The following is a 57,671-nucleotide window of genomic DNA, read 5'->3' on the forward strand; positions in this document are numbered from 1 at the left end:
CCGCGCTCGCTCTGAGCCGCGCCCGGCCGATCGAGCCGGGCGAGCGCTGGCTTGATCTCTGTGCCGGTCCGGGCGGCAAGGCGGTGTTGCTGGCCGCGGAGGCCGCTCTCGGTGGCGTCACGCTGGTCGCCAATGAGATCACCCCCGCGCGCGCGCAACTGGTGCGCAATGCCCTGAAGGTGCTGCCCGAACCGCCGCAGGTGCTCGTGCAAGACGGTCGAGAGCTGGGCGAGCAGCTTGCCGGACAGTTCGACCGCATCCTGCTCGACGCGCCATGCACGGGTCTCGGCGCGCTGCGCCGCCGCCCGGAGGCACGCTGGCGCAAGCAGCCGAAAGACGTGCCAGACCTCTCCGCGCTGCAGACCCAGCTGCTCGAGGCGGGACTCACCGCGCTGAAGCCGGGCGGCATCCTCGCCTACGTCACCTGCTCGCCCCACCTCGCTGAGACCCGGGCCGTCGTCGGCTCGGTGCTGAAGAACCGCACGGATGTCCGACGCCTCGACGCGGTCGAGGTCCTGTCCGGCGTGACCAAGACGCCGCTTCCGCTCGGGGACGGCGACGACGGTCACGTGCAGCTCTGGCCGCACCGCCACGGCACCGACGCGATGTTCATCGCCCTTCTGCAGCGCGACGAGTAGGCGCGACGAGCAGCCCGGTCGACCAGCCGTAAAATCGTGGGATGACCGCGCGCATCAATCCGAGCATCCTTACCGCCGATTTCGCCAATCTCGAACACGAACTCGACCGGATCGCCACCGCCGACCTGGTGCACGTCGACATCATGGACAACCACTTCGTGCCGAACCTCACCTTCGGGCAGCGCATGGTCGAGTCCCTCCAGCGCGTGTCGCCTCTGCCGCTCGACGTGCACCTGATGATCGACGACCCGGATCGCTGGGCACCCGGCTACGCGGAGGTCGGCGCGTTCTCGGTGACCTTCCACGCCGAGGCCGCCGCTGACCCGGTGGCGATCGCCCGCCGACTGCGCCAGATCGGCGCCCGCGCCGGCATCGCGGTGAAGCCGGGAACGGACATCCGTCCCTATCTTGAACTGCTGCCCGAGTTCGATCAGGTGCTGGTCATGACCGTGGAGCCGGGTTTCGGTGGCCAGAGCTTCATGGAGAGCACCATGCCCAAGCTGGGCTTGCTGCGCGAGGCCGTCTCCGCCTCGGGGCTGGACGTCTGGCTGCAGGTCGACGGCGGAATCACCGAGCAGACGATCACCATCGCCGCCGAGGCCGGGGCCGACACCTTCGTCGCGGGTTCGAGCGTCTACAACGTGGGGGAGCCGGCCAGCCAGATCGCCGCGCTGCGTGCCGCTGCCGCCGCCGCCCACACGCACTAACGGCCTTCTCTAACGGACCTTCCCCGCCCCGGCGCCCCTTCCGAAATGAAGGAAAAATTTCCGCCACGCCGTCACTTTGACGCAGCCGTTCGGCGTGTCGCGAGCATTGCCTTCATTTCGGAAGTGGGGGGGGCGACAGGGCGCGGCACGACGAGGCGTGACTCTGCTTGAATTGTCACCATGAGTGACTTCAACAAGACCAAGCCAGAGATCGAGCCATACGACGGCGATGCCCCCAGCGAGCTCGTCCTCATCGACCTCGAGGTCGGCGACGGCCCCGAGGCGACCCCCGGCGCCACCGTCGACGTGCACTACCTCGGCGTCGACTTCGAGTCGGGAGAGGAGTTCGACTCTTCCTGGAGCCGCGGGCAGTCCGTCGACTTCCCGCTCGCCGCGCTGATCGCCGGGTGGCAGCAGGGCATCCCCGGCATGAAGGTCGGCGGCCGCCGCGAGCTGATCGTTCCCCCGGCCCTCGCCTACGGCGAAGCCGGCGGCGGACACCAGCTCTCCGGCCGCACCCTGATCTTCGTGATCGACCTGCTCGGCGTCAGCTAGACCCGAACAGACTCAGTTCCACGGAAGGGCGATCGCGGTGACGCGGTCGCCCTTCTTCGCGCCATCGGACGGCACGACGAGCACGCCCGCGGCGTCGGCGAGGCCGCGCATCATCCCGGATGCCCGGTGCCGGTTGGGCACGGCGGCCCCGTTCTCGAGCCGGTACGGCATCAACACCGCGCCCCCAGCCACACCGTCGACGGCCACCGCGAGCGTCACCGTGTCCAGGTCGGGCAGCGCCACGCCGGTCATTCCGGCGATCAGCGGACCGCCGATCGTGAGCAGTGCGAGCATCGCCGCGAGCGGATTGCCGGGGAGGGCGAGCACGAGAGAGCCGCCGGGCAGCCGGGCGAGCAGCGTCGGCCCGCCCGGACGCATACGGATGCCGTCGATCAGCATCTCGGCGCCGAGTCGCTCCAGTGCGGTGCGAAGGTGATCGCGAGCGGAATTGCCGGTGCCCCCCGTGCTGATGACGAGGGCTACGCCGGGCTGCGAGAGCGCGGCGATGGTGTCGTCGATGGTGTCGGCGACCCGCCGCGAGCTGGTGACCGACGCCCCGAGCATCCGGAGCATGGCGGGCAGCTGCGGGCCGAAGCTGTCGCGCACCTGGCCGGCAGCGGGGAGGCCGGCGGTGATCACTTCGCCACCGGTCAACGCGAGCGAGACTGTCACCGCCCCGCGCACCGTCAGTGTGTCGTGCCCCGCGCCCGCGGCGAGGGCAACGTGGGCCGGATTGAGCACGGTGCCGGCCGCGATGACGGTCTCGCCGCGCGTGGCTTCTTCGCCCGCGGGACGAATGTGGTGACCGCGCGTCGGCGTCGAGGCGTGAAGTCTGCCGTCGAACCGTTCGGCGATCTCGCTGCGCACCACCGCATCGGCACCGATCGGGATGTCGCCGCCCGTGACGATCGCCGTCGCCTCGCCCGGTCGCAGCGCCGCCCGCTCGACGATGTCCCACGGCCCCGCTCCGGCAACCGCCCAGCCGTCCATCGCCGACGAGGCGTAGTGCGGAACGTCGAGCAATGCGGAGACGGGCTCGACCAGTATCCGGCCGACCGCGGCATCGAGCGGAACGGTCTCGACCGGGACGACGGATGCCGCGGCAAACGCCACCTCCCGAGCCTCGAGCCATCCGGCTCGCGTGCCCGTCGTGGCGCCGTGGTGCTGGGTGATGCTCATGCCCTGCCCGCGAGGGCCGCGGCGGTGGCGATCGCCTCGCGGACCGCCCGGTCTGGTTCGACCCCGGCGGCCGCGGCGAGCCCGGCGGCGTAGCCCACCACGAAGGTGGTGAGCGGGGCCGCCGGTCGCACGACGGCGCGAGCCGCGACCCCGGCGAGGGCGAGCACTTCGTCTACGTCGATCGTGAGCCCGGCGACGCCGAGCTCCCGGGTGAGCGTCGCCGACCAGTCAGCGAGCAGTTGATCGGTATCGTCTTTCTCGGTCACGCGTGTGCTCCAAACAGTTCGGCGTCGGTCCAGGTGTCGATGTCGCGGGTGCTGCCAGTGGGGACGGGGACCCGGGCAATCGGATCGATCGCCGCCAGCACTGTGCGCATGGCGATGCCGTCGACGGGTCCCGCGGTGGCGGCTCGCAGCTCAGCGGTCGGGAGAAGCGCCGCCAGGTACTGCTCGCGGCCGTCGTCGACGGCGATACCGCCGCCGGCCTCCCGCAGCGCGGTGATCACCGTGGCGATCAGCGGCATGTCGCAGGCAAGCACGAGGGTGTGCTCCGCCCCGGGGGCAAGTCGGGCCAGTCCGGCGGCGGTCGCCGCCACCGGCCCGCCGAAAGCGGGGTTCTCGCGGGTGAGCAGAACGCCGGGGCGCACGGTGACGTCGCCGACGACGACGGTGCGCCGCGCATCCGTCACCGCATCGAGGGTGAGGTCGAGCAGTGACCGTCCGGCGATCTCGAGCAGCGCCTTGGCCGTGCCGCCGAGCCGGGCCGACCGGCCGCCGGCGAGCACCACCGCATCGAACTCCATGTGCATCACCCTAGGCCGCGCCCCAGCGTCGCGACACGATCGTTTGGCCGTTGTCAGGGAGCGCAGTCGGTGTTACTCCTGACAGATGGGAAGAATCACGGTTCGACGTCGCGTTACCCGCATAACTGTCGGGCAGGAGCCGAAGCGTCGGGAGGACGTGCTCGCGGTCGAGGAGCCGCTCGAAATTCGGGTCGGCGGCAAACAACTCGCGATCACGATGCGCACTCCTGGGCACGATTTCGACCTGGCCGCCGGTTTCCTGGTCTCGGAGGGCGTCATCGCGCAGGCCAGCGACTTCGGGGCGGCGCGCTACTGCGCCGGGGCGACGGTCGACAGCCAGAATTCCCTGATGCCGGAGAACACCTACAACGTGCTCGATGTGACGCTGGGTTTCGGGGTCGCGCCACCCGACCCGAGCCTGGAGCGCAACTTCTACACCACCAGTTCGTGTGGGCTCTGCGGCAAGGCCAGCATCGACGCGGTCCGCACCCTGTCTCGGCACGCGGTGGCGGATGACCCGCTCACCATCGATGCGGAGCTTATGGCCTCCTTCCCCGACCGGCTCCGCGCCGGGCAAGACGTCTTCGAGAAGACCGGGGGACTTCACGCCGCGGCCCTGTTCGACGGACGAACCGGCGAGATGCTGGTGCTGCGCGAAGACGTCGGTCGCCACAACGCGGTCGACAAGGTGGTCGGCTGGGCCCTGAAAGAGAATCTGCTGCCGCTCACCGGCATGGTGCTGATGGTGTCGGGCCGGGCGAGCTTCGAGCTGACGCAGAAGGCGTCGATGGCGGGCATCCCGATTCTGGCGGCGGTGTCGGCGCCGTCGTCCCTCGCGGTCGAACTGGCCGGTGAGCTGGGATTGACCGTCGTCGGCTTCCTGCGCGGCAGCTCGATGGTCGTCTACTCGGCCGACCAGCGCATCCTGTCCGAACCCTCAAATGCCTCTGAACCCCCAAATGCCTCTGAACGCACAGATGCCTCCGAACGCACAGATGCATCCGAACCTGCAGACACCGCGAACCAGCCGATCCTCGAGAAAGCAGACGCGTCATGAGCACGGACGGCCCCGAGAAGACTCCCGTCAGCGCGGAGAACGACTACCCGGAACTCACGGTGGAGCGGCGCGAGGATTGGGCCGTCGGGATGCCGGCCATCTTCAACTCGATGGAGCCTGCCATCCGTCGCATGGGGCTCGCTCGTACCGCGAAGTTGATGACGACCATCAACCAGAAGGACGGCTTCGACTGCATGAGTTGCGCCTGGCCCGACCCCGACAGGCGCAAGACCCTCGAGTTCTGCGAGAACGGAGCGCGCGCCGTCACCTGGGAGGCGACCCCGGTGCTGGTGCCGCACGAGTTCTGGCAGAAGTATTCGGTGAGTGACCTGGCCGACAAGTCGGAGTACTGGCTCGGCATGCAGGGGCGGCTCACGGAGCCCGTCTACAAGCCCGCCGGTTCCGCCCACTATGCGCCGGTCAGTTGGGACGAGGCCTTCACCATCGTCGGTGATGCCCTGAAAGCCCTCGACAGTCCCGACGAGGCGGCCTTTTACACGAGCGGTCGCGCGGCCAACGAAACCGCCTTCGTCTACCAGCTGTTCGCGCGCGCCTTCGGGACCAACAACCTGCCCGACTGCTCGAACATGTGCCACGAGGCCACCGGTACCGCGCTCGGCGAGGTCATCGGCATCGGCAAATCGACCATCGCCTACGACGATTTCGAGCGCACCGACCTGATCATCGTCATGGGTCAGAACCCCGGCACCAATCATCCGCGGATGCTGACCGCGCTGGAGGACGCGAAGTGCAAGGGTGCCAGCATTGTGGCGGTCAATCCGCTGCCGGAGGCCGGGCTGATCCGCTACAAGAACCCGCAGCGGGTGCGCGGTGTGATCGGCAAGGGCACCGCCATCGCCGACCAGTTCCTGCAGATCCGTTTGGGCGGGGACATGGCGCTGATGCAGGCGGTGTCGAAACGGGTGCTGCTCGCCGAGGAGGCGAATCCCGGCACGGTGCTCGATCACGATTTCATCCAGAAGCACGTGTCTGGCTTTGAGGAGACCCGGGCCAATCTGCTCGCCGTCGAGGAGGCCGACGTCTTGCTCGCGACCGGGCTCACGTCTGCGCAGATCGACGAGCTGGCCGAGCGCTACATCGCGGCCGACCGGGTCATCATCACCTGGGCCATGGGGCTCACCCAGCACAAGAACTCCGTTTCCACGCTCAAAGAGCTGATGAACCTGCTGTTCCTACGCGGAAACATCGGCAAGGAGGGGGCCGGGGCATCCCCGATCCGCGGGCACAGCAACGTGCAGGGCGACCGCACCATGGGCATCTGGGAGCAGATGTCGCCTACCTTTCTCGATGCCCTCCAGGCCGAGTTCGGCTTCGACCCGCCGCGCGATCACGGCTTTGACTCTCTCAAGACCATCGCGGGCATGCAGAGTGGGCAGATCAAGGTCTTCATGGCGGTCGGCGGTAACTTCGTGGCCGCGATCTCGGACACGGATGCCGCGGAAGCAGCCATGCGCGGTACCGAGCTCAGCGTGCAGGTGTCGACCAAGCTCAACCGTTCGCACACGGTGACCGGAGCCGCCGCCCTCATCCTGCCGACTCTCGGTCGCACCGAGTTCGACCTGCAGAAGTCCGGGCCGCAGTTCCTGTCGGTCGAAGACACGGTCTGCGCGGTTCATGCCACCCACGGCAGCGTGCCGCCGGTGTCCACGAACCTCCGGTCGGAGTTGGCGATCATCGTCGGGGTGGCGCGAGCGACTCTCGGCGACGCCGGTCCGGTCGACTGGCAGGGCCTCCAGGACGATTACGACGTTATCCGTGACCACATCAGCCGCGTCATCCCGGGCTTCAACGATTTCAACCGGCAGGTGAGACGCAAGGGCGGCTTCGTCCTGCCGAACGGACCGCGCGACTCGCGCACCTTCACCACGGCCACGGGCAAGGCGATGATGACGGTCAACGCACTGGAGCATCTCGAACGCCCGGCCGGCCGCCTCATCCTGCAGACGGTGCGCTCGCACGATCAGTTCAACACCACGATCTACGCCCTGAACGACAGATACCGCGGTATCCACAAGGGACGCGATGTGATCTTCGTGAACCCCGACGACATCATCGAACTCGGTCTCGCCGACGGGCAGCGCGTCGACATCTTCGGCGAGTGGCACGACGGAACGGAGCGAGTGCTGCGCAACTACCGCGTGGTGTCGTACGCCACCGCACGCGGCTGCGCCGCCGCCTACTATCCGGAGGCGAACGTCCTCGTGCCGCTCGACAGCGCGGGAATCGGTAGCAACACCCCCACGTCGAAGGCCGTCATCGTGAGGCTGGAGCCGGCAGCTGCCCTCGTCCCCGCGGCCGACGGCGCGGTCACCCTCGGCTGAGACTCGACGAGTCCGTCAACAGGATGAGATGGCGGAACCGTCACTCAACAGGACCAGTTCGGTAGATCCGGAGGGGTCATCCTGTTGCCTGCGGGGCGGGTGTCGCCGGGCTTCGCGCTCGACGGTCGCTGATTGAGTAGGCCGCGACGAAGGAGCAGCCGTATCGAAATCCACCCGAGACTGGCCTCGATACGCGGACGCGCCAGAGCGCGTGCGCCACTCGACCGGCGATGGTCTCGCGCCTCGATACGCGAACCCCTCGACTGAAGGCTTAAACCCGCCCTTGCTCAAGCGGCAGTCAACAGGATGAGATCGCACAACCGCCCCTCAACAGGACCACATCGGTAATTCCGGAGGGTGCATCCTGTTGACCGCAGCGGCGGGTCGCGTCGAGCGGAGTGCCGACGTCTCGGCCCGCCATCAGGTCGCGGATCGGCGGCGCTCCCGAGCCTCCTCTCGCCGCTGACGGGATTCCTCGATCTGCTGCATCTCGACGGGGTTCTTGCGCGCTCCCGACAACCACCGCGATGATCAGCATTACGACGAGTATCAACCCAACGTCGACCAGCAGCATTTGCACCATCTGCCGAGTGATTCATGAGAAAACCCCAGAGGCAATCGTCGCGCCCCGACTGAGGGCATATTCGGCCACCAGCAGGCAGGCTCCCTCCCCGAAATGACGGAGATTCTGCAGAAACGGTCCCGGATGACCGTGTTTTCGCTGGAGGAGGCAGTATCTCCGTCGTTTCGGAAGCACTCGGAGTGGCCTCGATCCGCGGACGCGCCAGAGCGCGTGCGCTACTCGACCGGCGGCGGTCCCGCGCCTGGGTACGCGAGCGTGCGCTACTCGACCAGCGGAGGTCCCGCGCTAACCGGCCGGCACGGGCCACTAACCTAGAGGGGTGAAGACCTTCGACGACCTCTTTGTGGAGCTGAGCGAGAAGGCCGCGTCCCGGCCCGAGGGCTCGGGCACTGTCGCGGAGCTCGACGCCGGCGTGCATGCGATCGGCAAAAAGATCGTCGAGGAGGCCGCCGAGGTCTGGATGGCGGCCGAATACCAGTCGCTCGACGAGACCGCCGAGGAGATCTCCCAGCTCGTCTATCACCTGCAGGTTCTCATGGTCGCGAAGGGGCTCGCCCCGGCGGACATCTGGCGACATCTCTGATCGGTGAGCTCCGACCCGTCGCCCGCATCCTTCTGCCGACCGAAAGAGAACAATGCTCCGCATCGCAGTGCCCAACAAAGGCTCCCTGAGCGAGACCGCGTCTGAGATGCTCGCCGAGGCCGGATACTCCGGCCGTCGTGACCCGCGCGCGCTCAACGTTGTCGACCCGCGCAACGACGTCGAATTCTTCTACCTCCGCCCTCGCGACATCGCCACCTACGTCGGCTCCGGCGCCCTGGATGTCGGTATCACCGGCCGCGACCTGCTGCTCGACTCCGGATCGACCGCGGCGGAGATCGCCAGCCTCGACTTCGGCGGATCCACCTTCCGTTTCGCCGGTCGCCCGGGCCAGTTCAGCGAGCTGACCGACCTCGACGGCATCCGGGTGGCCACGAGCTATCCCGGTCTCGTCGGCGACTTCCTGGCGAAGGCCGGCGTCGCCGCGCACCTCGTGAAGCTCGACGGCGCGGTGGAGTCGGCGGTGAAGCTCGGGGTCGCGGATGCCGTGGCCGACGTCGTGTCGACCGGTTCCACCCTGCGGGCGCAGGGTCTCGAGATCTTCGGCCCGGTCATCCTGCAGTCGTCCGCGGTGCTGATCAGCGGCAGTGCCGGACAGAATCGCGCCGAGCACCCCGGCCTCGCCATCCTGCAGCGCCGCCTGCAGGGCGTGCTCGTCGCCCGCCAGTTCGTGCTGATGGACTACGACCTCCCCGTGCACCTCATCGACCAGGCCTCCGCCATCGCTCCCGGCCTCGAGTCCCCGACCGTCTCTCCGCTGCGCGACAGCCAGTGGGTGGCCGTGCGCGTGATGGTGCGCAGCGACGACACCAACCTGATCATGGACCGCCTCTACGACCTGGGTGCGCGGGCAATCTTGGTCAGCCCGATCCACGCCGCGAGGATCTGACCGTGGCCGTCATCACCCGCGTGATTCCGTGCCTGGATGTCGCGGCAGGCCGTGTCGTCAAAGGCGTCAACTTTGTGAACCTCCGCGACGCCGGCGACCCGGTGGAACTCGCCGCGAAGTACTACGAGCAGGGTGCGGACGAGATCACCTTTCTCGACGTGACGGCGACGGTGGATGACCGCGCCACCACCTATGACGTGGTGCGGGCGACCGCCGAGCAGGTCTTCATCCCGCTCACCGTCGGCGGCGGCGTGCGGTCGAGTGACGATGTCGCCCGCCTGCTCGCGGTCGGCGCGGACAAGGTCGGGGTCAATAGCGCCGCCATCCAGCGTCCGGAGCTGGTGGGCGAGATCGCCGACCGGTTCGGGGCGCAGGTGCTCGTGCTGTCTCTCGACATCAAGCGCAGTGCGGCAGCGCCATCGGGCTTCGTGGTCACCACTCACGGCGGCCGTCGCGAGACCGAACTGGATGCCCTGGCCTGGGCCGCGGAGGTGATCGAGCGTGGGGCGGGCGAGCTGCTCGTCAACTCGATCGACGCGGACGGAACCAAGCAGGGCTTCGACCTGGAACTGGTGCGGCTGATGCGAGAGCTCTCCCGCGTCCCGGTGATCGCCAGCGGCGGCGCCGGCTCGGTGCGGGATTTCGCGCCGGCGGTCGAGGCGGGGGCAGACGCGGTGCTTGCGGCGTCGGTGTTCCACAACGGAGAGTTGACCGTCGGTGATGTGAAGCGCGAGCTCATGGCATCCGGAATCGAAGTGAGATGACCATGACTGCAACCGACATCGACTCCGTGCTGACCCGGGCGAAATTCGACGAGAACGGCCTGTTGCCGGCGATCATCCAGGAGGAGTCGACGAAGCAGGTGCTCATGCTCGGCTATATGAACGCCGAGGCACTGCGCCGAACGCTCACCGAGGGGCGGGTGACCTTCTGGTCGCGCTCCCGGCAGGAGTTCTGGCGCAAGGGCGATACCTCAGGCCACCGACAATACGTCAAGAGTGCGGCCTTCGACTGCGACGCCGACACCCTGCTGGTGCAGGTCGAGCAGATCGGCGCAGCCTGCCACACCGGTGAGCACGCCTGTTTCGACGTCGATCCGCTGGCGCCGGTCATCGGAGATTCCCGTAGCGACTCGCATCCGGAGACGGGCTACATCGGCACCGAGACTCCGGACTTCGTCGACAACGAGATCGACCAGACCACGTTCGGCGAACTCGATGAGTGAGACCAGATGAGTGAGACAAGTACGCGAGAAGAGTTCGATTCGCTGCTCGCCGGGCATCGTGTGGTGCCGGTGATCCGTGAGCTGTTCGCCGACGGGGAGACCCCGGTGGGCATCTTCCGCAAGCTCGCCAAGGGCACGCCGGGCACCTTCTTGCTCGAATCGGCGGAGCAGGGCGGCATCTGGTCGCGCTACTCGTTCGTCGGGGCGTCGAGTTTCGGCGTCTTGACCCAGGTCGACGGCGAGGCGGTCTGGCTCGACTACGGCATCGACGAGGCCAGGGCGCTCGGCACGGACTTCAGCCGGGCACCGCTGGAGGCACTCGGCCATCTCTACGAGCGCTGGGGCACCGCCCACGTGCCCGGACATCCGCCCCTCACCGGCGGTCTGGTCGGGTTTATCGGGTGGGAGGCGATCCGGCAGATCGAGAGCCTGCCGAACATCCCTCCGGCCGACTTCGCCATTCCTGGCCAGGCGTTCAGCTTCGTCTCCGAGCTGGTCGTGCTCGATCATCGCACCGGCGCGGTGCTGCTGATCGCCACCGCCCTCAACGACGGGGTCGACGACGCCGCGCAGCTGTGGGCCGGCGCGCAGTCCCGTCTCGACGACATGCAGCGTCGCCTGGCCGAACCGTCGGAGGCGTGGCTGGCCGAGGTCGACCTCACCGTCGCGCCGAGCCCGACCCCGCGCATCCTACCCGCCGAGTACCAGGCGGCGGTGGAGCGCTCGAAGGACTTCATCCGCGACGGCGACGTCTTCCAGGTCGTGATCTCCCAGCGCTTCGACCACGAGGCGACGGCCGACCCGATCGACGTCTACCGGGTGCTGCGCACGCTCAACCCCAGCCCGTACATGTACCTGCTGTCGCTGGAAGATGCGGCGGGCGAGCCGTACTGGATTGTCGGCTCCTCGCCCGAGGCGCTGGTCAAGGTCGAGAACGACCACGTCTACATGCATCCGATCGCCGGTTCCCGCCCCCGCGGGCAGAACCCGGAGGAGGACCTCGCCCTGAGCGACGAACTTCTCGGTGACCCGAAAGAGCGCGCAGAGCACCTGATGCTCGTCGACCTGGCTCGCAACGACCTGTCCAAGGTCTGCGTCGCCGGTTCGGTCGAGGTCACCGAATTCATGCGGGTGGAGCGATTCAGCCACATCATGCACCTGGTCTCCTCGGTCGAGGGTGACCTCCGGCCCGATGCCAACTCGATCGACGTGTTTCGCGCGACCTTCCCTGCCGGCACCCTGTCGGGCGCGCCGAAGCCGCGGGCGCTGGAGATCATCGACGAGTTGGAGGTCGCCCAGCGCGGACTCTACGGGGGAGTGGTTGGCTACTTCGGCTTCGCTGGCGACCTCGACCTCGCCATCGCCATCCGCACGACGACGATTGCCCGCGGGGTCGCCCGAGTGCAGGCCGGGGCAGGGCTCGTCGCCGACTCCGACCCCCTCTCCGAGCACCAGGAGACCCAGAACAAGGCGGCGGCGCCCCTGCGCGCGGTGGCCGTGGCCAACGCGATGAAGCGGGTCGGGTCATGACCCCGCGCAGACTCAAGTCGTTCACCATGCTCGCCGGCGTGGTGCTGAGCGGTCTGACCATCCTCACCTGGACCGGCCAGTGGTTCGCTCTCACCATCGACGGCAATGCCGCCACCCAGAGTCACCTGAGTGCTGCGGGGGATGTCGCGGCTCCCGCCCTGGTCACCCTCGCGCTTGCCGGTCTCGCGCTGGTCGGCGCGCTCGCGATCGCCGGACCCCTCATCCGCTACGTGCTGGGGGCCGTGCAGACCCTGCTCGGCATCACCGTCGTGCTGTCGGCCGTGTCCGCCCTGCGCGATCCGATCGCGGCATCCGCGTCACTCATCACGGGGGCGACCGGGGTGAGCGGGGCCGCACCGGTGGCGGCTCTGGTGCGCAGCGTCACCGTGACGGCATGGCCCGCGGTCACCATCGTCGTCGGTGCGCTGGTCACTCTGCTCGGGGTCTTTCTGTTGATCACCGGCCGCCTCTGGCCGGCATCGTCGCGCAAGTACCAGACCGTGCGGCTCGAGGCGCAGAAGCCGGGGGAGAACCCCGCAGCCGACTGGGACAGCCTGAGCGACGGTACCGATCCGACCGGTGACGATGCGGCCTGGAACGACCCGACGCCGGATGGCCCAGCCGGGGCCGCCCCGACGAGCGACGATCCGTCGTCACGCTAGACTTTCTACCGACCAAGCACGAAGGAGAAAACCCAGTGAGCGACGAATTCCACGAGCCCGGCGAAGGCAACTCGCCCGCCGCCTGGACCGCTGTAATCATCATGCTCGTGGGCTTCGCCATCGGCACCCTGGCCTTTTTCCTGCAGCTGCCGATCCTTGTCTGGTCTGCTGCAGGACTCGTTGTCGTCGGATTCTTCGTCGGCGTTATCCTGAGCAAAATGGGCTACGGCGTATACGGCCCCAAGTACACCGCCAAGCACGACAAGTAGGTGCTCTCCGACCTCCTCGCCGGGTCCCTGGAGGACGCGGCCGCACGCCAGTCGCTCCGCCCGCTCGCCGAGGTCGAGGTCGAGGCCCTCGCCCGCACCCCGGCGCTCGACGCGCTAGCAGCGTTGGCGCCGACCGACCGGGTGAAGATCATCGCCGAGGTCAAGCGTGCGAGCCCCTCCCGCGGCCCACTCGCCGAGATCGCCGACCCGGCAGCCCTGGCGACGCAGTACGAACTGGGTGGTGCGAGCGCGATCAGCGTGCTCACTGAACAGCGCCGCTTCGGCGGGTCGCTCGCCGACCTCGAGGCGGTGCGGGCATCCGTCTCCATCCCGGTGTTACGCAAAGACTTCATCGGTGAGCCGTACCAGGTGTTCGAGGCCCGTGCCGCGGGCGCCGACCTGGTGCTGCTCATCGTGGCTGCCCTCGATCAGCCCCGACTCGCGTCGTTGCACGAACTCATCCGCGAACTCGGGATGACCGCGCTGGTCGAGACCCACAGTGCAGACGAGCTGGCCAGGGCCATCGATATCGACGCACGCCTGGTGGGCGTCAACGCCCGCAATCTGAGCACCTTCGAGCTCGACCCCGACCTGTTCGGGGCGTTGGCCGACCACATCCCGGCCGGCGTCATCCGTGTGGCGGAGTCTGCGGTGAAAAACGCCGACGATGTCGCTCACTACCGCGCTGCCGGTGCGGATGTCGTGCTGGTCGGCGAGGCGCTGGTCACGGGCGGCGATCCCCGGCGCACCCTCGCCGACTTCCTGGCCGTCTGACGTCGTTATGCCGGCGCGAGTACCCTTCGCGTACGGCCCGAGAGGAACAGCATGAGCAACCCGAATGACGTCACCCATCTGAGGAACAACGCCGGACCGTTCTTCGGCGAGTACGGCGGTCGCTTCATGCCGGAGTCGCTGATCAAGGCGATCGACGAGCTCGCCGCGGCGTACGAGCAGACGAAGACCGACCCGCTGTTTCAGGCGGAGCTGGCTGAGCTGCACCGCACCTACACCGGGCGACCCTCGATCATCACGGAGGTGCCGCGCTTTGCGAAGCACGCCGGCGGGGCCCGCATCATCCTCAAGCGTGAGGATCTCAACCACACCGGCTCGCACAAGATCAACAACGTGCTCGGCCAGGCGCTGCTCACGCGCAAGATCGGCAAGAAGCGCGTGATCGCCGAGACTGGCGCCGGTCAGCACGGTGTTGCCACCGCGACCGCGGCCGCCCTGTTCGGCCTGGAGTGCACCATCTTCATGGGCGAGGTCGACACCCAGCGCCAGGCCCTCAACGTGGCCAGGATGCGGCTGCTGGGCGCCGAGGTCGTCTCGGTGACGACCGGCTCCCGCACCCTCAAAGACGCCATCAACGAGGCGTACCGCGAGTGGGTGACGTCGGTGGAGACCACCAACTACATCTTCGGTACCGCGGCGGGCCCGCATCCGTTCCCCGCCATGGTGCGCGATTTCCAGAAGATCATCGGCGAAGAGGCGCGGCAGCAGGTGCTCGACCTCACCGGCCGGCTCCCGGATGCCGTGGCCGCCTGTGTGGGCGGCGGATCGAACGCGATCGGCATCTTCCACGCCTTCCTCGACGACCCCAGCGTCAAGCTCTACGGCTACGAGGCGGCGGGCGATGGGGTGGACACCGACCGCAACGCCGCGTCCATCGAGCGCGGTCGCCCGGGCATCCTGCACGGCGCCCGCAGCTACCTTCTGCAGGACGAGGACGGACAGACCATCGAGTCCCATTCGATCTCGGCCGGCCTCGACTACCCGGGTGTGGGGCCAGAGCACGCCTACCTCAACGACATCGGCCGTGCCACTTACCTGCCGGCGACGGACACCGAGGCGATGGATGCCCTGCGCCTGCTCAGCCAAACCGAGGGAATCATCCCGGCGATCGAGTCGGCGCACGCCCTCGCCGGTGCCCTGAAGCTCGGTCGGGAGATGGGGCCCGAGGCGATCATCCTGGTCAACCTCAGCGGCCGTGGCGACAAGGACGTGCAGACCGCTGGCGCCTGGTTCGATCTGTTCGACGAGGGAGCTCGCCAAGAATGACCAACACCGCTGTGAGCACCGTATCTTCGACCATCGCCGCGCGTCGCGACGCCGGTTCCGGTGCCCTGATCGGGTATCTGCCGGTCGGCTTTCCCGATCTGCCCACCAGCATCGATGCCGCGGTCGCGCTGGTCGAGAACGGGGTGGACATTCTCGAACTCGGTCTGCCGTACTCCGATCCGGTCATGGACGGCCTGGTCATCCAGCAGGCGACTCAGACGGCGTTGAAGGCCGGGTTTCGAACCCGCGACGTGTTCGCGGCGGTGGAGGGCATCCGTTCCCGCGTCGATGCACCGGTGCTGGTCATGACCTACTGGAATCCCGTGATGCAGTACGGCGTCGATCGCTTCGCCGACGCGCTGCGCAATGCCGGGGGCGCGGGCCTGATCACTCCAGACATCACACCGGACTCCGCCGGCGACTGGGTGGCGACGAGCGAGCGAACCGGTCTCGACCGGGTCTTCCTCGCGGCGCCGTCCTCGACGGATGCCCGCATCGCCGACACCGTCGCGGCCAGTCGGGGCTTCGTCTACGCCGTCTCCACCATGGGGATAACCGGCGCCCGTCAGGACGTCGACGCCGCCGCCCGCACGCTGGTCGCGCGGCTCAAAGCCGACGGCGCCGAGAATGCGTGTGTCGGCATCGGCATCTCCACCGGCGAACAGGTGGCCCAGGTCATCGAGTACGCGGACGGCGCGATCGTCGGCTCGGCGCTCGTGAAAGCCCTCGCCGAGGGGGGAGTGTCCGGCGTCGCCGCGGCAGCATCCGGCCTGAGTCGCGGGTTGTACGCTTAGCTAGTTCCTCGGTGGCTCTAGCCGCCGAGCTCCCCGCGTGACACGCACTCCGCACGAAAGGCAACCAGCCCCTTGGTCCTCCCCGCAAGCATCCCCAGCCCGAACGACGCCTGGCAGGTATTCAACCTCGGGCAGTGGTTCCGCGACCTCGGTTGGACCTCCTTCGGCCTCGACATCAACCTTCGTGCCTCGACGGGGTTCATCATCCTCGGCCTGATCATCGCGCTGGCCGTGACCTCCCGCCGCCTCACCACGCGCGGGGCCGAGCCGGGCATCGTCGTCGACGTCGCCATCTGGGCAATCCCGCTCGGCATCGTCTTCGGTCGTCTCGTGCACGTGGCGTTGCACCCCGATGTCTACTTCAGCGCGGGCAGCCGGGCGTGGAGCTGGGCATTCGTCTGGGAGGGCGGCGTCTCGATCTGGGGCGTGCTGCTCGGCGGACTGATCGGTGTGGCCATCGGGAGCAGGCTCGCGGGTCTGCGCACCTCGACCTTCCTCGACCTGGCGGTGCCCGGCATCCTGATCGGCACCATCGGTGAACGCATCGGCGACTGGTTCGAGCACGACTACTTCGGCACGCCCACTAGCGCGCCATGGGGCGTGCAGATCCCCTCGGACGATCCGAGCTTTCCGGTCGGCCTTCCCGATTCCACGATCTTCCAGCCGAACTTCCTGTACGAGATCGTCTGGGCGCTGGTCGGCCTGGCGCTGATCACGGCGATCGCCAAGAAGTTCGAGCTGCAGTGGGGCAAGGTGTTCGGCCTCTACCTGGTCTGGTACGGCCTCGGTCGCAGCTGGTTCGAGTCCCTGCGCATCGACCCGAGCCTCTATCTCGCCGGTCTCCGGGTAAACATCTGGATCGGCTGGGGCGTCGCGATCATCGGCCTCATCGTTCTCATGGTCGCCTCACGTCGCCACACCGGCACCGAGCCGAGCGTGTACGTGGCCGGTCGCGAGTACATTCCCACCGCTGAGGTACACTCTGAAGACACCTATTCGGACACCGACGAAGACGCTATGTCTTCGGCAGGCAATGACGCCACGGTCGACACCACAGACACCGAATCGGTCAAGGCCACACGGTCCGTCACAAGCGGGGCTGGCACGAAGTAACGGATAGCCGGGTTCCTCGGTCCGTCGCTTGAATCCCGGGCCGCTGCAGTCCCACACGCTCCCAAAGTCTCGTGAGGACGGTAACTACATGGCTCTCACGCCACCCTTTTCCCGGTTCAGTGTCGCCCCTGGGGCAACCGGGCTGTACGACCCTGCTCGCGAGAAAGATGCGTGCGGTCTGGCCATGGTCGCCACCCTTCGTGGCACCGCCGGTCACGACATCATCGACGCCGCTCTCGGTGCCCTGCGTAACCTCGAACATCGCGGCGCGATCGGGTCGGATGCCGGAACCGGTGACGGCGCCGGAATCGTCACCCAGATCCCGGATGACTTCCTCCGCGCGGTCGCGGGCGTCGAGCTCCCTGCGGTGGGCCAGTACGTCGTCGGAACCGCATTCCTCCCCGTCGACCGGGCCGAGCGCGAGGCCATCAAGGCCGGCATCGAAGCCCTTGCAGCGCAAGAGAAGCTCCACGTTCTCGGGTGGCGCGATGTTCCGGTGCGTCCCGAGGTTCTCGGCAATCTCGCCCGCGAGGCGATGCCCGCCTTCGAACAGCTCTTTCTCACGTCGACACTGTCGACCGACGACTCCCCGGTGGAGGGCATCGCGCTCGACCGTCAGGCGTACCGCCTGCGCAAGCGCGCCGAGCGCGAGCTCGAGGTCTATTTCCCGTCGCTGAGCAGCCGCACCCTCGTATACAAGGGAATGGTCACGACGCTCCAGCTAGAGCCGTTCTACCCGGACCTCTCCGACGAGCGTTTCGCCTCCAAGCTCGCGCTGGTGCACTCGCGCTACTCGACGAACACCTTCCCGTCCTGGCCGCTCGCCCAGCCGTTCCGCATGATCGCCCACAACGGCGAGATCAACACGGTGCAGGGCAACCGCAACTGGATGCGGGCCCGCCAGTCCCAGCTGGAGTCCGCCGTTCTCGGCGACCTCTCGCCGCTCTTCCCGATCGTCACGCCCGGTGCGAGCGACTCGGCCTCCTTCGACGAGGTCGTCGAGCTGCTCAACCTCGGCGGTCGGTCGCTCCCGCACGCCATGATGATGATGGTGCCGGAGGCCTACGAGAACCAGCCAGACCTCGAGCAGGCCCGCCGCGACTTCTACGAGTACCACGCGATGATGATGGAGCCATGGGACGGCCCGGCCGCCCTGGTCTTCACCGACGGCTCCCTGGTCGGAGCGACCCTGGACCGCAATGGTCTCCGCCCCGGCCGCTACCTGGTGACCGATGACGGGCTGGTCGTGCTCGCCAGTGAGATCGGCGTGCTGCAGATCGATCCCGCCCGCGTGGTGCGCAAGGGTCGCCTGCGCCCCGGCAAGATGTTCCTCGTCGACACCGAGGCCGGTCGCATCGTCGAAGACGAGGAGATCAAGCGCGAGCTCGCCGAGTCGGAGCCGTGGGGCGAGTGGCTCGACGGTGGTCGCATCAACCTCAAGGACCTGCCGGAGCGCGAGCACATCGTGCACACCCCGGCATCGGTCACGCGACGTCAGCGCACCTTCGGGTACACCGAAGAAGAGGTGCGCATTCTCATCAAGCCGATGGCGGAGAAGGGCGCGGAGCCACTCGGCGCCATGGGGTCCGACACCCCGATCGCCGTGCTCAGCGACCGTCCGCGCTTGCTGTTCGACTACTTCACCCAGCAGTTCGCCCAGGTGACGAACCCGCCGCTGGACAGCATCCGTGAAGAGGTCGTCACGTCGCTGAAGCTGGGCCTTGGACCGGAGCGCAACCTGCTCGACGCGACGCCGGAGCATGCGCGCCAGGTCATCCTCGACTTCCCGGTGATCGACAACGACGAGCTGGCCAAGATCCAGCACATCGCCCCCAAGGGCAGCCGGCTCGGCTTCCAGCCGACCCACACCATCAAGGGTCTCTACCGCGCCGACCAGGGCCCGAAGGCCATGGAGCAGCGCATCGCCGCCATGTGTGACGAGGCGGATCGCGCCATCGACGAGGGCGCGCTGTTCCTGGTGCTCTCCGACCGCGACTCCACCAAGGAGATGGCACCGGTGCCGTCCCTGTTGATGCTCGCGGCCGTGCATCACCACCTCATCCGCAAAGAAAACCGGATGAAGGTCGGCCTGATCGTCGAGGCCGGTGACGTTCGCGAGGTGCACCATGTCGCTTTGCTTGTCGGCTACGGTGCGTCTGCGATCAACCCGTACCTCGCGATGGAGTCCGCAGAAGAACTGGTCCGAAGCGGCCTGCTGCAGGGGGTCACGCCAGAGAAGGCGGTCAAGAACCTGATCAAGGCGCTCGGCAAGGGCGTGCTGAAGATCATGTCGAAGATGGGGATCTCCGTCGTCGGCTCCTACGCCGGAGCTCAGGCCTTCGAGGCCGTCGGCCTCGACCAGGAATTCGTCACCCAGTACTTCACCGGCACCTCCAGCCTGCTCGGCGGTGTCGGCATCGACGTCATCGCGGCGGAGAGCGCGGCGCGTCACAGCGCTGCATACCCGGAGGACGGCGCAGTCAGCGCTCACGAGCGCCTCGCCACCGGCGGGGAGTACCAGTGGCGTCGCGACGGGCCGCCGCACCTGTTCAGCCCAGACACCGTGTTCCGCCTGCAGCACGCGACCCGGTCTCGCCGCTATGACATCTTCCGCGAGTACACCAGGCTCGTCGACGACCAGTCGCAGTCGCTCATGACCATGCGCGGGCTGTTCGAGTTCAAGAAGGGGCTGCGCTCGGCCGTTCCGATCGACGAGGTCGAGTCCGTCGCATCCATCGTGACGCGCTTCTCGACGGGGGCGATGAGCTACGGCTCGATCAGCGCCGAAGCACACGAGACGCTCGCCATCGCCATGAACAGCATCGGCGGCAAGAGCAACACCGGCGAGGGCGGCGAAGACACCGCCAGACTGCTCGATCCCACCCGGCGCAGTGCGATCAAGCAGGTCGCGTCGGGACGGTTCGGCGTGACGAGCATGTACCTGACCCACGCCGACGATATCCAGATCAAGATGGCGCAGGGTGCCAAGCCCGGCGAGGGCGGCCAACTGCCCCCGGGCAAGGTCTACCCGTGGATCGCGCGCACCCGCCACGCCACCGCAGGCGTCGGCCTTATCTCGCCGCCGCCGCATCACGACATCTATTCGATCGAAGACCTGAAGCAGCTCATCTTCGATCTCAAGCGTGCCAACCCCGAGGCCCGCGTTCACGTCAAGCTGGTGAGCCAGTCGGGAATCGGCGCGGTCGCCACTGGTGTCACCAAGGCACTCGCGGATGTCGTGCTGGTCTCCGGTCACGACGGCGGAACCGGTGCGAGCCCGCTCAACTCGCTCAAGCACGCCGGCACGCCCTGGGAGCTCGGCCTCGCCGAGACCCAGCAGACCTTGATGCTCAACGGTATGCGCGGTCGCGTGGTGGTGCAGGTCGACGGTCAGATGAAGACCGGTCGTGACGTGGTCGTCGCGGCGCTGCTCGGGGCCGAGGAGTACGGCTTCGCCACGGCGCCGCTCGTGGTCTCCGGCTGCATTCTGATGCGCGTCTGCCACCTCGACACCTGCCCGGTAGGCGTCGCCACCCAGAATCCCGAACTCCGTTCACGCTTCACTGGCAAGCCCGAGTTCGTGGTCAACTTCTTCGAGTTCCTCGCCCAAGAGGTGCGCGAGTACCTCGCCGAGCTCGGTTTCCGCTCCATCGAGGAGGCGATCGGCCACTCCGAGGTGCTGGATGCCACCGGCGCGATCGATCATTGGAAGGCCGACGGTCTCGACCTGGCACCCATCCTCGACGGTCCTGTCTTCGGCGACGACGAGCCGAGACGCAACGTCAGCAGCCAGGACCACGAACTCGACAAGCACTTCGACGTCGAGCTCATCCGCCAGAGTGCCGCCGCACTGGCTGACCGCACGCCGGTCTCCATCGACCTGCCGATCCGCAACACCGAGCGTGCCGTCGGCACGATGCTCGGCCACGAGGTGACGGTCAGGCACGGCGAGAACGGTCTGCCGACCGGCACCATCCAGGTGAATCTCACCGGGACCGCCGGGCAGTCGTTCGGCGCGTTCCTTCCGAGCGGTATCTCGCTGCGCTTGGTCGGAGACAGCAACGACTACGTCGGAAAAGGCCTCTGTGGCGGGCAGATCGTCGTCACGCCGGACGCCGCCAGCGGCTTCCCCGCGGAGAACAACGTGATCGCCGGCAATGTCATCGGGTACGGCGCGACCCAGGGCAGCATGTTCCTGCGGGGCATCGTCGGCGAGCGGTTCCTGGTGCGCAATTCCGGCGCGACCGCGATCGTCGAGGGTGTTGGCGACCACGCGCTTGAATACATGACCGGCGGCCTGGCGCTCATCCTCGGTGAGACCGGACGCAACCTCGGCGCCGGCATGTCTGGCGGCACGGCGTACGTCTACGATTTGAAGCGCGAGCGAGTCAACCGCGACTCGCTCGACTCGGGCGAACTCGAGTTGTCGCCTCTTGGTGCCGGTGACATCGAAATCGTCACCGATCTGCTGCGTCAGCACGTGGCGCAAACCGACTCCGCCGTGGCGGAGCGGATGCTGCAGAACCTCGACGAGACCATGTCTCGCTTCGTGAAGGTGCTGCCCCGCGACTACGCGGCGGTGCTCGCCACCCGAGCAACCGCCGTCGAAGAAGGATTGGACCCGGATGGCGATGTCGTCTGGAGCCGGATCATGGAGGTAACCGGTGGCTGACCCGAAAGGCTTCCTGAAGACCCGCGAGCGGCAGACGCCCGCCCGTCGGCCCGTCGCTCTGCGACTGATGGACTGGAAAGAGGTCTATGAGCAGGGTGACGCGGCTACGACCCGTAAGCAGGCCGGCCGCTGCATGGATTGCGGGATCCCGTTCTGCCACCACGGCTGCCCGCTCGGCAACCTGATTCCGGAGTGGAACGATCTCACCTGGCGTGGCGAAGGTCGCCAGGCGATCGAGCGGTTGCACGCCACCAACAACTTCCCCGAGTTCACCGGGCGACTGTGCCCGGCACCGTGCGAGTCGTCGTGCGTGCTGGCGATCAACCAGCCCGCCGTGACGATCAAGCAGGTCGAGGTCTCGATCATCGATCAGGCCTGGGCCAACGACTGGGTCGATCCGCATCCTCCGGAGCGTCTCACGGGCAAGACGGTCGCCGTCGTCGGGTCGGGCCCGGCCGGTCTCGCCGCCGCTCAGCAGCTCACCCGTGCCGGTCATACCGTTGCGGTGTTCGAGCGCGATGACCGCATCGGCGGCCTGCTGCGATACGGCATCCCGGACTTCAAGATGGAGAAGAAGCACCTCGAGAACCGGCTGCGGCAGATGCAGGCCGAGGGCACGCGCTTCCGGGCAAACGTAACCATCGGCACGGACATCAGCTGGGATGACCTGCGCGCCCGTTACGACGCTGTTGTGGTCGCCACCGGCGCTCTGGTGCCCCGCGACCTCCCGATCCCCGGACGTGACCTGCCCGGCGTACACTTCGCCATGGAGTACCTCGTGCAACAGAACCGCGTGGGTGCGGGCGACACGGTCGTCGACCAGATCAGCGCGGAAGGCAAGCACGTCGTGGTCCTCGGCGGTGGCGACACCGGTGCTGACTGCATCGGCACCGCACACCGTCAGGGTGCGCTGTCGGTCACCAACCTCGCCATCGGTACCCAGCCGCCGAGCGAGCGTCCCGAATCCCAGCCGTGGCCGATGTCCCCGACGCTCTTCGAGGTGTCGAGTGCCCACGAGGAGGGCGGCGAGCGGGTCTACCTGGCCTCCACCGTCGAATTCCTGTCGAACGAGATCGGCGAACTGCGGGCCATCCGCGTCGCCGAGACCGAATACCTCGACGGCCGTCGGGTGCCGAAGTCCGGCACCGAGCGCGAGATCCCGGCTGACCTGGTGCTGCTTGCGCTGGGCTTCACCGGCACAGAGGGGGAGCAGCTCGAGGAGCAGCTCCGCGTCGTCTCCGAGCGCGGTAACGTGCAGCGTGACGGCGATTACCAGACCAGCGAGTCTGGCGTCTTCGTGGCTGGCGATGCCGGCCGCGGACAGTCGCTGATCGTCTGGGCGATCGCCGAGGGCCGCGCTGCCGCGGCCGCCGTCGATCGCTTCCTTGAGGGCGACACCCAGCTGCCCTCGCCCGTACGGCCCACCGACCGGGCCATCTCGATCTGATCCATCCGGTGCCCGGCGATCCCGGGCGCAGCGAGAACAGAACCCCAACAGAAAGAAACGAATGAGACGCGCAAAGATCGTCGCGACCCTGGGCCCGGCAACGTCGAGCTATGAAAACATCAGGGCCATCATCGAGGCCGGCGTGGATGTCGCCCGCATGAACCTGAGCCACGGCAGCTACGACGTCCACGAGGAGGTGTACCGCAACGTGCGCCAGGCCAGCCTGGACACCGGCAAGGCGGTCGCCGTCATGGTGGACCTGCAGGGCCCCAAGATCCGCCTCGGCAAGTTCGCCGATGGACCGCACGACCTTGCGGTTGGCGACATCTTCAAGATCACCACCGAGGACATCCTGGGTACCAAGGAGATCTCCAGCACCACGTTCAAGGGTCTTCCCGGGGACGTCCGCCCCGGGGACGACCTGCTGATCAACGACGGCAAGGTCAAGCTGCGTGCGCTGTCGGTCGACGGCGAGGTCGTGACGACCGAGGTCGTCGTCGGTGGCGAGGTATCGAACAACAAGGGAATCAACCTTCCCGGCGTCGCGGTCAACGTTCCCGCGCTGTCCGAGAAGGATGAGGCCGACCTGCGCTGGGGCCTGCGCCTCGGTGCCGACCTCATCGCGATGTCGTTCGTTCGTAATGCCGAGGACGCCCTGCGTGCCCACGAGATCATGGCGGAGGAAGGCATTCGTCTTCCGATCATCGCCAAGGTCGAGAAGCCGCAGGCCGTCGACAACCTCGAGGCCATCATCGATGCCTTCGAAGGCATCATGGTCGCCCGTGGTGACCTCGGCGTCGAAATGCCGCTCGAGGCGGTCCCGATTGTGCAGAAGCACGCCATCGAGCTGTCGCGTCGTATGGCAAAGCCGGTCATCGTGGCGACGCAGATGCTCGAGTCGATGATCTCCAGCCCGATCCCGACCCGTGCAGAGACCTCGGATGTCGCCAACGCCGTCCTCGACGGCGCCGACGCGGTCATGCTGTCCGGCGAGACCAGCGTGGGGGAGTACCCCGTGATCACGGTCGCCACCATGGCGCGGATCGTCAAGTCCACCGAGGAGCACGGGCTGGAGCGCATCCCACCCCTCGGCACCAAGCCGCGCACCCAGGGCGGCGCGATCACTCTTGCGGCGGCCGAGGTCGCTGACTTCGTCGAGGCGAAATTCCTCTGCGTGTTCACCGAAAGCGGCGACTCGGTGCGTCGCATGTCGCGACTGCGTCACCGCATTCCGATCATCGCCTTCACGCCGGAGGAGCGCATCCGCAACCGCCTGGCATGGGTGTGGGGTACGGAGACCTACCGGGTCGAGCGCAAGACCCACACCGACGAACTGTTCGGGCAGGTCGACGACATCCTGATCGGCAACGACCGAGCCACCCTGGGCGAGAAGGTCGTCGTGATCGCCGGGTCCCCTCCCGGAATCTCTGGGGGCACGAACGACATGCGCGTGCACCGTGTGGGCGATGCTCACAACGCGGTCGCTCCGGCGTACGCGGCGGATTAGTCCCGGTACACAGGGTCCCGGCTCACAGAGTCAGCCCAAGCCAACGGCCCGGCACCCGAGAGGGTGCCGGGCCGTCGGCCTATTCCGGCGACTACCGTGCGCGGATCAGGAGTTGATGAAGTCGCCGGACCCGAACTGGTCGAACATCGGTGAGACGATCTGCACGAACGCGACCCCGCCGAGGATCAGCCCCAGCGCGGCAAGTGCGATCGCGACGATCATCGGCGCTAGTCCCCGCCCGGAGCGCCGCTTCACGATCACGGTGCGACCGATCACGTAGACCAGTACCCCGACGCTGGAGATGAGAGTGAAGAATGCCCACGGCCAGGGGAACGGGCGTTCGAAGCCGGTTGCTTTCAGTCGACGGTTGTCGAAGTAGGCGAGCACGATGACGGCAGCGTCGACGAGCCAGCCCAGGAGTGAGATCGCGAGTGTCGCTCCACCGCCCACGCCGAACCCCATTGCGCTGCCGCTCTCGCCGAGCCGAGCGTCCTGCAGCGCGGAACGGCCGATGGCGGCGTAGTTCACGGTGAGTGAGAGCGCGAGTGTGATCACCGGGAGCAGTACGAGAATCCAGATGAAGACGTTGTTCGCCGGGGTCGTGGCCGGAACGGTGTTGCGCGCTGGGGTGGCGGGCGCAGGCGGCATGGCCGCGGGCGCGCTGGGCTCCGTCACGTGATCCGACCACGCGGTGCCATCCCACCACCGCATCCGCGGCTCGCCGGTGTAGTCCGGGTACCACCCGGCCGGTGTCTGCACGCGCGGTGTCTGCGCGGGCGGAGTGTTGTCGGGCGAGGTCATGCGGCGGTCCCATCGTGGTCGTGGAGGCGACGGATCGACCCGACGCCCGGTTCACACGGTATACCGCTCACCCGCTGTCTGGTTGTCTGCTGGGAACGCGAGTCACCCGGGCCGCAGCGGCGTAGTCTCACCGTCACGCGAACGTGTGCCGCACACCTCTGCTTCTCGAGACGCGCGGCCGTTCTCACCGCTGAAGGAGCATCATGACCGACACCACCGAACTCTTCGACACGAGCACCGGCCCTGACGGCCGCACAATCAGCGACTGGACCGATCTTGGCCGCGAGATGTGGTCGTACCTCACCGGCCGCGGCGCCGCGGTCAACTACGAGTTCATCGACATGACCGTCGAGGTTCCGCGTGACATCGGGCCGGACGCGCCTCGCGCTACCTGGAAGCTGAACGGCACGCTCCGCGTCACGACCAGTGACGACGAGGCAGCCGGCTCCGACACCCATCGTTCGCCCGACGTCGCCTCCTAATGGTGGCGACGCGCTTCGACATCGAGCTGGAGTTCTCGCTCGAAGAGGCGGCGGGTGCAGCGGATGACGGCGAGCCGTCGAAACTGCTGACGGGAAGCATCACCGCTCACGGCTCCGAGGTACAGATCTACGCCAGTGATCCGGAACTCCTGATCTCGGGCCGCGCGCCGAAACTCACCGCACTCCGCGAGCTCGCGACGCAGATGGCCGAATTGGGGGTCTCGGTGACCCTCACGGGTCCGGCGGGCTACATCGCCGGAATGGGCGACGTGAAGTCGAGCCTGGTGCAACGCGCCATGACCGGGTCTCCGCACATCCGCCTCGGGGCTGCGACCGCGATTGCCCCGCTGCTGCGTGCCCGCCCGACCGCGTCGAGCATCTCTCTGCCGCCGTCGACGCCATTCCCTCTTGTTCCGACGGTAAGTCGGCGTCTGCGACGACGGGTGACGACCACGCACTACACGCCGGGCTCCGGCCGGCCTCGACTGATCTTCGTCGTCGGGTCTGAATACTGGGACGGCACCCCTCCTCGAGAATTCGAGCTTCTGCCTGGTGTCACCACGATCGGGTCTGACGAGAAGTGCGATCTTCGGCTTGACGGCCTGTTGCCGATGCACGCCGAGATCCGGCACGACGGTAACGATGAATATGTGCTCTACGCGCACGGTCCGATCGCGAGCAGTGCTGTTCGGGCTGTCGAGGGGCAAGGGCAGATCCTGCGCACCGGAGCTCGGCTAGAACTCGGCGACTGGCGGATGGCCTACTTTCGTGCCGAGTTCGCCGACCATGGGCGCCCTTTCGGCGGCAGAGTCGGTGGGGAACTTGCCCGCCAGAAGCCTCAGCCCGAACGACGGGTGCCGAAGAACTGAAACGGATGCCGTGGCCTGCGCCGCGGCATCCGTCTCGTTCTGACGTTCGTGCTTCTGCTGTTGTGCTGGTGTCGCCTGTGCCGGATGCGAGACTCGAACTCGCACGCCCTTTCGAGCAAAGCATTTTGAGTGCTCCGCGTCTGCCATTCCGCCAATCCGGCGCACGTGGACTCTGGTCAGAATACCGTAGGGTTGAGTGCGTGACCGACCAAGAAAATGCACCGCAAACCCCCCGCCGCGTTGTTGTGGCCGAAGACGAGTCGCTGATCCGGCTCGACATCGTCGAGACCCTGCGGGACAACGGGTTCGAGGTCGTCGGCGAGGCCGGCGATGGCGAGACCGCTGTCGCCCTCGCCACCGAGCTGCGCCCCGACCTCGTGATCATGGACGTGAAGATGCCGCTCCTCGACGGCATCTCGGCCGCCGAGCGTCTCACCAAGAACCACATCGCCCCGGTCGTGCTGCTCACCGCCTTCAGCCAGAAAGAGCTGGTCGAGCGCGCGACGGAGGCCGGCGCGCTGGCCTACGTGGTCAAGCCCTTCACCCCGAACGACCTGCTGCCGGCGATCGAGATCGCTCTCGCGCGGTACGCCCAGATCATCACGCTCGAGGCCGAGGTCACCGATCTGGTCGAGCGTTTCGAAACCCGCAAACTCGTCGACCGGGCCAAGGGTCTGCTCAACGAGAAGATGGGGCTGAGCGAGCCCGAGGCCTTCCGGTGGATTCAGAAGGCGTCGATGGACCGCCGCCTCACCATGCACGACGTCGCCCAGGCGATCATCGAGCAGCTCAGCGCGAAGAAGTAGCGCTCGCTCTCAGCAGCCTTTAGCGCGACGGCCGCGCCGCCAGAGACGGTCTTGCTGTGCCAGACGATTGCACTGTACCGGACGGTCGAATGGCAACCGGACACGCCGGATGAAATCGTCCGTTGTCGGCACTCCTGTAACCGTTCTGCAGGAGTTACTGAATCACGGGAACCTCGGGCGAGGGCGGCTCTCGCCGCGATATCTGACGGGCGCGATGGCGGGTAAAACAGTGCAGCCTGCCACACAGAGACTGCGCCCGGGCAGACAGCGCCCGGCGAAATGAGCGGCCCGCGAGTTTAGCGGTCGCGCAGCATGTTCGTCATGCGCACGGTCGAGAGCCGCCGGCCCTGTTCGTCGCGCATGACGATCTCGTGGGTCGCCAGCGTGCGGCCGAGGACGAGCGCCGTGCAGGTGCCGGTGACGATGCCCTCGGTGACGGAGCGGCTGTGCGTCGCGTTGATCTCGATGCCGACGGCGTAACGTCCCGGGCCGGCATGAATCGCCGAGGAGACTGAACCGAGGGACTCACCCAGCACCACGTGTGCTCCACCGTGCAGCAGGCCGATCACCTGGGTGTTGCCGTCCACCGGCATCGTCGCAACCGAGTGCTCCGCCGACAGTTCGAGAAACTCGATTCCCATCTTGCGAGCGAGCGAGCCGCCACCGGTGGTGACCAGGCGCTCGACGAGTTCTGGGTCGAGGTCGGCGGGAAAAGTGGTCACGGGCATCCTTGGAAATCGGTGGCTGGTGGAGGGCTTCGGCCTGTCAGAGGCCACCGTTAGGCTGGCTTCCGTGCCGGACAACGAAAAGCCTACCCTCCTCATTATCGACGGGCACTCGCTCGCATTCCGGGCTTTCTACGCCCTCCCGGTGGACAGTTTCCAGAACCGCGAAGGCCAGCACACTAACGCCATCCACGGCTTTATCTCGATGCTGCTCAACCTGGTCGCCAACGAGAAGCCCACCCACCTCGCCGTCGCCTTCGACATCTCGCGGTACTCCTTCCGTACCCGTGAATACCCGGAGTACAAGGGCACCCGCGGCGAGACCCCCGCCGAGTTCGTCGGGCAGATCCCGCTGCTCGAGGAGGCGCTGCACGCCATGGGCATTACGACGGTGACCAAGGAGGACTACGAGGCCGACGACATCCTGGCCACCCTTGCGAAGCGTGGTGCGGCCGAGGGGTACACCGTCTACGTGGTCTCCGGCGATCGTGATGCCATCCAGATGGTGACGGATGACGTCACCCTCCTGTATCCGAACGCCAGGGGCGTCTCCGAACTCAAGCGCTACGATCGCGACGCCGTGTTCGAGCGTTACGGCATCGAGCCGGCGCAGTATCCCGATGTCGCGGCCCTCGTGGGGGAGACCAGCGACAACCTGATCGGCATCGACAAGGTCGGTGAGAAGACGGCCGTCAAGTGGATCACCCAGTACGGCAGCCTCGACGAGGTTCTGGCGCACGCCGACGAGATCAAGGGCGTGGTGGGGGAGAAGCTGCGCGAACAGCAGGACCGCGCCATCCGTAATCGCAAGCTCAACCACCTGCTCACCGATGTCGCTCTGCCGGTCGGCCCCGACGACCTGCTGCGTCGTCCGCTCGACGAGGCCAAGGTGCGCGAAGTCTTTGACAAGCTGCAGTTCCGCACCCTGCTCGACCGCGTGCTCAAGCTCGCGGCAGCCGCGGGCGACGATGTGTCGACCGCGAAGGCCGGTGAGGGCTCGGCCCAGCCGGGCTCGGAGATCCCCGTGGTTCGCACCCTCGTCGACGAGGAGCTGGGCTTGTGGCTCACCACTGCATCTGGTCACGGCACGAAGCCACTCGGGCTGCAGCTCGAGGTGGGTGTCGACGGCCTGACCGGCTTCGGCATCGCCTCGGCCGATGACAGCGTCTACGTACCGTGGGCTCATGGCCGACTCGACTACGTCGACCTCGCTGATTGGCTGGCGGGCGACTCGCCGAAATTCGTCTTCGACTACAAGCCGATGCTGAAGACGCTGGCCGCGGCCGACCTCGAACTCGGCGGAGTGGTGTTCGACACCACTCTGGCCGCCTGGCTGCTGAAGCCCGGGGGGCACGACCAGAACCTGGCCGCGCAGGTCTACACCCACCTGGGCGAGCACCTGGCCGAGCCCGACCCCAATCAGCTGGTGCCCGAGGCCGACGCCGTGAGTCCAGCGACCGAGGCCTGGTACGTGCTGCGTCTCTGCGAGTATCTGAACGAGCGACTGGACGAGGGCTCGCGTCGCGTGCTGTCCGACCTCGAACTGCCGCTGATTCCCGTGATCAACCGCATGGAGACCACTGGCATCACGGTCGATGCCGACATTCTCGCCGGACTCAACACTCAGCTCGGTGCCACCGCGATGGACCTGGCCTCCCGCGCCTACGCCGAGATCGGCCGCGAGGTGAACCTCGGCTCGCCCAAACAGCTGCAGCAGGTGTTGTTCGAGGAGCTGCAGATGCCCAAGACCCGGGCAAACAAGACCGGATACTCGACGGATGCGGCGTCCCTCGCCGACCTCCAGGCGCAGAACCCGCACCCCTTCCTCGACCTGCTCCTGCAGCACCGCGACGCCACCAAACTGCGGCAGATCGTGGAGACGCTGGAGAAGTCGATCGCTCCCGATCACCGCATCCACACGCGGTACGACCAGACCGGTACCAGCACGGGCCGGATCTCCTCGACCGAGCCGAACCTGCAGAACATCCCGGTGCGTGCCGAGGTCGGGCGGGAGATCCGCTCCGCGTTCATCTGCGGCCCCGAGTTCGACACGCTGCTGACCGCCGACTATTCGCAAATCGAGATGCGCGTCATGGCGCACCTCTCCGGCGACGCCGGGCTGATCGAAGCCTTCCACTCCGGGGAGGACCTGCACCGCTTCGTCGGCTCGCGCGTCTTCGGGGTCGACCCGGCGGATGTGAGCAACGCCATGCGCACCAAGGTGAAGGCGATGTCGTACGGGCTGGCATACGGCCTGAGCCCGTTCGGTCTCTCCAAACAGCTGCGCATCGAGGTGAGCGAGGCCAAGCAGCTGATCGCGGACTACTTCACCCGCTTCGGCGCGGTACGCGACTACCTCCGCGGCGTTGTCGAGCAGGCTCGCGAAGACGGCTACACCGAGACGATCATGGGCCGCCGGCGACCGTTCGGCGACCTCACGTCGTCGAACCGGGTGCTGCGGGAGAACGCGGAGCGGCAGGCGCTGAACGCGCCGATCCAGGGGTCGGCCGCGGACATCCTGAAGGTGGCGATGCTGGGCGTCGACGCCGACATCCGCGATCGGGGTCTCGACTCCCGCATGCTCTTGCAGGTGCACGACGAACTGGTGTTCGAGGTCGCCCACGGCGAGTTGGACGAGCTCACCGAGATCGTGGTGGATCGGATGGGCGGAGCGGCCGACCTGGCCGTGCCGCTGACCGTGCAGGTCGGAACCGGCCCCAACTGGGACGCGGCGGCGCACTGATCATGGCGCGACTCGAAGGTCCCCTGGCCGAGCTGATCGACGCCCGCTCGATCCGTCTCGACGAGCACGCGGTCGACCGGTTCGACGCCGTGCGGAGGGCGGGTGAAGCGCTCCTCGAGGTCGGTGCGGTCGGCGAGCTGTACATCGACGCCATGATCGAACGTGAGGCGAGTGTGTCGACGTTCGTCGGCGAGGGCTTCGCCTTTCCACACGCCACCCGGTCGGCGGCCGGCGATGTCGACCACGATGCGCTCGTGGTTCTGCGCTTTCCTGACGGGGTCGACTGGGACGGCGAGAGGGTGTTCGTCTGCATCGGCATTGCTGCTCGGGGTCGCGGCTACATCGGGCTGCTGTCTCGCCTGGCGACGCTCCTGCTCGATCCACGGCGGGCCGCGGCGCTGCGGTCGGCGACGTCACCGGCCGAGGTCTACGCGCTTCTCGGGTAGTGTGCTCCGAAACTCCCTCGCCCGATGCGGCGCGGTGAGCTCACCCGAGAGTCGTACCGCCGAAAGCGAGCATCGCATGCCCGACCGTACCGTCGTCGTCGCCTCCAGCGTCGGCCTCCATGCTCGCCCAGCCTCGCTGTTCTGCCAGGCGGTCGCGCGAATCGGTGTGCCGGTGCTGCTGACCGGAGCGAGCGGCCGCAGCGTCAACGCCGCGAGCATCCTCGGCGTGCTGTCCCTGGGGATCGGGCCTGGCGAGTCGGTAACTCTGGAGGCCGACGGGGAGCGGGCCGAGATCGCTCTCGACGAGCTCGTCGCGTTGCTCAGCGTCGACCTGGACCTCGAATAGCGTTCATTCGCAATAGGCTCGGTGCATGACTGAAGCTTTCGGAGCGCACCAGATTCGCACCCCCACCGCCGTCGACGCCGTCGCTGAGAAATGGGTCGAGACCGAGCTCGACCTGTTTCCCGAGTACCGGGTCTACATCGGCCGCCCCGGCCACGAGGGGGAGTACTCCGATTACTCACCGGCGGGAGCGGAGCGCGCCGTCGAGGCCGTGCGTTCTGCCCTCGCGGAGGTTCAGGCGACGACGCCGGTCGACGCGATCGACGAGGTCACCAAGATGGACCTCGCCCGCGAGCTGCAGCTCTCGATCGACAAGCACGAGGCAGGCTTCAACCAGCGCAACCTCAACGTGATCGCGAGCCCGGCCCAGGAACTCCGCGACATCTTCGACCTGGTGCCCACGGCATCCGTCGACGACTGGAGCAATGTCGCTAAGCGATTGCACAACCTCCCCGAGGCGATGGACGGCTATATCGAGACGCTGCGGAGCGGCATCGCCAACGGCAACGTCCCCGCGATACGCCAGGTGAAAGAGATCATCACTCAGGCCAATAAGCAGGTTGCCGACTCCGGGTTCTTCTTCCAGCTGGCGGCGAACGCGAACGGCCGTCTCGAGGCGGGGTCGCTGCCAGACTCGCTGCAGAGCGACCTCGACGCGGGCGCGCAGGCCTCGGCGAACGCGTACCAGAAGCTCTCCGACTTCCTCCGCACCGAACTCGCCCAGCACGCTCCGGAGAAGGATGCCGTCGGTCGCGAGATCTACTCGCTCGCCTCTCGGGACTTTCTCGGCGCCGTCGTCGACCTCGACGAGACCTACGAGTGGGGCATCGAGGAACTCGCCCGCATGACCTCCGAGCAGGAGGCGATCGCCCGCGAGATCACGCCTGGCGCCACCGTCGCCGAGGCCATCGCCTATCTCGACCAGGATCCGAGCCGAAAGCTGCACGGCACCGAGGCTCTGCAGCGCTGGATGCAGGAGACCAGCGACCGCGCCGTCGACGAGCTGTCGAAGACCCACTTCGACATCCCGGAAGAGGTCAAGAGCCTGGTCTGCATGATCGCCCCTACCCAGGAGGGTGGCATCTACTACACCGGCCCGACCGACGACTTCTCCCGCCCCGGCCAGATGTGGTGGAGCGTGCCGGAGGGCGTCACCGAGTTCGACACCTGGCGTGAGCTCACCACGGTCTACCACGAGGGTGTGCCCGGCCATCACCTGCAGATCGGCCAGGCCGTCTACAACAAGGCTCAGTTGAACACCTGGCGCCGCAATGCGGGCACCTCCGGCCACGCCGAAGGCTGGGCGCTCTATGCGGAGCGCCTGATGGAGCAGCTCGGCTACCTCGACGACCCGGCCGACCGCCTCGGCATGCTCGATGGTCAGCGGATGCGCGCGGCCCGCGTCGTGCTCGACATCGGCGTACACCTCGAGAAGCAACTGCCAGACGGCTCGGGCCCGTGGACCGGCGACTACGCCTTCGGCTTCCTCGGCGAGAACGTCAACATGAGCCGTGAGTTCGTGCGCTTCGAGGTCAACCGGTACCTCGGCTGGCCCGGTCAGGCACCCTCGTACAAGGTCGGCCAGCGCATCTGGGAGCAGTTGCGGGATGAGTATGCACGGCGCGAGGGCGCGGCATTCGACATCCGTGCGTTCCATAAAAAGGCGCTGGATATCGGCGGCGTCGGACTCGACACCCTGCGTTCGGCCCTTCTCACCCCGGCCAGGTAGGGCGTTGGCTCGACAGAACACGACCCGTCTCACCGGTTCGAACACCGCTCCTTCGCCCTATGAACTCGTGCTCGGCGACGAGCTCGACGCTCTTCATCCCCGACTGAGGGCATATTTCGATGGCATCCCCGACGGCTCCACCGGCGTCGGTTCCGGCGTCTTCGAGCGGGTAGGGACGCCCCGGCTGTGGCTCTGGCCGGTGCTTTGGCTGCTCGAGCGGGAGGGCGTGCTCTTTCCCGTCTGGAGCGCGCGCGTGCCATTCACCGTGCGCAATTGTCCGGTGATCGATGCCGCGGGAAACACCGCGGTGCTGGCCTCGCGGGAATTCCGGTTCAGCGCCAGGCGCCCCTTCGGCCGCGACCGGGAGATGACGGATGCCATCACGGCCGAGCGCGGGCGGCTCGTCGATCACCTCGGCACCCAGCGACGGTACGCGGCACGCCTGCGGGCGGAGGTCGTCGATGGCGAGCTGCACCTGGTGTCGACCCGGGTCTCGGTGCGATTCGGCCGGTTCGCGATTCCGATCCCGACGTCGATCGCGCCGGTGGTCCGCCTGGTCGAGCGGTTCGATGCGAAGTCCGGCCTGCAGCACGTCTCGGTCGTCGTCGAGTCGCCCCGGCTCGGGCGGCTCTACGAATACGCGGGCTCGTTCAGCTACAGCGTCGTTCCGGGAGCGTGGTGAACGGATGCCCGAACACATCGTCATCGCGGGTGGCTCCGGGTTCATCGGGCAGTACCTCGCGCGCGCCTTCCGCGCCGACGGCGCCATAGTGCGCACTATCGGTCGTTCCGGCTCCACCGCGACCTGGGGTGACACCGCCGCGATCACCGATCTCCTGGACGGCGCCGACCTGCTGATCAACCTGGCGGGGAAGAGCGTCAACTGCCGCTACACGCCGGAGAATCGAGCCGAGATCCTGCGATCACGGGTCGAGACCACCCGAGAGCTGGCCGAGGCGATCGCTGACTGCGAGCATCCGCCGCCGCTCTGGATCAACTCGTCGACAGCGACGATCTACCGCCACGCCGAGGATCGCCCGATGACGTAGTCGTCCGGTGAGATCGGCACCGGATTCTCGGTCTCGGTCGCCGAGGCGTGGGAGCGGGAGTTGTACGCCCGCGACCTGCCGGGCACCAGGAGGGTCGCCGTGCGGATGGCGATCGTGCTCGGCGACGGCAGTGCGCTCACGCCGCTGCTGCGGCTCGCTCGCGTCGGTCTCGGCGGCCCACAGCTCGACGGCGGCTGGTTCGCCACCGCGGCCGGGCGTGCTGCCGGCACATTCCACGAGTTCCGCGCGCGGGACGGACGCCAGCGCTTCAGCTGGATCCACATCGCCGATGTGCTCGGAATCATCCGCTTCCTCCGCACCCGCCCCGACCTCGACGGGGCGATCAACGTGTCGTCGCCGAACCCGTCAGACAGTCGCACACTGATGGCGACCATCCGTCGGGTGCTCGGGATGCCGATCGGGCTGCCAGCCCCGCGGTGGATGCTCGAGATCGGCTCCGCGGTCATCAAGACCGAGACCGAGCTGGTGTTGAAGAGCCGGTGGGTGCTCCCGGAACGCCTGGTCGAGGCCGGCTACGCGTTCGAGTTTCCCGAGCTGGAGCCGGCCATCCGAGACATCGTGACGGCGAAACAACCCGCCTGAGACTCGGTGGCGACCCACCCCGCGAAGACGCTAAGCTAGAACGTCACGTTTGTGACATCCCATCCGCTGCCGTGCGCGGAACATTATCTTCTCCACCCTCTGCGCCGGCCTGAATAATGCCTCAACCGAGGCGTCCATCCTGGAGCAACCACTACATGACACTCGTAACGACCACCGGCCCCAAGCAGGTCGCGATCAACGACATCGGATCTGCTGAAGACTTCCTCGCCGCGGTCGAAAAGACTTTGAAGTTCTTCAACGACGGGGACCTCATCGAAGGCACCGTCGTGAAGATCGACCGCGACGAGGTTCTCCTCGACGTCGGGTACAAGACGGAGGGCGTCATCCCCTCCCGTGAGCTTTCCATCAAGCACGACGTGGACCCCTCCGAGGTCGTCCAGGTCGGCGACAGCGTCGAGGCTCTCGTTCTGCAGAAGGAAGACAAAGAGGGTCGTCTGATCCTCTCCAAGAAGCGTGCTCAGTACGAGCGTGCCTGGGGAGACGTCGAGAAGATCAAGGACGCCGACGGCGTCGTCACCGGTTCGGTCATCGAGGTCGTCAAGGGTGGCCTCATCGTCGACATCGGCCTCCGTGGCTTCCTGCCGGCATCGCTCATCGAGCTGCGCCGCGTCCGCGACCTCACGCCGTACCTCGGCCAGGAGATCGAGGCCAAGATCCTCGAGCTCGACAAGAACCGCAACAACGTCGTTCTGAGCCGCCGCGCGCTGCTCGAGCAGACGCAGTCGGAGAGCCGCACCACCTTCCTCAACAACCTCGCCAAGGGCCAGATCCGCAAGGGTGTCGTCTCGTCGATCGTCAACTTCGGTGCGTTCGTCGACCTCGGCGGCGTTGACGGACTCGTTCACGTCTCCGAGCTGTCGTGGAAGCACATCGAGCACGCCTCCGAGGTCGTCGAGGTTGGCCAGGAGGTCACCGTCGAGATCCTCGAGGTCGACCTCGAGCGCGAGCGCGTCTCCCTGTCGCTCAAGGCGACGCAGGAAGACCCGTGGCAGGTCTTTGCCCGCACCCACGCCATCGGCCAGGTTGCACCGGGTAAGGTCACCAAGCTCGTCCCCTTCGGCGCGTTCGTTCGCGTTGCAGAGGGCATCGAGGGCCTGGTCCACATCTCCGAGCTGTCGGGCAAGCACGTCGAGCTCGCCGAGCAGGTCGTGTCGGTCGGCGACGAGGTCTTCGTCAAGGTCATCGACATCGACCTCGAGCGTCGCCGCATCTCCCTCTCGCTGAAGCAGGCGAACGAGGGCGTCGACCCCAACGGCACCGAGTTCGACCCGGCGCTGTACGGAATGCTCACCGAGTACGACGAGCAGGGCAACTACAAGTACCCCGAGGGCTTCGACCCGGAGACCAACGAGTGGCGCGAGGGCTTCGAGGCCCAGCGCGAGAAGTGGGAGCAGGACTACGCTGCCGCCCAGGCTCGCTGGGAAGCGCACAAGAAGCAGGTCGAGGCAGCTGCCTCGCAGGTCATCGAGGACATCCCCGGTGCCGGCTCCAGCTTCTCCAGCGAGTCCGAGTCGACCGGCACGCTCGCCGACGACGAGGCGCTTGCCGCTCTGCGCGAGAAGCTCAGCTCAAACAACTAGTAGGCACTGCCAACTAGTAGGCACTGCCAACTAGTAGGTCAGCAGCACCACACGGCCGGATCCCCTCGGGGATCCGGCCGTTTTGCATCTGTCGGTGCTTATGATTCGGTCATGCGCCGCCGATGGTTCCGCCCGTCGACAGTCTCACGGTCCGTCCGGTCCCGGAGCCTGTCGACGGGCCGCGCCCTCGCGGTAACGGTGGCAATGCTGGTCGGCGTCGGCGCGGCGGCGCCGGCGTTCGCAGGGACGGATGCCGGGCATCCGTCAGCCTCGTCGTCGCCGTCTGACCATGGCTTCCTCCGATTCCGACTCCCGTATCTCGACGGGATCGCCCCCGCCCCCGACTTTCCCAACCTGGCCCGCGCTGCCGCCCGCCCGGCACCACTGCTGCTGTTCCTCCCTGCGACGGGGGCGGTGCCCGACGACTATCGGGCCTTTCTCGCAACGGCGGCCGCCGTCGGCTACAGCGTGATCGGTCTCGACTACCCGAACCTCGGGCGGTCGGTCACCCGCACCTGCTTGGGCGATGCGAAGTGCTACACCATGCTGCAGCGCAACCGGTTTACCGGTGCGGATCCGTCGCGATTCAGTCACGTGACCGCGGCCAATTCCATCACCAACCGCTTTCGCGCGACGGTGCACTATCTCGAGCAGCACGACCCGAGCGGTAGATGGGGGCGCTATCTGCAACACGGGCACATCGACTGGTCCCGCATCGTGGTGGCCGGGCATTCGCAGGGTGGCGGGGAGTCGGCATTCATCGCGCACTACAACCGGGTGCAGGGTGTGCTGATGTTCTCCTCGCCGGTCGAGTCGTACGACAACGTCACGGCATCCTGGATCGACGGGAAGGGTGCAACGCCGGTGAGCCGGATGTTCGGCTTCGACGTGCTCGGCGATATCTACCAGGACAGGATCGCCGGGAGCTGGCGCAAGCTCGGGCTGGGCACCGATCACGATCCGGTTGCCGTGCCGACCGGAGGCCACGCGCTTCTGAGCTCGCTCCCGGTGGGGAGCCCGATTCAGACGCATGGCAGGTCGGTGGACGACCGAACACCCCGAGGAGCGAATGGCGTCCCGGTCTTCGCTCCGACCTGGCGCTGGATGCTCGACCAGGTCCGCCAGCCGTGAGTTGCATGTTTTGGTCCCTTTCAGGCGCTGAAAGGGACCAAAACATGCAACTCAGGGGAAGGCAGGCGCGCGGCTAGCATTGTCGCGTGCATCTGATCGGGCTGACGGGCGGGATCGCCTCGGGGAAGAGCGCCGTGGCGCAACGACTGGCGAGCCACGGAGCGATCGTGATCGACGCGGATCGGCTGGCGCGGGAGGTCGTCGAGCCGGGTACGCCCGGGCTCGCTGCGGTCGCCGATCGTTTCGGTGCCGGGGTCATCACCGCGGACGGCATGCTCGACCGCCCAGCACTCGGGGCGATCATCTTTACGGACGATCGCGCGCGCCTCGACCTCAACGCCATCACCCACCCGCTGGTGCAGCAGCGGGCACGCGACCTGATTGCTGCTGCGGAGGCGCACGACCCGGATGCCGTCGTGGTCTACGACGTCCCGCTGCTTCTCGAGGCCTCTTCGCAGAGCGGGTATCACCGGTTCGAGAAGATCATCGTGGTGGAGGCAGAACCGGCAACGCGCATCCGTCGCCTCGTCGAGTTGCGGGGGATGAGCGACCACGACGCCGCGCGCCGCATCGCGTCGCAGGCCACCGACGCGGAGCGCCGAGCGATCGCCGACATCGTGATCGACAGCAACGGCACGCTCGACGACACACTCGCGCAGGCCGACGACGTGTGGACGCAGCTCCGCGAGCTCTAAGTTCTCCCGGGTTATGGGCCGACCCGGGATATGGTTGCTGCGGTAGACGGGGACCGAGGGGAGTCGCATGCGCACGGGGCGACGCCTGGCGATCATCGCCGCAGCGCTCTGCGTCGTGCTGTCGTGCACTGTTGCCCAGGCCGCCCGGGCCGATACCCGCGACCACGCCACTACCCCTGATCACGATGGGCCGGGATCGTCGCTCATCTCGTTCCGGCTGCCGGAGACCGGCGATGCCTTTCTCTCGCCAAACGCGCGCAACTTCGCCGTCAGAGGCACGAAGGGCAGCCCGCTGCTGCTGTTTCTGCCGGCCACCCGCTCGGTCCCTCGCGACTACCGCTCCTTCCTCGACACCGCGGCCTCGCTCGGCTACCACGTGCTCGCCCTTGACTATCCGAATCGCGGCCAGTCCGTGGTGCACCTGTGTGCCGGGGCGCCGCGCTGTTATGGCGAGGTGCAGCGCAATCGCTTCCAGGGCGGCGGGCAGAGCGCGTTCAATTCGGTCGACCGGCGTGACTCGATCCTCAACCGGTTGCGGATGTCGCTCGACCACCTGCAATTCACCGACCCCGGCGGGGCCTGGTCACGGTATCGCTCCGGCGACAGCATCCGCTGGGATCGGGTGGTCGTCGCAGGCCACTCCCAGGGCGGGGGACTCGCCGCCTACATCGCTCATCGTTTCCGGGTGCACGGTGCCCTGATGTTCTCCTCCCCGGTGCAGAGCGACGCTGGTGTGCCGGCTCGTTGGATGCGCAAAAGCGGGGCGACCCCGGCATCCGTCCAGTACGGCCTGGTGGACGTCCGCGACCGATACGCGACGAACGTCACGGCGTCGTGGGCGACCATGGGGATGACCGGCACTCACGCCATCGTGTCCGAGCTCGATCTCGGCTCGCCCAGCGACTCGCACCTTCGCACCGTCACCGACCGGAGCCCCCGCGTCGATGGGGTGCCCGTGCTCGCGCCGACCTGGCGGTGGATGCTCGAACAGGTGCGCTGAGTAGGCTGGGGGAATGTCGGCACCCGAAGGCCTCCGTGCTCTTATCCACCGGCAGGCGTTGGCGTCGCCGCGGTCGCGTTACCTCGAAGACGCACGCTCGAATCGATCCATCGACTACGCCGAACTCGAGGCGACCGCCTCCGTCTGGGCCGCCGAGCTCAACGCCCGCGGCATCGCTCCCGGCGGCTCGGTCATCATCGACATCGCCGATCCGCTGGACTTCGCCCTCGTGCACCTGTCGGTGATCGCGGCGGGGCGACGGTCGGTGCCGACCAATCCCGATCTCACCGAGGCCGAGCTGCGTCGCATCTCCGACCTGCTGGACGGTGCCGACCTGCTCGTTACGGATCGTGACGACCGGGCCGGTATCGGAGTGCCCATCGTCCCTGTCGTGCCGGTCGTGCCAGCCATCACGCTCTCGTCCACCGGTCCGGCTGCGGTCCCGGGCGAGGGCTCGGCCCTCCTCTTCACGTCCGGATCGACCGGCACACCGAAGGGGGTGGAGCTCGGCGAACGTCAACTGCTCTTCGTCGCGCGCGGCATCGCCGAGAACAACCAGCTCGTGCCGACGGATCGCGGCTACAACCCGCTCCCGCTGTTCCACGTCAACGCCGAGGTGGTGGGTCTGCTCTCGACCCTCGTCGCCGGGGCGACCATCGTGCTTGATCGTCGGTTTCACCGCACCGGGTTCTGGGAGCTCATGGACGAGCGCCGCATCACCTGGCTGAACGCGGTGCCGGCGATGCTCGCGGTGCTCGCCCGGGGTGGGGAGTTCGCCGTGCCGGCGTGTCTGCGGTTCGTGCGCTCGGCATCCGCCCCGCTGCCAGATGCCGTGCGCGCCTCGCTCGGCGACGTGCCGCTCATCGTCAGCTACGGGATGACCGAGGGGGCCAGCCAGATCACCGCGACGCCGCTCGATGCGCCACCACGTGACGGGTCGGTTGGGGTTCCCGTCGGCAGCGAGGTGCAGGCGCGGGCCGAGGACGGCACGGTGCTCGCGGCTGGCGAGGTTGGCGCATTCTGGATCCGCGGGCCCGGCATCGTGACGAGCTATTTCGAGGGGCGCGCGCGCGAGCGCTTCGATGCCGACGGCTGGTTGAGTACGGGCGACCTCGGCTACCTCGACGACGACGGGTACGTCTACCTGGTCGGCCGCTCTGACGATGTGATCAACCGCGGCGGAGAGAAGGTCTACCCGGCCGAGGTCGAGGAGGTATTGCTCGGCGACGCGCGAGTGCGCGAGGCGGTGGTGGTCGGTAAACCCGACCCGATCCTGCACCAGGTTCCGGTCGCCTTCGTGATCCCCGTCAGCGCGCTGAGCGACAGCGAGACGCTGGCCTTCGTCGGCGAACTGTTCGAGCGGGTAGAGCGCGAGCTCCCGCGATTCAAGCGTCCGATCGACATCTCGGTCGTCAACGACGTGCCGCGCGCCCCCACGGGCAAGGTGCAGCGCAGCCGAGTACGCGAGCTGGTGGAGCAGGAGTGACGTCCGCACAACCCGCAGCCGCGACATCCGCGCCCCGCGTTCGCGCGCCGCACCTCTACGAGGTCGACGTCGTGCGCATCCTCACTTTCGCCTGCGTCATCGCGGTGCACACCACGAGCCACACGGCGGCGGCGGATGATGTCGGCCTGTACGCACTGCTCGGGCTCGTGCACTTTACGCGAGAGGTATTCTTCGCGCTCTCCGGTTTCGTACTGGTCTACAGCTACCTCAGCAAACCGGTGCCGATGAAGAAGTTCTGGCCGCGGCGCTTCCTTCTCGTGGGGGTGCCGTACGTGGTGTGGTCGGCGATCTATTTCGTGTCGGCGAACATCTATTCGCCATACGGAACCATTCCCGAGATGGTCGGCAGATTCGCTCTCAAGCTCGTCACCGGCAACGCCTGGTATCACCTGTATTTCCTGCTCGTGACGATGCAGGTCTACCTGCTGGTGCCGGTGATCGTCTGGCTGATCAGGAAGACCCGCGGGCATCACGTCGCCCTGCTCGTGACCGCAGGCGTCTTCCAGTTGGCACTCACCGCGGTCTACGCGTATGTGCCGGACTTGCCGGAGTGGCTGGGTGGCTACGCCAAGGTCTACTTCTTCAGCTACCTGTTCTTCATCCTTCTCGGTGCCGTCGCGGCCGACCACGCACAACAGCTGCTCGCCTGGGTTCGCGGGCATCGCGCACTGATCGGCTGGGTGACCCTGGCGACCGGTCTCGTCACCCTCGGGGTCTTCGCCTTCCAGCACCTCGCGCTGGGGTTCAGCCTCTACCGCTCGGGCACCCCGCTGCAGCCGATCCTCATGGTGTGGTCCGTCGCGGTCGGGCTGGGCTTCCTCGCGGTCGGCAGCTGGTGGGCCGATCGCCGCCGGCCGACGTCGTTCGTGGCCAGGGGAGTGGATGTCGCCTCCGACCGGTCGTTCGGCATCTTCCTGTCGCATCCGCTCGTGCTGTGGATCCTGCTCTGGGTCGGTGGGGACTGGGTGCCCAACCACGTGGCCACGCCGTGGCTGACGCTCGTCGCGTACGTGGTCGTGTTGGTCGGGGCCGCGGCGATCACCGAATTGGCCCGTCGCTCGCCGGTCAGCCTGCCGCTCACCGGTCGTCCGTGGATTTACAGGCGCACAAAGCCCCGCCCCGCCGCGGTGGCGTCCCCGGGTGCCGGTGGCCCGCCGCCGGACTGACTTCCCCTGTTCGTGTTCCGCCATCCGTCGATCCTGCCCGCGCATCATTCAGGAGGTGGTGGGGGGTTGACGGATGGTACGAAGATCCGCCACTCGAGACACTCGCGTCACACCACGTCCTGAATCTCGCGAAACCTCATTCGCGCGCCCGCTTGTCATCCGCGCGGGGGTTACAACCTGCGCGGTGTTGACAATGGGGCGCGGTGTTGCCGTGAGCGGCGTCCGAACTAGTCGGTGCTGCCCGCGAGGGGGGAGCCGATCGGATCTACCCGCTTTGGCTTCATCACGCCGGCGAGCACTGTCGCGGCGACCAGGATGCCGATGGAGACGGCGAACGGTACGACGAAGTCGCCGGTCACATCCACGAGAGCACCGACGACGATCGGGGAGAGGATGCCCGCGACGCCGAAGCCGGTGTTCATCATGCCGCTGGCCGTGCCCGACCAGGTGGGGGCGACATCCATCGGAATCGACCAGAGCTGCGCGTTGGTGAGTTCGAGGAAGAAGAACGAGAAGGCGAGGGCCACGATGGCCACAGTCAGGGGCGGTGAGAACACCAGCGGCACGAGGCAGAGCGCCGAGCCGATGAAGCCGATCAGCAGCAACGTGCGCCGGGCGCTGCGGGCGTTGCCGGTCTTACGCAGCAGCCGGTCGCTCAGTACGCCGCCCAACGTGTCGCCGATAACGCCACCGGCGAGGATGAGGGAGGTGAGCAGGCCGTACTTGCTGATGTCCTGCTTGTAGACGGTGGCGAGCAGCGTCGGAATCCACGTGAAGAATACCCAGGCGACCCAGCCGTAGCCGAAGTCGACCAGCGTCACGGGCAGGATCGTGCGGATCAGCCGCTTCCACGGCACCGGCGGGCGATCGGCCGCCTTGGGGATGGCGGGAACCTCGGAGAGTTCCTGCGCGGTCATCCCCTTCATGTCCCTCGGACGGTCGCGGAACATGACGAACCAGACGATGGCCCAGAGCATGCTGAGCACCCCGACGAGGAAGAACGACTCGCGCCAGCCCGACCAGATGATCAGCGTCGTCACCACGATCGGCGCGGCGAACGTGCCGAGGCGGGATGCCGAGTGCACGATGCCCTGCACGAAACCGTTGCGGTCCGGCGGCATCCATCGGCTCATCGCCTGGGTGGCGGTGGGGAAGGTGGCCGATTCGCTGAAGCCGAGGATCGCGCGCGCGATCAGCAGGGAGACCAGGCCGACGGCGAGTCCGGTGAAGAGCGTCGACGCACCCCAGAGTAGGCCCAGGATGAGGAGGCCACGGCGAGGGCCGACCTTCTCGCCGATCCACCCGCCGAATATCTGCAGGCTGGCGTAGAAGATCGCGAACACCGATGCCGCGAGGCCGAATTCCGCGTTGGTGAGGCCGAATTCCTTGATGATCGAGGGGCCGGCCGCAGAGATGTTGGTGCGGTCGAAATAGGCGATGAAGTACATCACGCATAGCAGTACGAGTACGCGCCCGCGGCGGCGGTGGAACAGGATCGGCGTGGCGGCCGTGCGCGGAGCAGTGTCGGTCAGTGCCATGGAGCGCTCATTCCGCGAGAGGTGACATCGGGTGTACTCGGTGTGACGCTACGGATATTCCCTATCCAACAGCTATGCGGCCATAAAACACCCGAAACGCCGTGCACTCAATGCTCGTGCATGGATCTGACCAGCCCAGAGCTCAGGCGAGCACTGCCGGAGCCACGATCAGCACGGTCGGCACGGCGAGCAGCGCCACGCTGCAGATCAGCGCGAGGGCGCGGCCCGCGGCGCCGAGGGGCCGCCCCGGCGTGATGAGTCTCGTGAGGCGGCGCTCGGCCGAATGGCCGTCGGCGGCGAGGGCGCGAGCCGTGGCATCCGTCGCCGGGTCGAGGCGCGAGACGGCCGGCGCATCCGATGCCGAGGCGACCAGGGCGATGGATGCCGCGAGCGCCTCGTCCGGAACCTGCTGGCGAGCGCGGTCGTCGGCCAACATCTCGACCAGCACGGTCACCGCATCGAGGGCCCGCGTCGCGATGGGGAACCAGGGCAGCGATCCGCGCCAGGCCCGGAAGGCGACCAGGAGAAGGTGATGACGCTGCGTCGCGTGGGCGAGCTCGTGCGCGATGACTGCCTGCAACTGCTGGTCGTCGAGCAGTTCGACGAGCCCGGCCGAGAGCACGGTCACCGAGCGGGTCGTTCCGGGCAGGCAATATGCCACCGGCGCCTCGTGCTCGAGCAGACGCATGCCGGGGCGTTCGGGAATGGGTGCGCTGAGGAGTCGAACCAGCTGGCCGTGCCGGCGTCGAGAACGCTCGGCGCGAGCGAAGGTAAGGCCGAGCGTGAGAAGCAGGTGCACCCCGAGCAGGATGCCGCCGCTGACCGCGAACATCTGCAGGAAGCTTGTCCCGGCCGGCAATTCGCCCGCCACCAGCCAGCCCGGGAAGGCGGCGAGTCCGGTGGCGAGATCGTCGCCGAATGGCTCGAGCCCGAACGAGAACAGAGCGCCGAGCATGGAAAGTCCACCGGCCAGCGCGATCGCCTGCCAGACGATCAGGGCGGTGGCTGGCGCTCGAGCTGGCCAGGATGCCCGTGCGAGCAGGATCGGCACCGGCCAGGCCAGGGCGATCGCGAGAATCGCGAGAGCAACCCAGGTGATGGTCACAGCAGCTGCTTGTCGCCCACCAGTCGACCGTCGAGCATCTGGCGCAGAGTGGCCGCCTCGCCCGAGCTGACTTGTCCGATGAACCGTGCGAGCACCGCGGTGCGGTCGGGCGCCGTGCCGAGCACCTCATGCATCAGCTCGGCCATGTGCGCGGCACGGGTGGTAGCGGCGGCGAACAGATGCGGGCGGGCATCCCGTTCCCGGATCACGAAGCCTTTGCTCTCGAGGCGACCCAGCACCGTCAGCACCGTCGTGGTGGCGAGTTCTTTGCCATCGAGGCGGTCACGGATGTCCGTTGCCGCAAGTGCGTTGGCGGAATCCCAGAGGATGTCCATCACCGTTCGTTCGAGTTCCCCCAGCGTTGCCATGTCCAGATTCTACTCGATGTAGAAATGTAGTTCTACATGGTGTAGAACTTAACTGTTTCTACATTCGGTAGAAGAAGGAGCGTCATGCTGCACGGTGCTGGTTTTATGCCCATGGACCTCGATCCGCTGCTCATCGCACGCTGGCAGTTCGGCATCACCACCGTGTACCACTTCTGGATGGTTCCGCTCACCATCGGCCTCGGACCGATCGTCGCCGGCATGCAGTGGAAGTGGATGCGCACCGGAGACGTGCGCTGGTACCGCATGGTCAAGTTCTGGGGAAAGCTCTACCTGATCAATTTCATCCTCGGTGTCGCGACCGGCCTGGTGCAGGAGTTCCAGTTCGGGCTGGCCTGGAGCGAGTATGCGAAGTTCGTGGGCGACGTGTTCGGCGCCCCGCTGGCCATGGAGGCGTTGCTCGCCTTCTTCGTCGAATCGACGTTCCTCGGCCTGTGGATCTTCGGCTGGAACAAGCTGCCCAAGAAGCTGCACTTCGCCAGCCTGTGCGTTGCCATCGCGGGGTCGATCGTCTCGGCCTACTTCATCATCGTCGCGAACTCGTGGATGCAGCATCCGGTGGGTGTCGCCCTGATCGACGGCCGCCCCGTGATGACGGATGTCTGGGCCGTCCTCACCAATAACACTGCTCTCAGCGCCTTCAGCCACACCCTCTGCGGCTCGCTCGCCGTCGGTGGCGGCTTCGTCGTCGGCATCGCCTGGTACCAGCTGTGGCAGCGGCGCCGCGATGGGATCGACACCGTTGGTCTCGACAAGAAGGTGGTCGTCGGCGAGGCCGCCGACATCCCTGGTCGGGATAAAGCCGACCACAAGGTCTGGATCACTTCGCTGCGGATCGGCGCGGTCGTAGCCATGGTGGCGTTCGCCGGTGTTGCCATCACGGGCGACTCACAGGCCAAGCTGTTGTTCGAGCAGCAGCCGCTCAAAATGGCGGCGGCCGAGGGCGCCTGCCACGACGGCACCAGCTTCTCGGTGCTCTCGGTGGGCGAGCTCGGCTCGAAGAACTGCTCGGACATCACCCCGATCATCGAGATCCCGGGCCTGCTGTCGTTCCTCGCCAAGGGCGACTTCAGCACCGACATCAAGGGCATCAACGAATTGATCCCGCAGTATCAGGCCAAGTACGGTACGAATCTGCCCGACAAGGCGATCTACGGCGATCGGGCCGGTCAGGCGATCGACTACACACCGGTGCTCGAGGTGACCTACTGGGGCTTCCGGATGATGATCGGCTTCGGCATCCTCGCGGCCGGCGCCGCGGCGCTGGCGCTCTGGCTGACGCGTCGGGGTACGGTGCCCCGTCAGCGCTGGCTGATGCAGTTGGCGGCGGCGAGCATCCTCGCCTCATTCGCGGCGAACTCGGCTGGCTGGATCTTCACCGAGATGGGGCGGCAGCCATTCGTCGTCGCGCCAAACCCGGACGGCATCGATGGGGTCTTCATGTTCACCGCCGCCGCTGTCTCGCCCGGAGTGAGTTTCGGCGAGATCCTGTTCTCGCTCAGCGCCTTCACGCTGGTGTACGCCGTGCTGATGGTGTTCGAGATCCGGCTGCTGGTGCGGTATGTGCGCGGCGGGGTCGCCAGCGCGGTGCCGGAATTGGCGCATCCGAAGAACGACGACGATGACGATTCCGACGCGACCTCGGGCGACGTGCTCGCCTTCGCGTACTGAGACCCCGAGTTACTAGGAGCTGACCATGCTGCCCACCATCTGGTTCATCCTGATCGCCGTTCTCTGGCTCGGCTACCTCTTTCTCGAGGGCTTCGACCTGGGAGTAGGGATGCGGCTGTTCTTCCTCACCCGCAAGGAGGCCGACAAGCGTGTGATGCTCAACGCCATCGGGCCGGTGTGGGACGGCAACGAGGTGTGGCTGGTCACCGCGATCGGCGCTACCTTCGCCGCCTTCCCGTTCTGGTACGGCTCCCTGCTGTCTGCCCTCTACCTGCCGATGGTGTTCGTGTTGCTCGGCTTGATCTTCCGTGCCGTCGCGATCGAATACCGGGGTAAGGGAACGAGCGATCGCTGGCGGCGGGGTTGGGATGCCGCGCTGGGCCTCGGCTCGCTGGTCGCCGCGTTCGGAATCGGTGCGACCCTTGCGCTCACCACCACCGGGCTTCCGCTGAACGCGAACGGCGACCGGGTGGGCGGCGCCTTCGCCTGGCTCACTCCGTGGGCGATCGTCGGCGGTCTCGCCGTGGTCGGATTCGCGCTCGCTCACGCCTCGGTGTTCCTCGCGCTCAAGACCGACGGCCCGGTGCGCGTCGCCGGGCGTCGTTTCGCGGGCCTCGTCGGTCCGATCGCGCTGATACCGCTCGCGGTCTGGCTCATCGGCGTGCAGCTTCGCACGGGCAACCCGGTGACCTGGGTGATCGCGATTCTCGCCATCGCGGTCGCCGTGGGCGCGTGGTTCGCCAACCGGGCCGGTCGGGAGGGCTGGGCGTTCGTCAGCCTCGGATTCGCGCTCGCGCTCACGGTCGGCGCGATCTTCGCCGCCAGCTACCCGGTGGTGCTGCCCTCGACCATCGATGCCCGCTTCGACCTCACCGTGGCGAACGCGTCATCGACGCCGTACACGCTCTCCGTGATGTCGGTCGTCGCCGGCTTCGGGGTGCCCCTCGTGCTGGCCTACCAGGCCTGGACCTACTGGGTGTTCCGCAAGCGGGTCAGCGCGACCCAGCTGCCGGCCGCACATCCGGTCGAGGCGGCGGTGCGACGCCCGATGGAACAACACCCGTGAATCGGCCCACGCCGCGCGACGACCTGGCCAGGATGCCGCGAGGGTTCCTCTATCTGCTCGCCCTTCTGGGTGCCGCGAAGGCGATCGCCCTGATCGGTATCGCCACCGCGATCGCCGGCGGCGTCGCGGCGGTGGCTGACGGTCACACGGAGATCGGGAACAGTGCGATCGGGAACAGCGCAGCCGGTCACGCTGACTGGGCCGGCATCATCGCCCTGGGCGCGGCATCCGCTCTCGGTCGAGCGCTGGTCGCCTGGGCGCAGCGGGTCGTCTCCGCACGAGCGCTCCTCGGTTCGAAGGAGCGGATGCGCGCGGCTCTCGCCGACCGCGCTCTGCAGCCCGGCACCGCACCCGCGTCCGTCGCCACCCTGGCCACGCAGGGACTCGACGAACTCGAGAAGTACTACACCGTCTACCTGCCGGCGCTGGTGACGGCGGCCACGGTCCCCGTGATTATCGGCGCGCGCATCCTCTTCGCCGACTGGGTCAGCGCGCTCATCATCGTGCTGACGGTGCCCCTGATCCCGGTGTTCATGACGCTGATCGGCATGCACACCCAGGAGCGGGTGGCCGCGGCGACGACGGCTCTGGCCCGGCTGTCGGATCACCTCGTCGAGCTGGCCCGCGGCCTTCCCGTGTTGGTCGGACTGGGGCGTGCCGAGGAACAGACCGACGCCCTGCGCGAGATCTCAGACCGTCACCGCCGCGCCACGGTGCAGACCCTGAGAACAGCCTTCCTGTCCTCGCTGGCACTGGAGCTGATCGCGACGATCTCGGTCGCCATCGTGGCGGTATTCATCGGGGTGCGACTCGTGGGCGGCGACCTCACACTCGAGGTCGGACTGCTGGTGCTCATCCTGGCCCCGGAGTGCATGGCGCCGTTCCGGGAGATCGGCGTGGCCTTCCATGCAGCGCGGGACGGACGCGAGGCGCTCGCCCGGGCACAGGCGATTATCGACGAACCGGTCGAAGAATCGATCGTCTTCGATGGCGATGCCGACCTGTGCGTGACCGACCTGCGCGTGCGCTTCGCCGACCGACAGACGGATGCCGTGGCCGGCCTCTCCTTCGCCGCCCGTCGCGGGGCGATCACGCTTCTCGACGGGCGGAGCGGTACCGGTAAGTCGACGGTGCTCGCGGTGCTGGCCGGGCGGCTCCGATCCGGTGCGTCGGCCGAGGTCGGCGGGAGGGTCGAGGGACTCGACGCGACCCGGGTTGCCTGGCTGCCGCAGCATCCGCGCACCACCGGCGACACCGTGCTCAAGGAACTCGCGATCTACGGGGGAGACGAGTCGCTGCTCCAGCGCCTCGGCATCGCCCACAGCGCCGACCTTCCGCCCGCGCTGATGAGCCCCGGAGAACTGCGGCGGCTGGGGGTAGCTCGGGTGATCGCGCGCGTGGACGCCGGTGCACGCCTGGTGCTGCTCGACGAACCCACCGCTCAACTCGATTCAGCGAGTGCCGCGCAGGTGCTGCGCGAGATCGCGCGGCTGCGCGGGAAGGCGACGGTGCTTCTCGCCTCGCATGACCCAGCCGCCCGCGCCCTCGCCGACGCCAGGGTTCGGCTCGACGCCGGCGCGGCGTTCGAGGCTGCGCCGATGTCGTCCTCGGTGGTCGCCGAACCCCTGCCGGCACGCCTGGTCGAACCCTTCGGCGAGCCGGAGCATCCGTGGCGCGAGCTCGCCGCTCTCCTTCGTCCGGTTCGAGGGAAGATCGCCGGCGCTGTCGCGCTGGGCACACTCGCCACGCTGTTCGCGATCGCCCTCACCGGAGTCTCGGGCTGGCTGATCGTGCGGGCGAGCGAGCACCCGCCGATCATGTACCTGCTGGTCGCGATCGTCGGCGTGCGCTTCTTCGGGGTGGGTCGCGCGGTGCTGCGCTACTCGGAACGACTGCTCAGCCACGATGCCGTCTTCGCGGCCCTCACCGGCGTGCGCATGCGGCTCTGGTCGGCCCTCTCGGCGCGCGGGCTTCGCGGTCGCGACAGCGTGACGGCCGGCGGCACGCTCGATCGCCTGGTCCGCGAGGTCGATGAGCTACGCGACCTGGCGATTCGTGTGGTGCTTCCACTCGCCAGCGGGGTGCTCAGCCTGCTCGTCACGCTCGTGGCGCTCGGTGTTCTGGTGCCGGCCGTCGTTCCGGTGCTGATCATGCTCGGACTGTTCGCCGGCATCGTCGCCCCACTGGTGGCCCTCGCCGCGGATCGCCGTGCTGCCCGAGGCCTGCAGTCCCTCCGTTCCACGGTGTTGGTGCGCTTCGCCGCCATGCTCGGTGCCGCAGACGACTTGCGGGCCAACGGGGTCGACGCTGGGGTTCGGGCAGAGCTTGCGGCGCTGGACGGCCGGGCCTCCGCCGCTGCTCGTCGCGGTGCTGGAGCGCTCGGACTCGGCGGCGCGGTGGTGATCGCGAGTTGCGCGCTGGCGGCCGTGCTGCTGGTGCCGTTCGCGGTGCTGCAGCAGCCAGACATCCAGCCCGGTCTGGTGGCGGTACTCGCTCTGGTGCCGCTCGCGTTGATCGAGCCGACGCTCGAGCTCGTCGGAGCGGTGCAGCTGCTTCCCGCCCTGCGCCGTGTACTCGGCCGGGTGTCGCGCACCACGGCGGTCGAGCGCGAGGCGCCGGGGACACCCGTCGACGACCGTCGAATCGAGAGCATCGAGCTGCGGCAGGTCGCGACGGGCTGGCAGCCGACACAGACCGTGCTGACGGATGCCTCGGCTCGCGTCACCCGCGGCGACTGGCTCACCATCACCGGGCCGTCCGGCTCGGGCAAGTCGACGCTGATCGCGCTGCTCCTCGGACACCTCGAGCCCACCTCGGGCGCCTACCTCATCAATGGTGACGACGTCTCCGGCCGCGACCTCTCGCCGCTCGCCCGCCGATTCGGCTGGAGCCCGCAGGAGGGGCATCTGTTCGACTCGACCATCCGCGGCAATCTGCTCATCGCCCGGCCGCGCGAGTCTGCGCCCGACGAGGCAGAGCTGATCACCGTACTCCGTCGTGTCGGGCTCGGGCCCCTGCTCGACCGACTGACCGACGGGCTGGATACGCGCATCGGCGCGGGCGGCGCACAGCTGTCTGGAGGGGAGCGACAGCGGCTCGCGGTGGCCCGCACGCTGCTGACGGGAGCCGACGTCATCCTGCTCGACGAACCGACGGCACACCTCGACGAAGAGTCGGCGCGAGAGCTGATGACAGATCTGCGGATCGCTCTCGCCGACCGCATCACCGTGCTGGTCACGCATCAGCTCGTCGACCAGCGACCGGCGGATCAGCGCATTGTTCTCGGTGCAGCGCCCGTTCTGCCCACGGCGCAATTCGAATCGAGTGTCAGTGGCCCTGCTTAAGCTTGAGGCATGGAACCGACCAGATCCGTGCGCCCGTTCGAGGTCGTCAGCGAGTACGTGCCGAGCGGCGATCAGCCCCAGGCCATCGCCGAACTGACCGCCCGCATCAACGCGGGGGAGACGGATGTCGTGCTGCTCGGCGCCACCGGAACCGGCAAGTCGGCGACCACGGCCTGGCTCATCGAGCAGGTGCAGCGCCCCACTCTCGTGCTCGCGCACAACAAGACGTTGGCGGCGCAGCTGGCGAACGAGTTCCGCGAGCTGATGCCGAACAACGCGGTCGAATACTTCGTCTCGTACTACGACTACTACCAGCCCGAGGCCTACGTGCCGCAGACCGACACCTTCATCGAGAAGGACTCGTCGATCAACGCGGAGGTGGAGCGGCTTCGGCACTCCACCACCAACTCGCTGCTCAGTCGGCGCGACGTGGTGGTGGTCTCCACCGTCTCCTGCATCTACGGACTCGGCTCGTCCGAGGAGTACCTCGACGCCATGCTCGCCCTGCAGGTCGGCATGCGCATCGACCGAGAGGCGCTGATCCGCAAATTCGTCTCGATGCAGTACCAGCGAAACGACGTCGACTTCTCCCGCGGCAACTTCCGTGTGCGCGGCGACACGATCGAGATCATCCCGATGTACGAGGAGCTCGCCATCCGCATCGAGATGTTCGGTGACGAGATCGAGGGGCTGTACAGCCTGCATCCGCTCACCGGCGACGTGGTGAAGAAGCTCGACGCCGTCTCGGTGTTCCCCGGGTCGCACTATGTGGCCGGCCAAGAGAGCATGCAGAAGGCGATCGTCACGATCAAGGAGGAGCTCGAGCTGCGCCTGGCCCAACTCGAGCGTGAGGGCAAACTGCTCGAGGCCCAGCGACTGCGCATGCGCACCACCTTCGACATCGAGATGATGGAGCAGATCGGGTTCTGCAGCGGCATCGAGAACTACTCGCGCCACATCGACGGTCGCAACCCGGGCGAGGCGCCGCACTGTCTCATCGACTACTTCCCCGACGACTTCCTGGTGGTCATCGACGAGTCGCACGTCACGATTCCGCAGATCGGGGCCATGTACGAGGGGGATGCGTCGCGCAAGCGCACTCTGGTCGACCACGGCTTCCGGCTGCCGAGTGCCCTCGACAACCGCCCGCTCAAGTTCAACGAGTTCCTCGACCGGGTCGGCCAGAAGGTCTACCTGTCGGCGACGCCCGGCAAGTACGAGATGGGCATCACCGACTCGGTGGTCGAGCAGATCATCCGCCCGACCGGCCTGATCGATCCCGAGATCGTGGTCAAGCCCACCAAGGGTCAGATCGACGACCTGCTCGAGGAGATCCGCGCCCGTGTGGCCCTAAACGAGCGGGTGCTTGTCACCACCCTCACGAAGAAGATGTCCGAGGAGCTCACCGAGTTCCTCGGTGAGGCGGGCGTGCGCGTGCGCTACCTGCACTCCGATGTCGACACGCTGCGGCGGGTCGAGCTGCTCACCGAGCTGCGGCAGGGCGTCTACGACGTGCTGGTCGGCATCAACCTGTTGCGGGAGGGCCTCGACCTTCCCGAGGTGTCGCTCGTGGCCATCCTCGACGCCGACAAGGAGGGGTTCCTCCGGTCGTCGACCTCGCTGATCCAGACCATCGGTCGCGCCGCCCGCAACGTGTCCGGCGCAGTGCATATGTATGCCGATGTCATGACCGACTCCATGGCCCTGGCCATTTCGGAGACCAACCGGCGGCGCGAACTGCAGGTCGCGTACAACCTCGAGCGTGGGGTCGACCCGCAGCCGCTGCGCAAGAAGATCGCCGACATCACCGACCAGCTGCAGCGGGAGGATGCCGACACGGCAGAACTGCTGAGCGGTCGCGGCGGGCGCAAGCGTGCACCCACGCCGAGCCTCAAGCGCGAGGGCAAGCACGCGGGTCTGGCTGCCGCGGGTGCGAATGATCTGGAGACGATCATCCGTGACCTCAACGAGCAGATGCTCCAGGCCGCGGGGGAGCTCAAGTTCGAGCTCGCCGGCCGGCTGCGCGATGAGGTCGCCGATCTGAAGAAGGAGCTACGTCAGATGGAGGCGGCGGGCCACCTGGCCTGACCGCGCCGGTCGATTCGCCGGTCGAGTAGCGCCGTTCCGCTGGGCGGTTAGCGCCCGAGCGTCCGCGCGAGGACGCGTATCGAGGCCCACCACGGACAGGTTTCGATACGCGAACGCGCTAGAGCGCGTGCGGTACTCAACCAAAGGAGTATCGCTGACACCAGGTCCGCTAGGGGCTTAACCGATCGGGCAATGTCGGTGGCTTACGTAGACTCGTATGGTGACTATTTCCCCCGTCAAGTCCGGCCCGAAGCTCTCTGTCCTCGGGGCCAGGGTGCACAACCTCAAGAACGTCGACCTCGAGATCCCGCGCGATTCTCTGGTCGTCTTCACCGGTCTTTCCGGTTCGGGAAAGTCGTCGCTCGCCTTCGACACGATCTTCGCGGAGGGCCAGCGCCGCTACGTCGAATCGCTGTCAGCATACGCCCGGCAATTCCTCGGTCAGGTCGACCGCCCCGACGTCGACTTCATCGACGGTCTGAGCCCCGCGGTCTCGATCGACCAGAAGTCGACCAACCGCAACCCGCGCTCCACCGTCGGCACGATCACCGAGATCTACGACTACATGCGCCTGCTCTGGGCGCGCATCGGCATTCCGCACTGTCCTATCTGCGGTGCCAAGATCGAGCGCCAGACGGTGCAGCAGATCGCCGACCAGCTCATGACCCTGGAGACCGGGGTGCGCTACCAGATCGTCAGCCCCGTGGTCTCGCAGAAGAAGGGCGAGTTCGTCGACCTGTTCAAGGAACTCGCGGCCAGCGGCTACTCGCGCGCGATCGTCGACGGTGAGCAGATTCAGCTCAGCTCCCCACCGACGTTGAAGAAGCAGTACAAGCACGACATCTCCGTCGTCGTCGACCGTCTGGTTGCGGCCCCCGACATCCTCACCCGGCTGACCGACTCGCTCGAGACCGCGCTACGCCTCACTGATGGCCTGGTCAGCATCAACTATGTCGACGCAACCGGCCCGGAGGCCTGGCGCAACTTCTCCGAGAAGCTGTCCTGCCCCAACGGGCACCCGGTGCAGCTCACCGAGATCGAGCCGCGCACGTTCTCGTTCAACGCCCCGTTCGGCGCCTGCCCGGAGTGCTCGGGTCTCGGCACCCGCATGTCGGTCGATCAGGAGCTGCTGCTCGGCGACCCGGCCCTCAGCCTGGCCGAGGGCGTCATCCTGCCGTGGACCCAGTCCGGCAAGGGCCTGTTCAACTACTTTCAGCGCCTCCTCGAGGGTCTCGCCGCCGACCTCGATTTCTCCCTGAAGACGCCATGGCAGGAGCTGCCCGAGAAGGTGCAGCGCGCCATCCTCGAGGGCAACGACTTCGAAGTAACTGTCAAGTGGAAGAACCGCTTCGGCCGCGAGATGAAGTACTCGACGGGCTTCGAGGGCGTCATGCCCTACATCGAGCGCAAATTCCTTGAGGCGGAGACCGACTCGGCCCGCCAGCGTTACTCGTCGTACCTTCGCGAGATCGCCTGCCCGGTCTGCCACGGCAAGCGCTTGAAGCGCGAGGTGCTCGCGGTCACCGTTCATGAACACAACATCGCGGATGTCTCCGAGCTCAGCCTCGTCGACGCCTACGAGTTCATGAAGCTCCTCGAACTCACCCCCCGCGAGGCCAAGATCGCGGCACAGGTGCTTCGCGAGATCCGGCTGCGGTTGGAGTTCCTGATCGAGGTCGGCCTGAGCTACCTCAACCTCGCCCGCTCGGCCGGATCGCTGTCCGGTGGCGAGGCGCAGCGCATCCGTCTCGCGACCCAGATCGGTTCCGGCTTGACCGGCGTGCTCTACGTGCTCGATGAACCGAGCATCGGCCTGCATCAGCGTGACAACCGCCGTCTGATCGAGACCCTGGTGAAGCTGAAGAACCTCGGCAACACCCTCATCGTCGTCGAGCACGACGAAGACACTATCCGCACCGCTGATTGGGTGGTCGACATCGGACCGGGTGCCGGCGAGCACGGAGGCGAGGTAGTTCACTCGGGGTCGTACGCAGACCTGCTCGCCAACACGCGTTCCATGACCGGCGACTACCTCTCGGGCCGGCGCGCGATCGAAACGCCGACGGTGCGTCGACCGATCGACCCGAAGAGGATGCTCACGGTCGAGGGCGCGCGCGCCAACAACCTGAGGGATGTCACCGTCGAATTCCCGCTCGGAACCTTCACCGCGGTGACCGGCGTCAGCGGATCGGGCAAGTCCTCACTGGTGAACGACATCCTGTACAAGGTGCTCGCCAATGAGTTGAACGGCGCGCGCCAGATCCCCGGCAAGCACACCCGCGTCACCGGTCTCGACAACCTCGACAAGGTCGTCCACGTCGACCAGGCGCCGATCGGCCGCACTCCGCGGTCGAACCCGGCGACTTACACGGGCGTGTTCGACAAGATCCGCAACCTGTTTGCCGAGACCGTCGACGCCAAGTCCCGCGGCTACCTGCCCGGTCGCTTCAGCTTCAACGTCAAGGGCGGTCGCTGCGAGAACTGTTCCGGCGACGGCACGATCAAGATCGAGATGAACTTCCTGCCAGACGTCTACGTCGTGTGCGAGGTCTGCAACGGTGCCCGGTACAACCGCGAGACGCTCGCGGTGCACTACAAGGGCAAGTCGATCGCCGAGGTGCTCGACATGCCGATCAGCGAGGCGGCCGAGTTCTTCGAGGCGATCTCCTCGATCAGCCGCTTCCTCAACACGCTGGTCGATGTCGGCCTCGGTTACGTGCGCCTCGGGCAGAGCGCGACGACCCTGTCGGGTGGCGAGGCGCAGCGTGTCAAGCTGGCCACCGAACTGCAGAAGCGGTCGATGGGACGCAGCATCTACGTGCTCGACGAGCCAACCACCGGTCTTCACTTCGAAGACGTGCGCAAGTTGCTCCTGGTGCTGAACGGTTTGGCCGACAAGGGCAACACGGTGATCGTCATCGAACACAACCTCGACGTGATCAAGTCGGCGGACTGGCTCATCGACATGGGGCCAGAGGGCGGAGCCGGGGGAGGCCAGGTCATCGCGACGGGCACCCCCGAGCAGCTCGCGGCGGTGGAGGCCAGCCACACCGGCCAGTTCCTCGCCGAGATCCTCGAGCCTGCTCCCGCGCCGGTGGTGAAGGTGTCGTCGCGCAAACCCGCCAGTAAGCAGCCGCGCAAGCCGGCCCGCGCCTCGGCGTAGGCTCGGCGACCATGGCAACAACGACGCCGCCGCGGCGATCGCCCCTCGGGGCGACGCCTCCTCGCCCGCCGATGTCGGGCACGGTGAGTTGGCGGCCGAAGGCGGGGGAGATCCCGCAGCAGCCGGGCGTCTACCGCTTCCGCGACCAGAACCAGCGGGTGCTCTACGTCGGCAAGGCGAAGAACCTGCGCTCTCGGCTGAGCAACTACTTCCAGCCGCTGCGCAGCCTTCACGAGCGCACGAGGCGCATGGTGCTGACCGCGGCATCCGTCGAATGGACCGTGGTCGGCACCGAGTTCGAGGCGCTCTCGCTCGAGTTCACCTGGATCAAAGAGTTCGACCCGCCGTTCAACGTGCAGTTCAAAGACGACAAGTCGTACCCGTATCTGGCGATCACCCTCGGCGACGACGTTCCCCGCGTGCTGGTCACCCGCCACAAGACCATGAAGGGCGCCCGCTACTTCGGGCCGTACACGAAGGTCTGGGCGATTCGCGAGACCGTCGACCTGATGTTGAAAGCCTTCCCGATGCGCAGCTGCTCGGACGCGACCTACAAGCGAGCGGAGCAGACCGGTCGGCCCTGCCTGCTCGGCGACATCGGCAAATGTGCCGCGCCGTGCGTGAAACGCATCACCAAAGAGGACCACAAGTCGATCGCTCTCGACTTCGCCTCCTTCATGGCGGGAAATGACTCGCGCTACATCACGGATGTCCGCAAAAAGATGATGGCGGCGGCCGAGACCCAGGACTACGAGTCTGCCGCGCGCTATCGCGACCAGCTCGGAGCGCTCGAGACCGCGCTGTCCAAGAGCGCGGTGGTGCTGGCCGAAGACGTCGACGCCGACGTGTTCGGCATCGCACACGACGAGCTCGCCGCCGCCGTGCAGCAATTCACCGTGCGCGGCGGGCGCATCCGCGGTGTGCGCAGCTGGGTGGTCGACAAGGAACTCGACCTGGCGCTCGGCGAGCTGGTCGAACTGGTGC

At 67.2% G+C, this 57,671-nt stretch carries 46 protein-coding genes, 1 tRNA gene and 2 pseudogenes (2 of these 49 running past the window's edge); 40 read left to right on the forward strand and 9 right to left on the reverse strand.

Annotated elements, in window-relative coordinates:
- The 3 genes from IV501_RS04050 to IV501_RS04060 all read left to right on the forward strand — a co-directional run.
- On the forward strand, nt 1-638 hold the end of the coding sequence (locus tag IV501_RS04050; RefSeq protein ID WP_307812197.1) for an RsmB/NOP family class I SAM-dependent RNA methyltransferase. Its footprint begins 769 nt before the window's first position; 638 of the gene's 1,407 nt are visible here — the last part of the coding sequence; the start codon falls outside the window, past its left edge; its stop codon occupies nt 636-638.
- Between the two features lie 41 nt (nt 639-679).
- Nucleotides 680-1,345: a ribulose-phosphate 3-epimerase gene (rpe, locus tag IV501_RS04055; RefSeq protein ID WP_200555091.1), complete on the forward strand. Its 666-nt coding sequence runs from the start codon at nt 680-682 to the stop codon at nt 1,343-1,345.
- 180 nt (nt 1,346-1,525) lie between these two features.
- On the forward strand, nt 1,526-1,900 hold the full coding sequence (locus tag IV501_RS04060; protein ID WP_200555092.1) for an FKBP-type peptidyl-prolyl cis-trans isomerase: 375 nt from the start codon (nt 1,526-1,528) through the stop codon (nt 1,898-1,900).
- Nucleotides 1,901-1,912: 12 nt separating this feature from the next.
- Here the strand turns inward: IV501_RS04060 and IV501_RS04065 are convergent, their stop codons facing one another.
- The 3 genes from IV501_RS04065 to mobA are packed head-to-tail and all read right to left on the reverse strand — an operon-like array spanning nt 1,913 to nt 3,881.
- Nucleotides 1,913-3,079 carry a molybdopterin molybdotransferase MoeA gene (locus IV501_RS04065; protein WP_200555093.1) on the reverse strand — a complete coding sequence of 389 codons (1,167 nt, stop codon included), beginning with the start codon at nt 3,077-3,079 and terminating at the stop codon, nt 1,913-1,915.
- Nucleotides 3,076-3,345 (reverse strand): DUF6457 domain-containing protein, encoded by a 270-nt coding sequence (locus IV501_RS04070; RefSeq protein WP_307812170.1) that lies wholly within the window; start codon nt 3,343-3,345, stop codon nt 3,076-3,078. Before IV501_RS04070 ends, IV501_RS04065 begins: the two co-directional genes overlap by 4 nt.
- Entirely contained in the window at nt 3,342-3,881 is a 540-nt protein-coding gene (mobA, locus tag IV501_RS04075) for a molybdenum cofactor guanylyltransferase (RefSeq protein ID WP_200555094.1), read from the reverse strand. The genes IV501_RS04070 and mobA overlap by 4 nt, the downstream gene beginning before the upstream one ends.
- 85 nt (nt 3,882-3,966) lie before the next feature.
- Here mobA and fdhD point away from each other — a divergent pair, with 85 nt between their 5' ends.
- The 16 genes and pseudogenes from fdhD (at nt 3,967) to pyk (ending at nt 24,630) form a co-directional block, all read left to right on the forward strand.
- Entirely contained in the window at nt 3,967-4,938 is a 972-nt protein-coding gene (fdhD, locus tag IV501_RS04080) for a formate dehydrogenase accessory sulfurtransferase FdhD (protein WP_200555095.1), read from the forward strand.
- Nucleotides 4,935-7,280: an FdhF/YdeP family oxidoreductase gene (locus IV501_RS04085; RefSeq protein WP_200555096.1), complete on the forward strand. Its 2,346-nt coding sequence runs from the start codon at nt 4,935-4,937 to the stop codon at nt 7,278-7,280. The genes fdhD and IV501_RS04085 overlap by 4 nt, the downstream gene beginning before the upstream one ends.
- A 902-nt stretch (nt 7,281-8,182) precedes the next feature.
- Nucleotides 8,183-8,446, forward strand: coding sequence for a phosphoribosyl-ATP diphosphatase (locus IV501_RS04090; RefSeq protein ID WP_200555097.1), 264 nt, complete (start codon nt 8,183-8,185; stop codon nt 8,444-8,446).
- Nucleotides 8,447-8,498: 52 nt separating this feature from the next.
- Complete coding sequence (hisG, locus tag IV501_RS04095; RefSeq protein WP_200555098.1) at nt 8,499-9,353, forward strand: ATP phosphoribosyltransferase; 855 nt, start codon at nt 8,499-8,501, stop codon at nt 9,351-9,353.
- A gap of 2 nt (nt 9,354-9,355) precedes the next feature.
- The gene (hisF, locus tag IV501_RS04100; protein ID WP_200555099.1) at nt 9,356-10,117 is read left to right on the forward strand and encodes an imidazole glycerol phosphate synthase subunit HisF; all 762 of its coding nucleotides are present in this window, start codon (nt 9,356-9,358) and stop codon (nt 10,115-10,117) included.
- A gap of 2 nt (nt 10,118-10,119) precedes the next feature.
- Nucleotides 10,120-10,473 (forward strand): annotated as a pseudogene (gene hisI, locus IV501_RS04105) (phosphoribosyl-AMP cyclohydrolase); the annotation flags it as partial.
- Nucleotides 10,474-10,584: 111 nt separating this feature from the next.
- On the forward strand, nt 10,585-12,108 hold the full coding sequence (locus IV501_RS04110; RefSeq protein ID WP_200555101.1) for an anthranilate synthase component I: 1,524 nt from the start codon (nt 10,585-10,587) through the stop codon (nt 12,106-12,108).
- Nucleotides 12,105-12,770, forward strand: a complete 666-nt coding sequence (locus tag IV501_RS04115; protein WP_200555102.1) for a Trp biosynthesis-associated membrane protein — start codon at nt 12,105-12,107, stop codon at nt 12,768-12,770. Before IV501_RS04110 ends, IV501_RS04115 begins: the two co-directional genes overlap by 4 nt.
- Nucleotides 12,771-12,805: 35 nt before the next feature.
- Complete coding sequence (locus IV501_RS04120; RefSeq protein WP_200555103.1) at nt 12,806-13,039, forward strand: DUF6704 family protein; 234 nt, start codon at nt 12,806-12,808, stop codon at nt 13,037-13,039.
- Complete coding sequence (trpC, locus tag IV501_RS04125; protein WP_200555104.1) at nt 13,040-13,813, forward strand: indole-3-glycerol phosphate synthase TrpC; 774 nt, start codon at nt 13,040-13,042, stop codon at nt 13,811-13,813.
- A 51-nt stretch (nt 13,814-13,864) separates the two neighbouring features.
- The gene (gene trpB / locus IV501_RS04130; RefSeq protein WP_200555105.1) at nt 13,865-15,097 is read left to right on the forward strand and encodes a tryptophan synthase subunit beta; all 1,233 of its coding nucleotides are present in this window, start codon (nt 13,865-13,867) and stop codon (nt 15,095-15,097) included.
- A complete protein-coding gene (trpA, locus tag IV501_RS04135; protein ID WP_200555106.1) occupies nt 15,094-15,891 on the forward strand; it encodes a tryptophan synthase subunit alpha in 798 nt (265 codons plus the stop codon). Before trpB ends, trpA begins: the two co-directional genes overlap by 4 nt.
- Nucleotides 15,892-15,963: 72 nt before the next feature.
- On the forward strand, nt 15,964-17,004 hold the full coding sequence (locus IV501_RS04140; protein WP_200555107.1) for a prolipoprotein diacylglyceryl transferase: 1,041 nt from the start codon (nt 15,964-15,966) through the stop codon (nt 17,002-17,004).
- An 88-nt stretch (nt 17,005-17,092) separates the two neighbouring features.
- A complete protein-coding gene (gltB, locus tag IV501_RS04145) occupies nt 17,093-21,676 on the forward strand; it encodes a glutamate synthase large subunit (RefSeq protein ID WP_200555108.1) in 4,584 nt (1,527 codons plus the stop codon).
- Nucleotides 21,669-23,123 (forward strand): glutamate synthase subunit beta, encoded by a 1,455-nt coding sequence (locus IV501_RS04150; protein WP_200555109.1) that lies wholly within the window; start codon nt 21,669-21,671, stop codon nt 23,121-23,123. Before gltB ends, IV501_RS04150 begins: the two co-directional genes overlap by 8 nt.
- 61 nt (nt 23,124-23,184) lie before the next feature.
- A complete protein-coding gene (pyk, locus tag IV501_RS04155; RefSeq protein ID WP_200555110.1) occupies nt 23,185-24,630 on the forward strand; it encodes a pyruvate kinase in 1,446 nt (481 codons plus the stop codon).
- Nucleotides 24,631-24,735: 105 nt separating this feature from the next.
- Here pyk and IV501_RS04160 read toward each other — a convergent pair whose 3' ends face one another.
- The gene (locus IV501_RS04160; protein WP_200555111.1) at nt 24,736-25,431 is read right to left on the reverse strand and encodes a DUF2510 domain-containing protein; all 696 of its coding nucleotides are present in this window, start codon (nt 25,429-25,431) and stop codon (nt 24,736-24,738) included.
- A 203-nt stretch (nt 25,432-25,634) separates the two neighbouring features.
- Between IV501_RS04160 and IV501_RS04165 the strand changes: the two genes are divergently transcribed.
- Nucleotides 25,635-25,913 carry a hypothetical protein gene (locus tag IV501_RS04165; RefSeq protein ID WP_200555112.1) on the forward strand — a complete coding sequence of 93 codons (279 nt, stop codon included), beginning with the start codon at nt 25,635-25,637 and terminating at the stop codon, nt 25,911-25,913.
- Nucleotides 25,913-26,782 carry an FHA domain-containing protein gene (locus IV501_RS04170; protein ID WP_200555113.1) on the forward strand — a complete coding sequence of 290 codons (870 nt, stop codon included), beginning with the start codon at nt 25,913-25,915 and terminating at the stop codon, nt 26,780-26,782. The genes IV501_RS04165 and IV501_RS04170 overlap by 1 nt, the downstream gene beginning before the upstream one ends.
- 78 nt (nt 26,783-26,860) lie before the next feature.
- On the opposite strand, the gene IV501_RS04175 is transcribed toward IV501_RS04170, so the two are convergent.
- A tRNA-Leu gene (locus IV501_RS04175) sits at nt 26,861-26,943 on the reverse strand.
- Nucleotides 26,944-26,982: 39 nt separating this feature from the next.
- Between IV501_RS04175 and IV501_RS04180 the strand changes: the two genes are divergently transcribed.
- Nucleotides 26,983-27,588 carry an ANTAR domain-containing response regulator gene (locus IV501_RS04180; protein ID WP_200555114.1) on the forward strand — a complete coding sequence of 202 codons (606 nt, stop codon included), beginning with the start codon at nt 26,983-26,985 and terminating at the stop codon, nt 27,586-27,588.
- 296 nt (nt 27,589-27,884) lie between these two features.
- Here IV501_RS04180 and IV501_RS04185 read toward each other — a convergent pair whose 3' ends face one another.
- Nucleotides 27,885-28,316, reverse strand: coding sequence for a hotdog fold thioesterase (locus tag IV501_RS04185; RefSeq protein ID WP_200555115.1), 432 nt, complete (start codon nt 28,314-28,316; stop codon nt 27,885-27,887).
- Nucleotides 28,317-28,380: 64 nt separating this feature from the next.
- Between IV501_RS04185 and polA the strand changes: the two genes are divergently transcribed.
- From polA to IV501_RS04245, 12 genes and pseudogenes are all read left to right on the forward strand, one after another.
- Nucleotides 28,381-31,056 carry a DNA polymerase I gene (gene polA, locus IV501_RS04190; RefSeq protein WP_200555116.1) on the forward strand — a complete coding sequence of 892 codons (2,676 nt, stop codon included), beginning with the start codon at nt 28,381-28,383 and terminating at the stop codon, nt 31,054-31,056.
- Nucleotides 31,057-31,058: 2 nt separating this feature from the next.
- Nucleotides 31,059-31,502 (forward strand): PTS mannitol transporter subunit IIA, encoded by a 444-nt coding sequence (locus IV501_RS04195; RefSeq protein ID WP_200555117.1) that lies wholly within the window; start codon nt 31,059-31,061, stop codon nt 31,500-31,502.
- Nucleotides 31,503-31,578: 76 nt separating this feature from the next.
- On the forward strand, nt 31,579-31,848 hold the full coding sequence (locus tag IV501_RS04200) for an HPr family phosphocarrier protein (protein ID WP_200555118.1): 270 nt from the start codon (nt 31,579-31,581) through the stop codon (nt 31,846-31,848).
- Nucleotides 31,849-31,873: 25 nt separating this feature from the next.
- Nucleotides 31,874-33,574, forward strand: coding sequence for a DUF885 domain-containing protein (locus IV501_RS04205; protein WP_200555119.1), 1,701 nt, complete (start codon nt 31,874-31,876; stop codon nt 33,572-33,574).
- Between the two features lie 4 nt (nt 33,575-33,578).
- Nucleotides 33,579-34,256 carry a DUF4166 domain-containing protein gene (locus IV501_RS04210; RefSeq protein ID WP_234698111.1) on the forward strand — a complete coding sequence of 226 codons (678 nt, stop codon included), beginning with the start codon at nt 33,579-33,581 and terminating at the stop codon, nt 34,254-34,256.
- Nucleotides 34,257-34,260: 4 nt separating this feature from the next.
- Nucleotides 34,261-35,226: pseudogene (locus IV501_RS04215) on the forward strand (epimerase).
- 155 nt (nt 35,227-35,381) lie between these two features.
- Nucleotides 35,382-36,827, forward strand: a complete 1,446-nt coding sequence (gene rpsA / locus IV501_RS04220) for a 30S ribosomal protein S1 (protein WP_200555120.1) — start codon at nt 35,382-35,384, stop codon at nt 36,825-36,827.
- Nucleotides 36,828-36,938: 111 nt separating this feature from the next.
- A complete protein-coding gene (locus tag IV501_RS04225; RefSeq protein ID WP_200555121.1) occupies nt 36,939-37,958 on the forward strand; it encodes a BPSS1187 family protein in 1,020 nt (339 codons plus the stop codon).
- 86 nt (nt 37,959-38,044) lie between these two features.
- On the forward strand, nt 38,045-38,653 hold the full coding sequence (coaE, locus tag IV501_RS04230) for a dephospho-CoA kinase (protein WP_200555122.1): 609 nt from the start codon (nt 38,045-38,047) through the stop codon (nt 38,651-38,653).
- A 67-nt stretch (nt 38,654-38,720) separates the two neighbouring features.
- Entirely contained in the window at nt 38,721-39,653 is a 933-nt protein-coding gene (locus tag IV501_RS04235; protein WP_200555123.1) for a BPSS1187 family protein, read from the forward strand.
- A 13-nt stretch (nt 39,654-39,666) separates the two neighbouring features.
- Nucleotides 39,667-41,139 carry a class I adenylate-forming enzyme family protein gene (locus tag IV501_RS04240; RefSeq protein WP_200555124.1) on the forward strand — a complete coding sequence of 491 codons (1,473 nt, stop codon included), beginning with the start codon at nt 39,667-39,669 and terminating at the stop codon, nt 41,137-41,139.
- Nucleotides 41,136-42,326, forward strand: a complete 1,191-nt coding sequence (locus IV501_RS04245; protein ID WP_200555125.1) for an acyltransferase — start codon at nt 41,136-41,138, stop codon at nt 42,324-42,326. The genes IV501_RS04240 and IV501_RS04245 overlap by 4 nt, the downstream gene beginning before the upstream one ends.
- Nucleotides 42,327-42,553: 227 nt before the next feature.
- On the opposite strand, the gene IV501_RS04250 is transcribed toward IV501_RS04245, so the two are convergent.
- The 3 genes from IV501_RS04250 to IV501_RS04260 all read right to left on the reverse strand — a co-directional run bounded on the left by IV501_RS04250 (nt 42,554) and on the right by IV501_RS04260 (nt 45,337).
- Entirely contained in the window at nt 42,554-43,864 is a 1,311-nt protein-coding gene (locus IV501_RS04250) for an MFS transporter (protein ID WP_200555126.1), read from the reverse strand.
- 142 nt (nt 43,865-44,006) lie between these two features.
- Complete coding sequence (locus IV501_RS04255; protein ID WP_200555127.1) at nt 44,007-44,969, reverse strand: M56 family metallopeptidase; 963 nt, start codon at nt 44,967-44,969, stop codon at nt 44,007-44,009.
- A complete protein-coding gene (locus IV501_RS04260; protein WP_200555128.1) occupies nt 44,966-45,337 on the reverse strand; it encodes a BlaI/MecI/CopY family transcriptional regulator in 372 nt (123 codons plus the stop codon). Before IV501_RS04260 ends, IV501_RS04255 begins: the two co-directional genes overlap by 4 nt.
- Before the next feature lie 84 nt (nt 45,338-45,421).
- On the opposite strand from IV501_RS04260, the gene IV501_RS04265 reads away from it, so the two are divergent.
- The 6 genes from IV501_RS04265 to uvrC all read left to right on the forward strand — a co-directional run.
- Nucleotides 45,422-47,026, forward strand: coding sequence for a cytochrome ubiquinol oxidase subunit I (locus tag IV501_RS04265; protein WP_234698112.1), 1,605 nt, complete (start codon nt 45,422-45,424; stop codon nt 47,024-47,026).
- Between the two features lie 19 nt (nt 47,027-47,045).
- The gene (gene cydB, locus IV501_RS04270; RefSeq protein WP_200555443.1) at nt 47,046-48,092 is read left to right on the forward strand and encodes a cytochrome d ubiquinol oxidase subunit II; all 1,047 of its coding nucleotides are present in this window, start codon (nt 47,046-47,048) and stop codon (nt 48,090-48,092) included.
- Nucleotides 48,089-51,436, forward strand: coding sequence for a thiol reductant ABC exporter subunit CydC (gene cydC, locus IV501_RS04275; protein WP_307812172.1), 3,348 nt, complete (start codon nt 48,089-48,091; stop codon nt 51,434-51,436). Before cydB ends, cydC begins: the two co-directional genes overlap by 4 nt.
- Nucleotides 51,437-51,445: 9 nt before the next feature.
- Complete coding sequence (gene uvrB / locus IV501_RS04280; protein ID WP_200555129.1) at nt 51,446-53,524, forward strand: excinuclease ABC subunit UvrB; 2,079 nt, start codon at nt 51,446-51,448, stop codon at nt 53,522-53,524.
- Between the two features lie 220 nt (nt 53,525-53,744).
- Entirely contained in the window at nt 53,745-56,687 is a 2,943-nt protein-coding gene (uvrA, locus tag IV501_RS04285; RefSeq protein WP_307812173.1) for an excinuclease ABC subunit UvrA, read from the forward strand.
- A gap of 71 nt (nt 56,688-56,758) precedes the next feature.
- On the forward strand, nt 56,759-57,671 hold the beginning of the coding sequence (gene uvrC, locus IV501_RS04290; RefSeq protein ID WP_200555445.1) for an excinuclease ABC subunit UvrC. Its footprint extends 1,010 nt past the window's final position; only the first 913 of its 1,923 coding nucleotides appear in the window; its start codon is at nt 56,759-56,761; the stop codon falls past the right edge of the window.

This window comes from Lacisediminihabitans changchengi (assembly GCF_016634425.1).
Classification (GTDB): domain Bacteria; phylum Actinomycetota; class Actinomycetes; order Actinomycetales; family Microbacteriaceae; genus Lacisediminihabitans; species Lacisediminihabitans changchengi.

Excerpts from the sequence above, each read along its gene's own strand:
- rpe (WP_200555091.1), top strand. The coding sequence starts at position 680 with ATGACCGCGCGCATCAATCCGAGCATCCTTACCGCCGATTTCGCCAAT.
- IV501_RS04060 (WP_200555092.1), top strand. The coding sequence starts at position 1,526 with ATGAGTGACTTCAACAAGACCAAGCCAGAGATCGAGCCATACGACGGC.
- IV501_RS04065 (WP_200555093.1), bottom strand. The coding sequence starts at position 3,079 with ATGAGCATCACCCAGCACCACGGCGCCACGACGGGCACGCGAGCCGGA.
- mobA (WP_200555094.1), bottom strand. The coding sequence starts at position 3,881 with ATGGAGTTCGATGCGGTGGTGCTCGCCGGCGGCCGGTCGGCCCGGCTC.
- fdhD (WP_200555095.1), top strand. The coding sequence starts at position 3,967 with ATGGGAAGAATCACGGTTCGACGTCGCGTTACCCGCATAACTGTCGGG.
- IV501_RS04085 (WP_200555096.1), top strand. The coding sequence starts at position 4,935 with ATGAGCACGGACGGCCCCGAGAAGACTCCCGTCAGCGCGGAGAACGAC.
- hisG (WP_200555098.1), top strand. The coding sequence starts at position 8,499 with ATGCTCCGCATCGCAGTGCCCAACAAAGGCTCCCTGAGCGAGACCGCG.
- IV501_RS04110 (WP_200555101.1), top strand. The coding sequence starts at position 10,585 with ATGAGTGAGACAAGTACGCGAGAAGAGTTCGATTCGCTGCTCGCCGGG.
- IV501_RS04115 (WP_200555102.1), top strand. The coding sequence starts at position 12,105 with ATGACCCCGCGCAGACTCAAGTCGTTCACCATGCTCGCCGGCGTGGTG.
- trpB (WP_200555105.1), top strand. The coding sequence starts at position 13,865 with ATGAGCAACCCGAATGACGTCACCCATCTGAGGAACAACGCCGGACCG.
- trpA (WP_200555106.1), top strand. The coding sequence starts at position 15,094 with ATGACCAACACCGCTGTGAGCACCGTATCTTCGACCATCGCCGCGCGT.
- gltB (WP_200555108.1), top strand. The coding sequence starts at position 17,093 with ATGGCTCTCACGCCACCCTTTTCCCGGTTCAGTGTCGCCCCTGGGGCA.
- pyk (WP_200555110.1), top strand. The coding sequence starts at position 23,185 with ATGAGACGCGCAAAGATCGTCGCGACCCTGGGCCCGGCAACGTCGAGC.
- IV501_RS04160 (WP_200555111.1), bottom strand. The coding sequence starts at position 25,431 with ATGACCTCGCCCGACAACACTCCGCCCGCGCAGACACCGCGCGTGCAG.
- IV501_RS04165 (WP_200555112.1), top strand. The coding sequence starts at position 25,635 with ATGACCGACACCACCGAACTCTTCGACACGAGCACCGGCCCTGACGGC.
- IV501_RS04170 (WP_200555113.1), top strand. The coding sequence starts at position 25,913 with ATGGTGGCGACGCGCTTCGACATCGAGCTGGAGTTCTCGCTCGAAGAG.
- IV501_RS04185 (WP_200555115.1), bottom strand. The coding sequence starts at position 28,316 with ATGCCCGTGACCACTTTTCCCGCCGACCTCGACCCAGAACTCGTCGAG.
- IV501_RS04195 (WP_200555117.1), top strand. The coding sequence starts at position 31,059 with ATGGCGCGACTCGAAGGTCCCCTGGCCGAGCTGATCGACGCCCGCTCG.
- IV501_RS04200 (WP_200555118.1), top strand. The coding sequence starts at position 31,579 with ATGCCCGACCGTACCGTCGTCGTCGCCTCCAGCGTCGGCCTCCATGCT.
- IV501_RS04205 (WP_200555119.1), top strand. The coding sequence starts at position 31,874 with ATGACTGAAGCTTTCGGAGCGCACCAGATTCGCACCCCCACCGCCGTC.
- rpsA (WP_200555120.1), top strand. The coding sequence starts at position 35,382 with ATGACACTCGTAACGACCACCGGCCCCAAGCAGGTCGCGATCAACGAC.
- IV501_RS04225 (WP_200555121.1), top strand. The coding sequence starts at position 36,939 with ATGCGCCGCCGATGGTTCCGCCCGTCGACAGTCTCACGGTCCGTCCGG.
- IV501_RS04235 (WP_200555123.1), top strand. The coding sequence starts at position 38,721 with ATGCGCACGGGGCGACGCCTGGCGATCATCGCCGCAGCGCTCTGCGTC.
- IV501_RS04240 (WP_200555124.1), top strand. The coding sequence starts at position 39,667 with ATGTCGGCACCCGAAGGCCTCCGTGCTCTTATCCACCGGCAGGCGTTG.
- IV501_RS04250 (WP_200555126.1), bottom strand. The coding sequence starts at position 43,864 with ATGGCACTGACCGACACTGCTCCGCGCACGGCCGCCACGCCGATCCTG.
- IV501_RS04260 (WP_200555128.1), bottom strand. The coding sequence starts at position 45,337 with ATGGCAACGCTGGGGGAACTCGAACGAACGGTGATGGACATCCTCTGG.
- IV501_RS04265 (WP_234698112.1), top strand. The coding sequence starts at position 45,422 with ATGCTGCACGGTGCTGGTTTTATGCCCATGGACCTCGATCCGCTGCTC.
- uvrB (WP_200555129.1), top strand. The coding sequence starts at position 51,446 with ATGGAACCGACCAGATCCGTGCGCCCGTTCGAGGTCGTCAGCGAGTAC.